Source organism: Candidatus Nitrospira nitrificans (genome assembly GCF_001458775.1).
GTDB classification, from domain to species: Bacteria; Nitrospirota; Nitrospiria; order Nitrospirales; family Nitrospiraceae; genus Nitrospira_D; species Nitrospira_D nitrificans.
In genome coordinates, this window is record NZ_CZPZ01000009.1 from 57325 (window position 1) to 106271 (window position 48947).

The following is a 48947-nucleotide window of genomic DNA, read 5'->3' on the forward strand; positions in this document are numbered from 1 at the left end:
GCAAGACCCAAAGATGGCCTTATGCGGGAGTCCGTTTGGGCTAGGGCAAAGGAGCCAGTAGGATCTGTCGGAGCCTGGAATAGAAAGATGAAAAAACTGATGGGAGCGCCGTGGGAGAGGAGCGAGCTGGGAGGTGGATCTGGGCCACCTTTGCTGGAATGACGGCCCTTGATTCACCGTGCGCCGGCATATTAGTTTCTATCTGCGGTACATAAGCATTCCGAGCCCGTCGAGATGATGACCCCTCCCACAACCGAGCACTTCGAGATTGCGCTCAACACCTCTGCCGGTCAAATTACCACCGCCGTGGAGGTGCCGACCGGATTCGTGCCCGTCACGGCCATCGTCCCATTGATACGACGTTTGGGGGAAGAAGCCCACGCACTCGAAGTGGCGCGTTCGGTCGATGCGGGTAAACCGCCTTCGTGCCACAAGGGATGTGCGGCTTGCTGTCGTATGTTGGTCCCCCTGTCGGCCCCGGAAGCGTTTGCGTTAGAGGAGTGGCTCCGCTCGCGTCCGACCGACCAACAGGCGCGCATTGCGGCACGGTTCGCGGAAACGAAATCTCGACTGCTGTCACAGGGGCTCTGGCAACGACTCTTAGGACTCTGCAATGTTCCGGAACAGCCGAACGACGATGCTCTGGAAACGGTGAACCGTGAGTACTATGCTCTGCGACTGCCCTGCCCCTTCCTTGAAGAAGAGACATGCACGATCTATGAGGCACGTCCTGCGGCATGTCGGGAGTTGCTGGTGAGTTCGCCTCCCGAGCGCTGTGACGACCTGATCAACAATGCTGTGGCGCCCATTTCAGCGCCTGTGCTGGTCAGCACCGTTTTGGGGCTGTTATGGCAAGAGCTGAGGAAGGCTCCGACAAGGTTGATCCCCCTCCCAGTCGCGCTGGACTGGGCGAACGCTCATGAACAAGAGAATCGGCACAGGTGGAAGGGTGTCGAATTACTCGACGGCGCGCTGGACAAGACGTGGCGTTTCTTAAGCCAGTCGACTCACGAACCCCCCCGAGACTCTATCGGATAAGGGCCATATCAGCATTATAGAGTGAATGAAGAGGAGAGATTCCATGGAGAAGCCAGTGGTGGTGTGTTTAGATCTGGAAGGAGTGCTCGTGCCGGAGATATGGATCAATGTCGCACTGAAGACCGGCATTGCTGATTTGAAGATCACGACTCGCGAGATGCCCGATTACGACAAGCTCATGAGGCAGCGGCTGGACATTCTCGATCGGCATGCGTTGAAGATCGGCGACATTCAAGATGTGATCGACAAGATGGGGCCGTTGGACGGCGCACCCGAGTTCCTCGCATGGCTGCGCGAACGTTGCCAAGTCATTATTCTGTCCGACACCTTCTATCAGTTTGCCCAGCCCCTCATGCGGCAGCTGGGCTTTCCGACGCTCTTCTGCAATCAGCTGGAGATCGACGGGAATGGGCGCATCATGAACTACCACATGAGAATGCAGGATCCCAAGAAGCACGCAGTGGCTGCCCTCAAATCGCTGAACTTCTTGACGCTGGCGGCAGGTGATTCATACAACGATACGGCCATGCTGGGTGAAGCTCACGCCGGATTTTTCTTTTGTCCTCCCGAGCATCTACCGAAAGAATTCCCTCGGTTTCCCGTGACGCGGAACTATGGTGAACTGCGGGAACAGTTAATGACAGCAGGCCGGCTCATAGGGCCATGAAGTCTGGCGGTAGAGGGACGCTGTCGCGTCATGAAAGAAGGGGTGTGGCGAGGATAGGCTAGCAGGGGTTCAAAAGGGCCGTTCAGCAAGGCCGCAGCGAGCGAAGAGGCGAGGCGTGCGATGTGACCTGCCTCGCGAAGCCGCTTCGGCCAGGTGGGAAACAGCGTTGGAGGAATTGTTCAATAGCCTGAGCCTGCTAGAAGTTTATCCAGAGTTGGACATAGGCCCAATCTTGTCCGACGTCCCGGCGTCCCAAATTGTGTGAAATATACGGACCAGGGAACAGGTGACCATACCCGCCTTGAAAGGCGACCATTCCGTTCATAAAGAAATGGGTCCAGACGACATCGACTTCGTCACCGATATGGGTCGCGGTGTTGTCCGGCCGCGAGAAGACATAGACACCCTGGCTTGCGCGATACCAATTGTCGCGAGCGTTCGCAAGGTGGATGTTGGTGTACCAGAGTTCGATGTGGTCGTCTTTGGTCAGGCGTGCCTGGAAGTTGCCTGAGAAGCTCATCATGTTCTTCCACGCTATGACATCCATGTATCCCATGTGAATGTGATTCGTCGGGAAGAAGTTTTCGAAGGTGTTGGCGGTCTTACAATCGCCGTAGGCAGCGTTGAGAGTACAATTCGCTCGGCCGTCGCCGGAGGCATAGTCGAAATTGAAGGCGATACGTGGTTTGCCCGGTAGATTGAAGGCCGTATACCCGATCCAGTTTCTCGTCGCCCACGCATTGATGTGAAGGCATTTCCCCTCTCCTCCAGGGTCGCCACAGAGGGCGCTGGCACTGGCAGCTGTGTCCCCCATCTGGCCGAACTGATAGACCACTTCGCTGGAAGCATCGAAATAGCCTTTTTTCATGGCCACACGTGTTCCGACGGTATGGCGGGTTTGATTGCCGTGCTTTGGGGTGCCCAGCCCTTGGGAAGAAATGTCTCCACCGCCGAGGTTGCTCTTGTAATAGGCATAGAATGGTTCAATCAAGAACCCTGGGACCGCTTTGATCTGGTTGTACAAGATAAAGAGATCTGCATCCCCAGCCGCGTTTCTTGCTTGACCGGTCCCCCCGATATTCGGGTTTCCGCTCCCGAGGGCCGCCCCTTGTAAGAGGTCTGTTTCCGCTGTCCGAAACCATCCGGCATGGGTATCCATGATGCTGTGGCTATACTGCACCATGACCCCGTCGAAGGAGAAACCTGTGTTGGCCCAATCGAAGTGGCCGAACAAACTTTGGTCCCCGAAAACGAGATATTGACGACCCGCTTTTAGCCCCAAGCCCTGTATCCCGGCAAAATTGCGGATCAACATGTAACCGGCTCGTATGCCCAGTGAGCAGACTGGCCGTCCACCCTGACTGGGTGTCGAGCCGCATGTATGGATAATGGGATCTCCGTTATTCCCCGCGCCTCCGGCGCCGACCGGCGTTCCGTTTCCACCCCAGGTGCGAGAATCAATAAGTTCGAGGTAAAAATTGACATCGGGGGACAGATCGTAGCCGATCCCCAGTCGGGTCATCTGCTGGACAAATTGATCGTTGGCTTTGCCGATCAGGCTGTTGGGAGCAATACCCGGGGCATTACATTGTCCAGCCGCTCCGATCCCGCCGCCGAAACAGACATTGTTGCGGTATTCAGGCCGGACGCGAAGGTCGGCGCGCATCCACAGATTGCGAAGATCAAAGTTCCTACCGATTCTGGGGTCGAACGGTTCGTAGGCTTCCTTTTGAGGGATACCGCGGCCGATCACGATCGGATTGGTAATCTTTTCACCCGGTGGTAATTCGAAGGCGCTTTGGGCTGGACTGGACGACGCCATGAGTCCGACCGCCGCCGTCATGACCGCGAGGAAGACCGTCCGCCACTGTCCCTGAACTCGAGGCTCAGGAGTCGTCTCTAGGGTAGCCATGCTCTGAAAAAGAATTAGGTCGATGTCCGCAGGTCTCTCAGCATGAGAGGGGAAATAGCGGGGAATTTCTGTAGCCCGTGTCCTCTTTGTGAAATCACTGCATTGATCATGTGCGGTTAGTTTACATCTGACCCGACTTGCTGATGGATGCGGGAGCCTCCTCCGGAGGGGTACCTGCGGCCGTAATTTCTTCTTCGGCTTCTTTCAAGGAAGCTTGAAGGTCCTGTTCGACCATCTTGACTTCTTGCTGAATCATATTCAGTTCCGGCTCCACGGACTTGCGAAGATCTTCAGCTGTATCTTTAAAGCCTTTGATGGCCTTCCCGACTTGCCGTCCGACTTCAGGAAGTTGTTTGGGACCAAATAGGAGAAAGGCGATCACCAGAATAATTAAGATCTCGCTGGCTCCCAATCCAAACATGCGTCACGGTGCTGGCAAAGGTACTGCCGTTAATATTTCGCTGTCTCGTCGGCACAGCGCACTCAGGCCCGTTTACCCTTGTTTCACCTGGCCCGACTGCGTCGATTGGGAAGCGGGCGATGGTGAGGCGTCTGATTGAGCGCCGACCTGATTTGACGGAGTTGCCTGTGGCTGGGCCTGCTGAGACTGTTCGGCCGGTGTGACGTCGATGGCATCGGCTTCATGCACAGACTTCTTGAAGCCTTTGATAGCCTTACCGAGGCCTTCGCCCAATTGAGGAAGTTTACCTGCGCCGAAAATGATCAAGACAATGATCAAAATCAGCAGTAATTCCATCCACCCAAATGACCCGAACATCAGGACCTCAAAAGAAGGTGATGAGTTTGGACCTCAACTGCAGCGGTCCCGGACATAGAGAGATTGCTCCTCTGCACCCGTCGTTGCGAAGGCTATAGGAAGATTGCAGGACAAGTCAAGAAGAACAGAGCGATTGAGTGGAGTTAGAACGGTTGGATAATTCCTCCGCCGAGGACATGGTCGCCATCATAGAAGACGGCGGATTGGCCTGGACTGAGCGCCCGTTGAGGCACCTGGAACCGAATGCGGATGCTCGAGGAGGTGGCCGGCGACAGAATGGCTGGTGACGGGGGAGTCGCGTAGCGGACTTTGACCTGAACCTCCGCCGGTTTTTCCAATAAACGGGCTGCAAAGAGATTGAGATCGCTTACCGTACATTCTTGTCTGTTGAGGGATTCTTCCGGTCCGAGCACGACGCTATTGCTCTCTGGGCGTACCTGTTGAACATAGAGCCGTTGGCCTGTCGCTATACCAAGGCCACGTCGTTGGCCGGGTGTATAGAACGCAATGCCGTCGTGGCGACCAAGAGGTTGCCCCATCTCATTGATAAAAAGGCCTGGTTGTTTGGCCTCGGGAAGCTCCTTCTCGATGAAGGTACGGTAGTCTCCTTGAGTGACAAAGCAGATCTCCTGACTTTCCTTCAGCTCGTCGGCTGGGAGCCCTAAGACCTCGGCTTCTCTCCAGACCTCCGATTTTGTCAGGTGGCCAAGAGGGAAGAGGAGCTTGGGCAGCCAGTGAGGATTGAGGCGGTAGAGAAAGTAGGTTTGATCCTTGCGCTCATCGGTTGCCCGTGCCAGAACCCGAGTGTCCTCATAGTTTTGGAGACGGGCATAATGGCCGGTCGCTACGTAGTTGATGTTGCGGGCGGCGGCGAGATCGATGAGGCCCCGAAGCTTCACTCTCTCGTTACAGCGGACACATGGATTGGGTGTGGTGCCGGTCGTATAGCCGTGGAGAAAGTCATCGATGACTCCTTTCTGAAAGATGTCGCGCGTATCGATGACTTCGTGCGAGATGTGAAGAAGTTTGGCGACGTGCTTGGCGATGCCGACCTTACAGCAGCTCCGTTCCTGCCATTTTTTCGATGTTGCCGCGGTTTCGTCCTCGTGTTCCCATACCTGGAGGGTAATGCCGTGCACCTCGTAGCCTTGGTGTACGAGCAATGAGGCTGCGACAGAGCTGTCCACTCCACCGCTCATACCGAGGAGGACGGTTGGGCGAGTCATTGGACCGACATTGTACCGGGAGGAGTCGACAAAGGGCTAGAGGTCTACCACGCGAGTCTTGCCTCGATGGGATGCTAAATCGTGAACGTTCTTGGATGAGGGTTGGCTCTCATCGACCCACTTATGAGCTCCCATATCGCACATGCCATGGAAGTGCGCGCCATCTTCGATCGAAATGCCTGGTGTACGAATGTCGCCGATGAGCACTCCGGGCTTAAGGATTTGAATTTTGGTCGTGGCGGTGACGGTGCCGTTGACCTTGCCGCTGGTCATGAGGGTGCCGGCGGAAAGAATGCCTTTGATAACCGCCTGCTCTCCGATAATGAGAGTCCCGGTGGTATGAACTTCCCCTTCAACGCGTCCGTCGATGCGGATGGTCCCATCAAAGTTGAGAACACCCTTGAAATCGACTCCCTTTCCGAGGAAGGTGAAATTATCACTGTCGCTGGTGTCCTGAGCGCTTTTTTCGCCTAGGGCCCACATCAGTTGTCCTTGCTCCTTGTGACCAAAACCGAGGAAGCGGCGTCCTGACGCAAGTGGGATTGGACAGGAGAGAGGGGCTTATTCAGCGAGAAGATCCTCCCCTCTCTGTGTCGTCTAGTGTATCACATGCTCTAGGCGGGAACCCTCCGGATGGCGGGTTCATCCGATATTCCAACCGCACGGAGATGGGTGGTGTCACGTTGGGATGTGGAGTCGGCGTGTTCCATCTCCAAGGTACCGTTGAAGAGGACGCCTTCTTCCATGGACAGCATCGGCGTGGTGACTCCACCGTTGATGATCGCAGGTGCTCGCAGCTTCATTTTATCTCGGGCGTGAATATCCCCTGTAATTTTTCCCTTACAGACGATCGTGCCGGCCGTCACTTTCGCTGTGATGACGGCTTCTTCGCCGACCAGCAGGATGCCATCGGTATGGATTTCTCCGTCAAGAGTCCCATCAATCCGTACGGTTCCGTTATAGGTGATTGTGCCCTTGAACACGACGCCCTTGCCGACGAACGCGCTGACATCTTGGCCGGGTTCGTGCCGCATAGGTTCAAGGCTCGATCCATTGCCTTCAATGTCAACCTCGTCGGAACGCCTGCCGTCTTGTTTGTCCTTCCACATATGCTCGCCTCCTCTCACGATTTGGGCTAGGGGAGTCCGACCGAAGGGCGGAGTCCGTATCGTTAAAGGATATATCGGTCGGGTCCGCCGAAATATTTAGCGGCCATCTAGGTGGGAAACGCCAACGAGAACCCATTTAGGGGCGTGTGCGGGTACCGAGACACGATGCCACTTAGCTGAGCAGAGTTTCCACAATGCCGTCAAGTTCGGCAGGGGAAAAATAATGAATGACGATCTTCCCTCCTTGGTCTTGAGAGTGGATCGTTACTTTCGTGCCTAAGCGTTTCTGTAATCTGGCTTCGAGGTCCGCCCATGGGGAACTGGGAGACGCTTTGGGCTGCCGCTTCTTTCCTGCAAGGGAGAGCTCTACGAGTCTTTCTGTCTCTCTGACCGACAGAGCTCCGGACGCTACCATTTTGCCGATCTTCAACTGGTCTTCCGGGGATGAAAGGCCGAGGAGAGCTTTCGCATGACCCGTTGTCAGAGTGCCTCCTTGGACGAGTTCCTGGAGTTCAGGATGAAGATGGATCAATCGAACGAAGTTCGCCACGGAAGAGCGATCACGACCGACCTTCGCGGCGATGGCGTCTTGTGTGAGGCCGAACTCATTCATCATGCGCGAATAGGCGCGTGCAGTCTCCATGGGATTCAGGTCTTCGCGTTGGAGATTTTCAACCAATGCCAACAAGAGTGATTCTTGATCACTGCAATTGCGAATGATAACGGGAATGGTCTCGAGACCGGCTTCTTTTGATGCGCGCCACCGACGCTCTCCAGAGATCAGTTCATACATGCCGTCCCCCTTGCGGCGGACCATAATCGGCTGAAGCACGCCGCTCTCCTTGATGGAAGCCGTCAGTTCAGCGAGTTCGTCCGGCGGGAAGGTGTGTCGCGGTTGATAGCGATTGGGGACAATAGTGTCGATCCGTATCCTTTGGACATCGGTCGGCTCAGTAGGGGGGCTCACCCTGGAGGATGGGAGGAGAGCACCAAGACCTTTACCGAGAGCTTTTTTCTCCATTGGCAATAAACTCCTTAGCTAAATGTACGTAAGATTGCGAGCCAGCCGATGCTACGTTGTACAAAATTCCGGGTCGGCCGTAACTCGGAGCTTCGGCGAGCGAGACGTTACGGGGGATGACAGCGTGATACACCTTATCAATGAAGTGAGAGCGTACTTGTTCTGCTACCTGTCTGGCTAAGCTATTACGAGAGTCGAACATCGTCAGGACGATTCCCTCCAGGTCGAGGCGTGAGTTAAACGATTGACGGACAAGATCGATGCTCCTAATGAGTCTGGTCAGACCTTCCATTGCATAATATTCGCATTGAACTGGTATGAGAACAGAATCTGCGGCGGTAAGAGCATTAATGGTGAGGATTCCAAGGGCCGGAGGGCAATCTAGAAAAATATAATCATAGACTTCTCTGATCTCACTAATGATGGACTTGAGATGACTTTCACGGCCCTCAATAGTGACAAGTTCAACTTCAGCTCCAGCAAGATCCGCATTGGCTGGCAGGAGTGAAAGTCCTGAAACTGATGTTTCTATTGAAGATTCTTGAATCGTACTGGTTTTAGCAAGGCAACTGTACGTCGTGCTCTTTAATGTCCCATGATCAATGCCAAGGCCACTGGTGGCATTTCCCTGGGGGTCCATATCAATGAGTAAAACAGTTTTCCCTTCTAAGGCAATAGCGGATGATAGATTTATCGCCGTAGTCGTCTTACCAACTCCGCCTTTTTGATTTGCAACTGCAACGACCTTTCCCATTGAAAAGCTCCTACAGAAGAATTGTTCCACGTGGAACAGCAAGGGTATTTTTTTCAGACCGAAGGTATAACGATAGAAACAATTCTCTGTCCATAGTCTTTCTGAAGTTGAAATGAGTATTCACCAACTAATAACCAGTCGGATGAAAGATCAGATCGATCGATCGGTTGTGACGAGTAGAGAATGGCTTTTCCTCCTTGTCGAAGGAGTTTCCTGCCGTCTTTCAAAATAAAGTCCTGTTTCAATGCACGAGTGGTCATGTAGTCAAACAGTTCATATGGCAAATGTTCGTTTATGAATCTCTCTAGAGTGCCATTGAATATGTCAACATTTGGTAGTCTAAGAAGGCCAATGAGAAAGCGAAGGAAGGAGACTTTCTTTACCACTGGCTCAACGAGAGTCAGATTTAAGTCTAATCTCGCAATTTTTAAAGGAATTCCTGGAAAACCCGCTCCTGTACCGACATCAAGCAGTCTGGCTCCAACCTTGATATCTTCAGCTCGGAGTGCGGCGAGAGAGTCTACAAAGTGTTTGATGATAATCTCGTCATTTAAAGTAATGCTGGTGAGATTGATTGATCGATTCCAGAGTTGAAGCTGTTCAAGGTACAGTATGAACTGTTGCACCTGGTCGGTACTGAGTGGAATACCAATTTCAGCAGAACTTTTTTGCAACAGCGACGAAGGCGATTGTTCCACGTGGAACAATTACGCTGATACTTGATAGAGGTCAATAGGAAAGGTTGGCCGGATCTGATTTCATGAAACTACTTGATGCATGGGAGGGAGCTGACGCCTGTTCTTTTCTATCGCGACTAGAAGTAATGATATGGCAGCTGGAGTTACTCCAGATATTCTTGATGCCTGGCCAACCGTCTCAGGTCTTACGCTCATGAACTTCTCTCTAACCTCTCTGGAAAAACCTGGAACAGAATTGTAATCAAACGCATAAGGAATCGATTTCTGTTCAAGCTTCTTAAATTTCTCCACTTGCTGGATCTGCCGACGTACATAGCCTTCGTACTTGATCTGGAGTTCGACTTCCTCCCCAATTTCCATCTCTGGAATGGTCGGCATTCTAAAAGCTCCTAGGAGTTCGTAATAACTCGCTTCCTGTCGGCGAAGAAGTTGTGCCATGGTCATGGCAGATGAGGCATTTTCGAGATAGGTGCCTTTGGTTTGCAGACGGACTTCTTCGGTGAATGACGGTCTAACGGTATTCAGGTGCTCGATCTCCATCTCGATCAGACGTTTCTTCCGCAAGAACCTCGCGTACGTTTCATCTGAAATCAGACCAATCTCGTATCCAATGGGCATAAGTCGAAGGTCTGCGTTGTTGTGGCGGAGAAGCAACCGATACTCAGCTCGCGACGTGAACATTCGATATGGTTCGTAAGCATCTTTCGTAATGAGATCATCGATGAGTACTCCGATATAGGCTTGTGATCGGTCGAGGGTGAGAGGAGGTTTCTCCCGCATCTTCAGAACGGCATTAATGCCGGCCACCAAACCCTGCGCCGCCGCTTCTTCATATCCGGAAGTCCCATTGATTTGTCCGGCGTGATAGAGGCCAGCGACTTGTTTTGTTTCGAGTGTTCGGTAAAGCTGGCGAGGTGGGAAGTAATCGTACTCAATTGCATAGCCAGGTTTGAGTATTTTGGCCTGCTCTAACCCACGAATGGTTTTCAGCATAGCGGTTTGGACATCTACAGGCAGGCTGGTTGAAATACCGTTCGGATAAAATTCGATCGAGTCCAGGCCTTCGGGCTCAATAAAGATCTGGTGCCGTTCCTTCTCAGCGAAACGGACAACCTTATCCTCGATGGAGGGACAATATCGAGGTCCGGTAGATTCGATAATGCCGCTGTAAAGCGGCGAGCGGTCGAGATTCCTTTGAATGATGTCGTGTGTCGCTGGGCTGGTATAGGTCAAATGGCAGAGAACTTGTCTCGTCGTGATGTGCCGAGTTCGATAGGAAAAAGGAGGGGGAGGGGAATCACCGGGCTGAGGAATCATCGTGGAGAAATCAATCGTCGCCTTGTCCAATCGGGGAGGAGTCCCGGTCTTGAGCCGTCCGACTTCAAACCCAAGATCCCGCATGCAATCCGATAGGTGTTCGGCTGAAGCTTCACCGGCGCGACCAGCCGGGAAATGGTTAAGCCCGATATGGATAAGACCCTTAAGGAAAGTACCTGAAGTCAATATGACTGCCTTGGCTTCGATCGTTTCACCCGAGCCCGTCACAATCCCGGTGACCGTACCTCCGGCTACGAGCAGTCGATCCACGACTCCTTCCGTTAGGGTCAGATGCTCCTGCGAGGCGAGCGTCTCCTGCATGGCCATGCGGTAGAGCGACTTGTCGCATTGGGCTCGTAATGCCCGCACTGCGGGTCCTTTGCTCGTGTTGATGAATCGAAATTGAATTCCGGCGCGATCTGTGTTTCGCCCCATCTCGCCGCCGAGCGCATCGATTTCCTTCACGAGGTGTCCCTTCGCGATCCCACCGACGGCAGGGTTGCACGACATCTGTGCGATTCGGCTGAGCTCCATCGTCAGGAGTAAGGTTTTCGAACCCATTCGCGCAGCAGCCAAGGCAGCTTCGCACCCAGCGTGACCGCCGCCCACCACGATGACGTCAAATACAGTCGCCATTGGTTCCTTCATTTCCCAATACAAAACTCAGAAAAAATCTCATTCAACACTTCGTCGGACGTAATGGTTCCGACAATCTCGCCTAAGGCGTCAGATGCCCCACGGAGATCGACCGCCACAAACTCGGGCTCTATGCCCCGTTGGACGGAGACGAGCGCGTCTTCGAGCGACGCCGCGGCGCGCTCAAGTGCCCCTTGATGCCGAACATGAGTGATAACGACACCTTCACCGGATTCGAAAGCTGGTTTCACAAATTGTGATTGAATGGCACATTTCAAGGCTTCAAGCCCCTCGCCCGTTTGAATGGAAATGGGCACCACCTTCCGCTGGGTGCGAGCGTGAAGTGCGTCGATTAGCGCCGGCACTAATGCAGCATCGATCAGATCGATCTTATTCAGCAACACTAAGCTTTCAGGACGAAGGGGGAGGAGACGAAGGTCATCAAGGTCCGGTGTCAGCCGAGCGGCATCCAAGACATGCAAGACTATATCCGCCTGTTCTTGAGCTTCCATGGACCTACGGATACCTTCCAGTTCAACGGGGTCAGTTGTATCACGCAGCCCAGCGGTATCCATGAACGTGAGTCGCAGACCAAACCAGACGATCGACTCTTCGATAATGTCACGAGTTGTGCCGGGAATGTCGGTCACAATCGCTCGATTCTCACGGAGTAAGCAATTCAGCAAACTCGACTTGCCGACATTGGGCTCCCCGACGATCACCGTGCGAACTCCCTCGCGCAGGACTCGTCCAGTCTCGGCAGTCGCTAACATCCGCCGAATATGATCCAATGCCTGCTGGAAGGACGCCGTCATCTCCTCGCGTCGAACGAACGTAATATCTTCCTCCGCGAAGTCGATTCCTGCTTCGAGATGGGCCAATAGCCTGACGAGATCACTGCGTAGTCGATGGACTTGCTGCGCAAGTTCGCCGCGGAGCTGGCGCTGTGCCAACTTGAGACTAAGTTCCGACGTGGCTCTGATGGTATCCAGCACAGCCTCAGCCTGAGACAAATCCAGGCGGCCGTTCAAGAAGGCTCGTTTGGTAAATTCTCCTGGTTGTGCGAGCCGGGCTCCGGCGACGATGCAGGCCTGACAGACTCGTTGCAGGACCAGCCCATTTCCGTGGCAGTGGATCTCCACCACGTCCTCCGCTGTAAACGATCGAGGAGCCTTCATATAGACCACCAGGCCTTCGTCGATTATCTGCTCGGTCGAATGACTGGCCTGAGAGCCTGAATGGCTACCGAATGAAAGAGCAGGCGGAAAGAGAACATCAGCCAGGTACAGTGTGTGAGAAGCGAGCGTGCGAAGCGATTTCTCCGATCGTAAATGAACAACGCGGCTCGCGATGTCAACGGCATGGGGCCCGCTGATCCGAACGATCCCAATACCGCCTTCACCGGCTGGAGTGGCCACCGCACAAATCGTATCCTCGGGCGCTCCAAAGGTCGGCATGTTCACACAGGTTTGGGAGGATCAGTCATATCAAGCGAAACCGGCGGAGCATCAGTTCTTGCCGCCTTGTTCGTCCGTCGTCGGTGTGACGGCGGGAGCGCGAAAGAAAAAATGATCCGTGACGAACTGTTGCACGATCGTGAGCACGTTATTGGTCAACCAATACAACACGAGGCCGGCAGGAAAATTGACGAACAGGAATGTCATGGCCACCGGCAACATCAACATCATTTTTGCTTGAGTCGGATCCATGGTCGTCGGTTGAATCTTTTGCATCACCATCATGCTGATTCCCATGATGATCGGCAGAATGTAGTAGGGATCCTGAAGCGACAGATCGGTGATCCACAACCCCAACGGCGCTTGGCGCAAATCGATCGTCATGTACAGAATATTGAACAGCGACACGAATACCGGCATCTGCAATAACATCGGAAGACAGCCACCCACGGGATTGACTTTGTGATCTCGGTACAGCTTGATCAGCTCCTTGTTCAAGCGGTCACGATCGTCCTTGAATTTTTCTTGGACAGCCGCCACTTTCGGCTGGATTCCCTGCATTTTTTTCATCGACGTGTAACTTTTGTATTGCAGGGGAACAAACAGGAGCTTGATGATGACGGTGAGGAGGATGATCGTCAGTCCATAATTATGCGTGTAATCATTGATATACCGCAGGACGTAGAAGATGGGCTTGGCCACGGCCCTGACCGTGTCCCAGCTCCCGAACAGGAACCATCCAAAATCGATGGTATCCTCGAGTCTAACTTGCAGATTCTGGAGCGTGTCAAATTCCTTGGGGCCGGCAAATAGTTGGAGTTCGAGAGGTGCTCCGGAGGGATCGATCGGCAAGCGAATCGCCGTGGATACAAGTTTTTCTCCTTGCTTCTTGGGCCAAGCGGACGCACCAGTCTTTGGAATGAGCGCTGAAATGAAGTACTTATCCTGTAGCGCGACCCACTTCACAGAGCCTTTGTGCTCAGCCTCGGATTCCGGCATGTCGTGTTCAATCTTATCGTCAATAAGCGAGGCGGCTCCCACAGAACCGATAAACCCTTCTCCCCAATCCACAACCCCAAAATTCGTTCCCAATCCCAGTTTCACTGCTTCTCCGAGCCCGTTGGATTTCAGTACGATGTCGACAACATAGCTCTCGATGTGAAACATCAGACGTTTTTGCAGCCATACGCCAGTCGCTGGATTGCTGTAAGAAAAAGTTATATGGCCCGTGGGGTGGTCCTGGTCCAAGGTCGTAAAGTCCTTTTCGACCTTATAGATCCCTTCGTTTAGTTCTTTAGAACGAGAGGTGTCCTCCACCGTGATCGTCAAGGGCTCGGCAAATTTGCCGCGCTGTCGTACGAGTTGCACGAGGGACTTTTCATCGGAACTGTTACGATAGCGTTTAAGTTCCCAACTCGTCAGCGCGGCCCCACGGGTCGTGAATTTAGCCCGATAGAGATCCGTCTCCACCTCGATGAATTCCGGTGCGGGAGCTTCTCCACGTGGCTCTTGAACCCGAACGTCCCCACCCGAGTGTGACGGCGACGCAGGTTCCTTGGTCGCGGGAGCGCTGGAGGCTGGAGATCCAGCGCTTGTGTTCGAAGGGGGCGTATCGCTCGCGGAAGGCTCGGCCTGTTCCGATATAGTCGGTTCAGGCAGCAGGCCCAGCTCTTTGAGCAGGTACTCGTACCCGAAGATAATCCCAAGAGAGAGTACCAAGAACACGATGACGCGCTTTTCCATGAAGAGGCTATGCTTTCTTTAAAAAGATGTGATCGTCTCTACTTGACTGGGTCTTCTCCACCGGGATGGAAGGGGTGACATTTTAAAAGTCGGAGAATGGCTAAGCCGACCCCCTGCAATACTCCATATTTAGTGATCGCATCCGAGGCGTATTGGGAACAACTGGGGTCGAATCTACAGGTGCGACCGTACAAAGGGGAAATCACCATGCGGTATCCTTGGATCAGCCCGAGACAGAGTGATCGCATATCAGCAAGCCCTTGATCGAAGAAGATGCAGGCGCTCTAGCGATGTCCTCCACGCTTGGACCAACCCCTCACGGGATTGCAAGAGCGCATCGCGCTTTGGAAACACGAGAAGTCCTCGGCCTGCAACCAAGTCCGGATATAACTGCCTGACTAGTTCACGAAAGACTCGTTTCGCCCGATTGCGTCGAACTGCATTCCCAAATCGCTTTCCCACGATAATTCCGACCCGACTCGGGGCATCGTCCATCTTGTACGCCAAGAGATTGAAGAGACCGGTTGACATTCGGCGACCATGTTGTTTGACGATCTGAATATCCCGGCTGCTGCGCAAGAAAATGCCATCGCCTCTGTGCGTGTTGGGCGTCATTGGACAAGGAGGTGTTTCTTCGCCGCATCCCATTCGTTCATGATCCCGGAGAAGACTCTAGGTGGTAGGTGAGCGCACGCTCAACAGCAACGCGAGAGACTTGGAGAGCGACCCGAAGACACCTGCCGATCCGACCCGATGTGCCTAGACAGTCAACCGAGCTCGTCCCTTAGCCCTCCGGCGGGCCAGCACCTTACGTCCGTTCTTGGTGCTCATACGTTTTCTAAACCCGTGCTCACGTTTCTTTTTTAAGTTGGACGGTTGTTGAGATGTAAAAGACATGGTCCCCTTTCCGTTTCCTCGCTTTGAATAGTCAGTTTAAATGAACGGTGAATTATAGGGGAGGCATTTGGGCCTGTCAATTTCAGCTGCCTCCAAATATCGTGGGCACACGCGTCTTCAATCCCGTCCCTAAACCTCCCCAGTTATTGAGGCGCTTTTGCATTCGGCCACCAGAATGCCACAAAACCAATATTATGAAATGACCGCAGTCATCATAACTATTCGAAATAAAGAGAATTTAAATCATGCAACCCCCAGTATCCGTGGCACTGAGCTTGCTGGATATTTTTGACGTGCTAGTATGCGGGAAGGCCGCACTCTGGTAAGCTGATGCGTCTATCGTCAAATAATCTCTATAGTATTCAAGAGGTAGCACCGGTGACGTATCAGGCATTGTTACGTAAGGATGGATGCAGGAACAGCTGGATTGACCGAAGTCTATAATTTTTTATGGATAGAACCTGTAAGGAGGATTCTTCGTTATGTTGAGAAAAGCATCCCTAGTCTCTCTTGCCTTGACTCTCATTGTGATCACTGGATGTGCGGAGCCTCCCACCCAGCAGATCCAGGAAGCGGAAAAGGCTCTCAAAGATGCACAGGAAAGCGGCGCGGCCACCTATAGCGCTGATGAGTACGCCAAGCTGGAAGGTACCCTGGCCGCATTGCGGAAAGAAGTCACCGATCAGGATGAAAAATTCACCCTCTTTCGAGACTACGGCAAGGCCCAACAGCTGTCCGCCTCGGCCAAAGCCGATAGTGAACGGATCAAGACAGCCGCAACACAAAAAAAGGAAGAAGCTAAGGCCGCAGCCTTACAAGCTCAACAAGTTGCCGAAGAGGCAGTGAAAGCAACGCAAGATTTGGTCGCCAGGGCGCCGGTTGGAAAAGATCGCGCCGCGGTGGAGGCCATCCGGAACGACGTAGAAGGACTAAAGTCGTTACTGAAACAGGTTCAGGCATCGATCGACAAAGAAGATTATCCCGCCGCGCAAACCCAGGCGAAAGCCATTCACGACATGAGCCAAGGCGTGTCAGCGGAAATACAGCATGCGCTCGCGAAAGTGGGAAAAGGAAGGCCTGCGAAGAAAAAGTAACGTACGGCATGGCGATTGACCGGACACATACCCAGACACATGCGACGCTTGCCGCGATCTTCTGCGTCCTCTGCTTGGCTGGATGTGTTCAAGCTGTTCCGCCGGACCTCCTGGCCGCGCTTGAAACCATTGATCAGGACTTGATCGCATTGCGGGCTCCTGAAGCTGCGGCTGAAGAGTATGGACAGTTTGTTCGCCAATGGGTCTCTCTGAAAGCCCGCGTCCAATTGGACGATGATCTGATCAGATGGCCATGGGAAGAGAGCGATCTCGAAAACGAACTCCGCCGGCTGTACCTCGCGGGCGAACGCACGGTCTCCAAGCTCCATGAGCGACAAACCTCCCAGCACCGTACGACACAGGCCACGGTGGCTCGCCTTGAAGAACAGCTCCACGCCATTACATCGAGAATCGGATTGATCGATGGACGCATCCTCCTAGGAGAAAGAGTCGTTCACACGGATCTTTTGGTGAAACAAGCCCGCACTTTCTTCGAACAAAAAGACTTCCAGCGAGCTATGCAAGCGGCGGAGAAAGCGGAGCACGCTCTCCAGGCCCAAACGGCATTGCTCACTCAAGAATTGGGACGATATGCCGACGAGAGCCGAATCGCCCATTGGCAGGCCTTGGCCAGGCAGACCATCGATTGGTCACGCCTTCACCACTCAACGGCCATCGTGGTGAGCAAGGCCGACCGAGAATTGACGCTCTACAAGAGTGGACGGAAGGTGCTATCATATCCCGTCCGGTTGGGCTTCAATGGCATGCTGGAAAAGCAAGTCCAGGGGGACGGAGCGACTCCGGAAGGTCGGTATCGTGTGACGGATAAGCGTGGTCAAGGGCAAACGCAATTTTACCGGGCCTTGGCTCTGGATTATCCCAATGCCGAAGATCGGCACCGATTCAACTATGCAAAGAAGTTGGGAAGGATCAATCCGGCCAAAGGCATCGGCGGCCAAATCGAGATCCATGGAGCCGACAATGAACTGTTGGCTCAGACTCTTGGGTGTATCATGCTCGACAATCCGAATATGGCGGTTCTGTTCGAAGGTGTCTCTGTCGGGACACCGGTCACGATCGTCGGCGCCTTGACCAAGGGGAACGCGGTGGCTGTGGCCTTATCGGAACTTGCGCAGCGGAGAAGTCAAATCTGAGTATAGACTATGGGCCGACTCCTACTTGCCACATCAGCGGGCGTCTTGCTTCTCCTACTGGTCGTGACTGCCCTGACGACGAAACGCATAGCGCCCGTTGAGACCGCGGTGGTTCACCCATCCCCCGTCCAGGACAAGACCAGTCTGCGTCCGTTACAAGATCGCTATAAGACGCTTTCCAAGCAGCTGGCCCAGCTCATACCGAATCAGCCCTACATCTTGGTCGATACGGCCAGGAACCGACTCTATGTGAAGCATCAAGAAAAAGTGGTGCTCGATGCCATTGCCTCGACCGGGAGCGGAGTCATTCTTGACAAGCCTGGCGAAGGAAACAATCAGTGGGTCTTCGATACGCCGCGCGGAGAGTTTCTCGTCAAGTCGAAATTGACCAATCCCACGTGGATCAAGCCTGATTGGGCATTTATTGAAGAAGGACTCGCGGTGCCGCAAAATGCCGCCGACCGCGCCGAACCGGGGGTGCTCGGCGAATACGCATTGGGATTCGGCAAAGGCTATTTTATCCATGGCACGCTCTATACTCGTTTGTTGGGAAAAAACGTGACGCATGGATGTATTCGGCTCAATGACAACGATCTTAAAGGTGTCTACACGCTCGCTCGAGTCGGGACACCGATCATGATCTTTTGATCTTCTCAAGAGCGCGCAGATATTACCCATGAATCTCTGCGCCATCCTTCTCCTGCTCGCCTTCACCGCACCAAGTTGGGGAAAAGATCTCGAAGTCTTTCCCGACCTGAATCTTAATAACCCCCATGAATTGAAAGAGGCTGCGCGCGTCCTGGAGGAAGAACTCAAGCTGGCGGCTCGCCCGCAAACCTATCTGTTGATTGATTTGGGTACCAACACGATTCACATCAAGGGGCGTGGAATCGGCCTGCACCAAATTCCCATCATGACGTGGTCCGCCGAATCACGGGAGGATCTGAAAGGGACTCACCGCTTAGTGGCGCGACCTTCCGTGGTCAGACGGAAGATCGAACCGGGTGCAGGGGTCGAGCAGGAGCCTATTTCTCTTGCCGACATGCCGACCGACTATGTGCTGTCCTTCAACCCCTCCCTGAGGGTCACGGTGATTCCGTCGATCGCTGGCGACAGTCTTCTTCAAAGTGCCGGCTTACTGGGAAAAGCGGCATGGCGAAATGTGCGCGGTTGGGCGAAAAGCCTTTTCGCTGATTCATCGTCGACATCTCATTCTCACCTGCAATTAACCCTCTCGGTCGACCATGCACAATCCTTGGCCTGGTCTCTCGTCGATGGCATGGCTGTAGTCATTCGCCGGCCAGCCGATAAGTAGGTAACTTACGCATAGGCAACGGGCATGAGTACGTTTCTGGAGAAGAACACGACAGTCCGGACCTTCAACAGCCAGGTGTCCCGTCCGCGTGTCCGCGATGGGGCGGCACCAAGAGTTGTAAGGGTTTTGGGGCGAATGGCCCGGCTGAGACGGCCGGATGAGAGATTTTGGAATCGGTGACATGTACAGAAAATCGGTGCGCAGGACCATTTTTTCTCCAATCATCGACATCCACTCGGCTGAGGACACAGTCTACCCCACCAGCGATGGTGCACCGTGCGGACGGCTGGCTCGCCATGCATTCTCCTCGGTCGCTCTACCCCGGACTATGACTCGCTCCCACTGACCGTTCCCACCGTCGCAGCCAGCGTCGGCTCTTGCGGGTGGACATGAACACATCGACCCCGGCCCAGACTTCGGCGGGGGTGCGACCATGAAGATGCTGGTGGGGCCGGAGGTGATTGTAGACCGCCCGTGTGTGCACCAGCGCCCGGTCGAGCGAAGTGGCATCGTTGATCGTATGGTGCCGCAACAATCGTTTGATCGGGCCGATCAGCCGCTCGACGCGGCCGTTCTTCCACGGGCAGCCCGGCTCGCTGTGTTGCAGGCGAATGCCCAGGAGGTGCAGTGCGAAGCGGAGAGCCCGCGACGTAAACACCGCTTCGTTGTTGGTGCGCAGCATGCTCGGGCAGCCATACGGACGACACGCGGTGACGAAATGGTGCCAGATCGTCCACGACGATTTGTCCGTCAGTCGCTGGACGCACAAGCAGGCCCTGCTGGCATGATCGATGATCGCCAGCGCCAGATGCGGGCGACCAGGCGTATCAGTCTTGGTCAGCAAGTCCATCCCCCAGATGAGATTGCGCGGCACCGGACGTGGCACGCGATGCTTCAGTTTTCGGCGCAGGTACAGGATGGTGTACTGCTGGCGGCGCATGGTGTCGGCGACGTAGGTTTTGCCGACGGTCATCTGCCGACGGACCGCGAATCGCCGGTTGAAGGTGTGCATGATCGTGCGGCAGCCTGCATGGGGCATGAGGGCTTTGAGCCGAACGATCTCGTCTCGCACCCAGCGCGGTTTGGGCGGCGCATGGGGCCGGTCGGTAGGGCCGCCGGTGCGGGGACTGGACCAGGAGGTCCGTGGTCGAGGCTGTCTCCGTCGACGCAGCCAGTGCCACAGCCCACTACACCATCGAACGAACCAGCGCAGCCCCTGCAGCAGCATAGTCCTCGCGCGATCTCGTGGATGAACGAACGGATGGCAATGTGATGACGAGTACATAGCACAGTGGCTTCGGTGTTTCTTTACCATGGCGCTCGGCCTCACACTGCTGCAGCCAGTGCCGACCATCGCCGATCAAGCCCAATACATCTACGACGACCTGGGTCGGCTGTCGCAGATGATCGACGGGCAGGGGAATGTCGCGACGTATACGTATGACGCCGTCGGCAATCTGCTGTCCATCACGCGCAATACCGGTGGTGTCGGCGCGCCGACGATCACGGCCTTTACCCCGCGAACCCCGGCAATGCGGGGGCCTCCATCAATGTCTCCCTGACCGGCACGATCTGACCGGGGCGTCGCTGGCCACGAGCAATCCCGGCATCCTCGTCCGGAATGTGGTGACGACCCCGACACTGCGCAATGGTTGACATACAAGAAGCTGACTCGTAGGCTGTCTCCAGGAACGCACGTAGTGCCTCAGATATCCCTTGCACATAGGTCACGATCGACATTCAAGACCGGTCGGTCTCTGAGCCGCTACTTGACCCTGCTACGTCGGCAGTTGCCGGTGCTTCGGAAGCAATACCACATCCACTCGCTTGGTGTGTTCGGCTCTTATATTCACGGTACCCAAAAGCACGACAGCGACCTCGATCTTCTGGTGGAATTCACGCAGGAACCAAGCCTGTTCGAGTTCATCGAGCTTGAAGATCGTCTGTCCGTACTTCTGAGAGTCAAAGTGGATCTTGTGATGAAGAACACCCTTAAGCCCATGATCGGACGGCAGATCCTCAAAGAGGTTGTGGGTCTGTGATTGGTAAGCGACAAGCTAATCCATGAATACTTCGGTGTGAACTATCAGGTGCTTTGGAAGACCCTTCAAACGGATATTCCTCGCTTGCAGTTACAGATCGCCAAAGTCTTGAAACAGGAATCCAAGAAGGCTCGCAGCACCCAGACGAAAAAGAATGCGATCAGAGAGAAGAAAAGTGGGCAGGCAGCACTTCGGGTGCATGCTCTGACGTAATGGGTTCTAGCAGGGAAAGGGACTTCTCATCAGAGATAAAAGACTGGGGATGAAGCAGATGACGTTGACCAAAGTCTTGTCGCTTGTGACCTGCGTGCTGATGCTCAGTGTGTTCGTCTCCACACAGATGATCACTGACCAAGCCTAACACATCTACAGCGACCTGGGCTGGCTGTCGCACGTGATCGGCGAGCAGGGCTATGTCGCGACGTACCAGTACGACGCAGTCGGCAATCTGTTGTCCCTCACCCGCAACACGGGTGGGGTGGGTGCCCCGATTACTGTCATCGCGATGTTTCAGATTCTCTCCGGATGGTGATGTCTCCCGCTTGTCAGATGGGTCCCTCACCCCTTCACACACCGCACATTCGTCTGTATGCAAGGACACGAAGAAGCGTTGCCTTTTCTACGTGAGCTCCATAAGATACGGTCTCATTACCCACCGGCTCCGCCACAGGAACTCCGTCGAAGAGGAAGGCCTATGTCTATGCGGTTGAGTGACAAGCTTCCGGCATTGTTCCAGTCCACTGTCAATCCCGTTCTCGATGCTCTGAATCAGGCTCAGGTCATTGAGCGGCTGTGGGCCAAGGACCATCGTGTTTGGAAACCCGATCCAAAGGAAATCACAGACCGGCTGGGCTGGTTGACGGTGCAGGACCAGATGCGTCAACAGCTGGGACAACTGCAAGGCTGTGTCACCGGCGCAAAGGGTCTAAACATCAAGGATGTCGTGCTCCTGGGCATGGGAGGCAGCAGTCTTGGGCCGGAAGTGTTCCGTACCGTGTTTGGATCGCAGAAGGGCTTCCCGCGTTTGTGGGTTCTTGACTCGACCATTCCTGGCTGGGTTCGGCAGGTCACAAAGGCTATTTCCCCGACGCGGACTCTCTTTCTCGTGGCCAGCAAGTCCGGGGGCACCATCGAAGTGATGTCGCTCTTCGCGCATTTTTGGAACGTGGTGACGAAGGCCAAGGGAAATCATGGAGGAAAGCAGTTTGTCGCGATCACTGACCCAGGCACGGGCTTGGAGAAGATGGCGCGGGACTATGGATTTGGAGAGATCTTTACCAACCCGGCTGATATCGGTGGACGCTATTCTGTGCTCTCTCTGTTCGGTCTTGTTCCTGCCGCGCTCCTTGGCGTCGATATTGTTAAGCTCTTGGATCGGGCAGTCGATATGGCGGAACAATGTCGCCAGCAAAAAGCCGTCGAGACTAATCCGGGAGCCTATCTAGGCGCAGCCATGGGCAGTCTTGCCAAGACTGGACGTAATAAGGTGACGGTCATTGCGTCACCGTCGCTCGCGACGTTCGGGCTCTGGGTCGAGCAACTTCTTGCTGAAAGCACGGGCAAAGAAGGTACAGGCCTCATCCCCGTCGCACGGGAACCAGTCTTGAGGCCACGAGCCTATGGAACCGACCGCTTCTTTGTCTATCTCAAACTCAAAGGAGACAAGAATCTGGCGCTGGATCACGCGGTTCACGCGCTCGTCAAAGCTGAACATCCGGTTCTCCAGTTCAATCTTCGCGATCGGTACGACTTGGGGGCGGAATTTTTCCGGTGGGAGTTTGCGACGGCGATCGCCGGACACGTACTCGGTATTCACCCGTTCGACCAACCGAATGTCCAGGAGAGCAAAGACAACACGAATCGAGTGCTCGAAACTTTCCAGTCGACGGGGCGGCTACCAGAGCAAGCGAGCAGCCAACCTAAAGAAGCCGCGACAGATTTGTCTCGTCTGCTTCAGCCTGGAACCTATGTGTCCGTGCTTGGGTACACAACGCCGTCGCGCCCACTCGAAGCAGCCGTCGGGCGTCTCCGCCGAGCCCTCATGTCAAAACACCGAGTGGCGACGACATTTGGCTACGGGCCGCGCTATCTGCATTCCACGGGACAACTCCACAAGGGCGGTCCCGATACCGGTGTCTTCCTGGAGTTAGTGGACCGGATGGCGCCCGACATGCCGATTCCCGGAAAGCCGTTCTCGTTTGGAACATTGGCGAATGCGCAAGCAACCGGTGACATAGAATCACTCCGCGCACACCAGCGTCAGGCTGTTCGTGTTCAATTAGGCCGTGACCAAGCCGCCACGGTGAACGCCATCGCAGCGGCGTTAGCGGGGGCAGCATCATCCGGACGTCGTACAGCCTCAAAGAAACGTCGTAAGGTCGTTCGCCGCTGATATGCCCGTCATCCCGGACATCCGCATCGCAGCCGACCTGCATGAATGGTCGCAGGAGGCTGCGGCTTTCATTATCTCGCTCGGTGAGCAAGCCATTCGGTCTAAGGGTCGGTTCCTCATGGCCCTCTCCGGAGGATCCACCCCCAAGGCGCTCTACCAGGTCCTGGCCGTTCCCGAGTGGAAGGCACGGCTTGATTGGTCACGTATTGTTTTCTTGTTCGGTGACGAACGCTGCACCCCGCCTGACCATCCGGAAAGCAATTTCAAGATGGCTCATACCTCGCTGTTTCAACCGCTCAACGTTCACCCAGATCACATTTATCGGATGAAAGGTGAATATGCAGACCCAACGGCTGCCGCTCAAGAGTATGAGGAGACCATTCGAGGACTGACCCAAAGTCCTCCACCAACCGTGCCGCTCATTGATCTCGTCCTGCTCGGCCTCGGAGACGATGGACATACCGCATCGCTCTTTCCCGGAACGGCAGCCCTGCGGGAAGACAATAGGATCGTCACGGTGGGCCATGCGCCCACTGGCGTCAAGTCTCGCCTGACATTGACTCTAGGTGTCCTGAATCATGCAGCTGTGGTACTGTTCCTCGTGACGGGCTCGGGTAAAGCAGAGATGGTTCGCAGGGTTCTCCAGCAGGAGTCTGAGGCGGATCGGTCTTTGCCGGCGGCGAGGATATCGCCGGAATCTGGTCGACTTGTGTGGATGCTCGATCACTCGGCCGCACAACAGCTGAAGACGATGCCGTCACATCGAGGGAAGTCATGATTCTCGCCGGGGACATCGGAGGAACGAAAACCAACCTGGCGCTCTACGATTGGACCGCCGAGCGAGTAGAACCGCTGCGCCTGGAAAGTTTTCACAGCGGTGATTACACATCGCTGGAAGACATTCTCGTCGAGTTTCTCGCACCACCCAGACCGCCGTCCCGAGCAGACTCATTGGAGACCGAGGAAGGGAGCCAGAGTCAACAGGCTGAAGAGCGCCCTGCTGAATCCATGAAGCTGACGGCTGCCTGTTTCGGCATAGCGGGGCCGGTTATTGATAATCGGTGCCAAACAACGAATCTCCCATGGATTGTCGACGGATCAACTATCGCCAAACAGTTCGAGATCCCACGCGTACAGTTGTTGAACGACCTGGAAGCCACCGCCTACGGAGTTCTGTGGTTACGCTCCGACGAACTGGAAGTGTTGAATGCAGGCCATCCCCCGAAAAAACGACAAGCCCTTGCGCTGATCGCCGCCGGTACGGGACTGGGGGAAGCCATCCTGTTTTGGGACGGAAAATCCTATCGCCCGATGCCGTCAGAGGGGGGCCATGCGGATTTCGCACCGAACAATGACCAGGAAATGGATTTGCTTCGCTATTTACGAGGGCAATATCTCCATGTGAGCTACGAGCGGATCTTGTCCGGACCAGGTTTACATGCCGTGTATGAGTTCTTGCGCGACACCAAAAAGAATGAGCCGACATGGCTGGCGGAAAAAATCAAGGTCGGCAATCCGGCGGCGGAAATTGCCCAAGCAGGTCTGCAAGGTCAAGCCGAGATTGCTAAGCAAGCATTGGAACTCTTTGCGACGATTTATGGAGCGGAAGCCGGGAACCTTGCGTTGAAGGCCCTCTCGCTCGATGGAGTGTATGTGGGCGGCGGCATCGCCCCGAAACTCATCACGAAACTTCAAGATGGCGCATTCATGAAAGCCTTCACCAATAAAGGCCGGTATAAGCGCTTGATGACTCACATCCCTGTGAAGGTCATCATGAATCAGCAGACGGCTCTGCTCGGTGCCGCATCTGTTGCGGCAGCCCTCTCGCTCGCGTCCATGCCATGACTTCGGTCAATCTCGATCATCTCAAAAAAGCGGCTGCCTTAAAAGCGAGTGAATTCGTCCGCAACGGCATGGTCGTCGGCCTGGGGACAGGATCCACGGCAAAACATCTTCTGGTGGCGCTCGGAGAGCAGGTCAGGGCCGGCATGAAGTTGCGAGGTGTGCCGACGTCGCAAGAGACTGCCGCCCTCGCCATGCAGGCCGGCATCCCGCTTATCGACTCGGAAAATCGATGGGACATTGATGTGGCGATCGACGGGGCCGATCAGGTCGATCCCCGTTTCAATCTGATCAAGGGTGGGGGAGGGGCGCTCTTAAAAGAAAAGATCGTGGCCGCCTCGGCGAAACAATTTATCGTCATGGTCGACCACACCAAACAGGTCTCGGTGCTTGGAGGGGTCTTCCCGCTTCCTATCGAGGTCATTCCTTTTGGGTGGGGCAATACCGCGCGAGCGATTGAAGCCATGACCAAAAGCCGTGCGGTGCTTAGAGAGCGCAACGGGGCTCCGTTTACAACCGAGGCTGGGAACCTGATCGTTGATGTGCATATCGATCACATCAGTCAGCCGAGTGAACTGGAAACAGCATTGAATCTCATCCCCGGTGTCGTGGAAACGGGGCTCTTTGTCGGTCGAACGGACGTGTTGATCGTCGGCACGCCCCAGGGCGTTCACACTCTCCATGCTCCCGAGGCATGAGCCCTTACTCAGCAGACGAGAGCTTCTACGGGTCCTTGGTCGACGGACTCGCTTCCTTCTGACCGTCCCAATAGCGTATACACTCGTACCATTCGATTTCACAGACGCTTCAATAACGACGAGACCCCAAGGTGAAGACATGAGTGTTGATATTTCAAGCAGCAACGATCCGTATCGGCTCCCGCGACATGTGATGCCGACCCGATATGACCTCCGGCTTGAACCGGATCTCACGGGCGCAACGTTCACCGGCCGGGTGACGATCACGATCATGGTCAAGCAGATGACGCAGACCATCCTCTTGAATGCCGTCGATCTCGCGCTTCAGTCAGCGGTCGTGGAAAGGCCGAATCGGCAGCCGTTCAACGCATCGATTGAATTAGAGCAAAAGACACAACGGGCCAAGCTCTCGTTTCAGGAGGCCATTGATCCAGGCGAATGGAAGCTCGCCATTTCGTTTGAAGGCGCATTGAACGATCAGCTCCGCGGGTTCTATCGAAGTACCTACAAGGATGCGTCGGGGACCACGCAGACACTTGCGGCCACGCAATTCGAAGCCACCGATGCGCGTCGAGCGTTTCCCTGTTGGGATGAGCCTGATTTCAAGGCTGTCTTCGCCGCGACACTCGCGATCGATCCACACCTCACCGCGGTGTCGAATACGGCGGTGGTTTCTGAATCGATGGAGATCGACAAGAAGATCGTCCGTTTTGCCGACAGCATCATCATGTCGACCTATCTGGTGGCCTTCATCGTGGGGCGGATCGAAGCGACGACGCCCGTCTACGTCGGGAAGACGCCGCTTCGACTCTGGACAATTCCGGGGAAACAGCCACTCACACCATTCGGACAGGACATTGCCGCGGCGTCGTTGAAGTTCTTCGAAGACTACTATGGCGTCCCCTATCCAGGAGATAAGCTGGATCTCCTTGCCATCCCGGATTTTGCCTCAGGGGCGATGGAGAACCTGGGCGCCATCACATTTCGGGAGACAGCCTTGCTGGTGGACGAACGCACGGGAACCCACGCAGAGCTTGAGCGGGTGGCTGATGTGGTGGCCCACGAAAATGCGCACATGTGGTTCGGCGACTTAGTCACGATGTCCTGGTGGAACGGATTGTGGCTGAACGAAGCCTTCGCGACGTTCATGGAAATGCTGGCGGTCGATGCCTGGAGACCGGAATGGAAGCGGTGGGAGAGTTTCAGTGTCGCCCGGGCGGCTGCGTTTTCCGTCGACGGACTTATGAGCACCAGGCCGATTGAATTCCCGGTCCACGCGCCCAAGGATGCGGACGCCATGTTCGATATCCTGACCTATGAAAAAGGCGCGTCAGTCCTTCGGATGCTGGAACAGCACATCGGGCCGATCGTGTTTCGTGATGGAGTGCGACAATACCTTCGCACCCATGCCTATGGGAATGCCGATACCAAGGATTTGTGGACCGCTCTTGGCTCGGTCGGTCACCAACCGGTCCCGGAGCTCATGAACGGCTGGATCTTTCAGCCCGGTTTTCCCTTGATCACGGCAGACCTGCAAGGTCAGGAGCTACGGCTCTCGCAACAACGATTCACCTATCTCGCACCAGAGCCGGCATCGGAGCGATTGTGGCAGGTTCCGATCCAAGTCCGTCTGACCGTTGGAGATCGTACGGAACATCGCAAGCTGCTTCTGGCGGAACGGGAAGCGAGTATCGACCTACCGGCCGGCGTCACCTCCGTCTTTGTCAACGAAGGAGGGCATGGGTTTTATCGTGTCCGCCATCAGGGGTTGCTCCTAAAGCAACTACTCGAGCAAGGCCTCGAGCACCTGGCGGTCATTGAACGATTTGCGCTCGTCAGCGACGCCTGGGCCGCCACGATGGCCGGGCTCACGCCGCTTCCGGAGTACCTCCGACTCACCAGGCATTTTACGAACGACCGGGACAAAAATGTCTGGGCCGTGTTGCTGGACTCATTCTCCTTCCTAAACAAGATCATCTCGCCGGAAGATCGGTCAACGCTGGAAACATTTGTGCGTGGCTGCATACAGCCGGCCATCAACGAGTTGGGATGGAATGCGATGCCCGGCGAATCGGATCTCCTGCGGCAATTGCGTGGAGACCTGCTCGGCGCCATCGGGAAGCTCGGCAACGACGCGGCGACGCAGCAAGACGCAGCGGATCGCTATCATCGATATCGAAAAGATCCGACGACCGTCGATCCCAATATCGTGCCGGCGCTCGTCGCCATTCTGGCCCATACGGGGGACGAAGCTCGCTACGACGAATTCTCAGAACGCTATCGCACGGCTTCCACCCCTCAGGAGGAACGCCGGTACCTATTCTCCTTGGCGGTATTTGCTCTCCCCTCCCTAGCAAGGCGCACATTGGAACGAACGACCAACGGCGAGATCCGCACTCAAGATGCTCCGTTTGTCGTCGGGGCATTGCTGACCAATGTCTACAGCCGAGACGTCGCGTGGGAATTTGTGAAGACGAATTGGGATCGAATGGATCGGCTGTTCCCGAAGCAGGGCCTGAGGCGGATGTGCGGAGGAATCGCCGGTCTCGCTACCCCGGAGTTGGAACGGGACGTACGAAGCTTCTTTGCGTCACGTAAGATCGATCTAGGCGGTAAAACCCTTGAGCAGTACCTGGAACAGCTCCGCATAGCCGTTTCATTCCGTGAACGGGAAGGACGCACGATGCGCACCGCGCTTGCCAGTTCACTCCAAGAATGAAACGCAGTTAATCCGTTTTCCCACATGCGCACGCGATATGAGGGGCTGATTCTTGGCACTCATGATCGCACAAGCCTGTCATCCATCTGCGTAGACAACATCTCGCTCCTAGGGACATTGGCACGCACTGCCCGAAACATGCCAAAGCGACACAGCCCTGCCCCAAATGCCATACGCATTAACAGGAACGTGGGCACTTCTCGCAATGATTTAATCAACCCGATCACGCCAAACCGAACAAGCCCCGCCGGACGGACAATTCCCTGCCGGATCGAATCGAGCCATGAGGGTAAGGTTTCGGCAGTCCAATCTGCTGTGGTGACTTCACCCGCCACCAGCCCAGTCGCCTCCAGTAATTCTGAAAACCCCTCAATGCTGGAAAACGCCGGATGAGCCCACTGATCCAGCAGTTGCCGCATCACTTTCTTTTCCCAAAAATTGAGTGGAACCCGGCGATCATCACGCTGATTCCAATCGGCAACCACCAGAATTCCGCCCGGTTTCAGCACGCGCAAGAGCTCTCGAGCGAATTGTGCCTTATCCGGCATGTGCGGTCCTGCCTCGACCGACCAGACCACATCAAAACTGGCATCAGAGAACGACAGTGCCAGCGCATCATCGACCTGAAAGCGGGCATTCACCTCTGGGGAGGTCAGTTCTTGAGCACGTCGGACTTGCTGAGGGCTGAGGGTGATTCCTGCGACAGCGAAGCCATAATCTCGCGCGAGGATGCGACTGCTGCCGCCGATGCCACAGCCCACATCTAACACCGTCGTCCCGGAAGGAAGCTTGTCTAACCCACCCCAACGCACCATTTCATGCACAAAGTCTGACTTGGCTTTGAGAAAATCCTTTTTGCGGGGCGGAGAGCCATAGTGTCCCAGATGGATATGCTCGCCCCAGTAGAACTCGAGAATGCCGTCATTCGTCCAGTCATCATAGGAATGGGCGACAGAATCGGCAGACTGATATGTGCGGGGAAGTAGCCAGTACAGCACTAATCCGATCAGCAGCAAGACCAGGAGAAGGACGATCGCCCATAGGAAAATGTTCATCATTCGAATGTCTGAATCAACGGGATTTCGTCGACATTATGGCCGATACAAAGAAGTGACACGAGTAACCTAGGAAACACCCGCCGTGCTCTCTTGATACGCCGACGGAGGCAAAAAGCGGCGTAGAGTAGCCTCGAAAATGCTGCTAAGTCAATGCGAAGGGTATTCGAATCTCTGGCGATGCCCGATGACGGGCATGCCCACGGGCCGGTGACTATTCTCCAATGGTCGTTCGTCCGCGACGATCAACCACGTCCTCCAAACTCGCGGCGAACGGAGTTAGGATGAGAGCCGGATTCACACCCACATATGTTATTCGAAATTCGGGGACATTCTGGAAGCATCGTTGAAATGGATGCCGATGTGATCTCTTCACGACATCTGTTGCAAGCGGAACTCATAGGATTCAGAAGGAAAGAGCCGGGATCCCCTCTCCAACGTAAGTACCAGCTGATAGGCATATTCACTTGGTTGTCGCGGCCACTGCATCTCGTTACAATCAACGAACCTACTATTTGGAAAATCCAATGTCTGAGCTCCACTGTCCGACCTGCGGAGCGAGCAAAATCCGCCTCGCGGCCAGAAAATCTATTTCCGATGTGCTCCTGAGTGGTCTTACGATTTATCCGTTTCGGTGCCAGCTCTGCGCCGATCGCTTTCGAACCTTCCTCGGGCGCCGCACACCCAATCCTCGTCGCAGCTTCGATCGTGTCGAGGTGTCCTTCCCGGTCTGGTTTAAATCGCGCCGATCCTCAACATTTTCCGGCCCTGGATATGAGGGCGTGATTGATAATCTGTCGATTCGTGGATGCCGAATTCGTTCCACGGCTCCGATGAGGATTGGCTCACGCCTGGAACTGGAATTCCAGTATTCGGACAATTCTTTCCCGGTGACGATTGAGGAGGCAGTTGTCCGCTCCATCGCCGATGGCGCGATCGGGCTGCGCTTCACCAAACTTCATCGAAGCGATGAGCGGCGCATTCGCCAGCTCATCGATGTCTGGTTGCCCGAACTCCTTCCCGCAAGCAACTAATCGCGAACTGTGTGGGTATCTAGGGCATGCACAGCTATTCCTGTCGAAGCACCGCCAATGGCGGCTGACCGAGTAATCGGTAAGTGCTAAGAAACCCGACCAGCATAGTCAGCATGATTGTGGCCACGAAGCCTATCGCAAGGGTGGTCGGTTGCAGGCTCCAGGAGAGATCGAACACACTCGCAAGCACGGCCCAGGACAAGGCACTGGCCAATGCACATCCCAGCAACCCTCCCAGTGTTCCCAGAAGCGCGTACTCAACGGCAAAGGAACGCGCGATCATGCTGCGAGTCGCTCCCAGGGCTTTCAGAATGACTGATTCGTACAACCGCCGATAGCGTGTCGCCGCCAGAGCCGCCGCCATCACTAGACCTCCGGACAAGACACAGAACAGGGCCACGGCTCGGATAGCCAGCGAGAGCCGATCGAGCACCCGTGCAAAACTGTCGAACACGTCGCCGATATTGATGGCCGTCACATTGGGAAATGAGGCCACGACGGCCTGCTGGAGGGCCACCTCTTCGGACGGCGTCACGTGAACGGTCGCGACATAGGTGTGTGGGGCTCCATCAAGCGCGCCCGGTGAAAAGATCATGTAGAAGTTCGTGGAAAAGTTTCCCCACTCCACTTGTCGAATGCTGCTGATCTCTCCCGTGATGGGTGTGCCTTGTATATCCAGCTCAAGCGTATCTCCGACGGTAAGACCGAGTTGTTTCGCGGCATCTTCTTCGATCGAGATCAGCGGTTTCGTAAAGACTTGTCCCGGCTTCCACCAGTCGCCCTGAACGATCTTATTGTCCTTAGGAAAATCCTGGAGGAACGTCAGGACGTATTCGCGCGTGAGGTACCACTTCTTTCGCCGTTCTTCCTTCTGAGCCGCTTTCTCCTTTTGGTCTTCCTCTTCCGATGTCGCCTCAATTTTGATTGGCGTCCCCTTCAGGCCGGCGAGCCGGGACCGTACCAGCGGCGTCAACCGAGGGTTTGGATCACTCGACCGTTGGCGCAGGAGCGTCGTCATCCCTTCTGCCTGATCAGGTTGGATATCGATGAAGAAAAACGTCGGGGCGTCGGTCGGCCGGTTGTCGCCGACTTGCGCAAGGAGCGAGCGCTCGACGAGCGACACGGTCGTCACGACCATGACGGCGATGCCGATGGCAATCGTGATACTCACCGCCTGACTTCCTGGGCGTAAGACATTGCCCAGCGCTTGACGAAGAACAAGAGCCTCAGGTCGAGGCCATTTCTTCAGGGCCATGAGCACCCCACGTGCCGACGTCCCCAACAGCACGACCGCCACCGCAAAGGCGAGGATGAAGAGCAGGCCGACTTTCCAGGAATTCGCTTGCCACACCGACAACAACGCCAGCCCCAAGCCGACCCCGACCGATGTAACGGCCTTTGCTCGGTCAAGCCCTTTCCAGAACATCCACCATCGGGTTGGGTTCGACTCATTGGACAATGCCAGTGGGGTAACCTCACGGCGAAAAATCCGAGCCGGTTTGACGTCACGGATCGTCAGTAACGGCCACAGTGTAAACAAAAGTGTCGAGAGTATGCCCAAGGCCAATCCCTTGGCCAAGGGCGCCAGGGGAAGCTCCAGCCCTCCCTGACTGAATCCCAATTGGTCGAGGAGGTCCGATGCCATCAATGCGGCGATCACCCCTGGGAGGCTTTGCTGGAGGAGCACACCGATCCCAAGGCCGACGAGACTTCCCACCAACCCGAGGATTGTGGCCTGGAGCACGTAGGTCTGAATAATCGTCGAGGACTCCGCGCCCACGGTCTTCAAGATCGCGATGGTCTGTAACTTTTCACGGACAAAGGCATGCACCGACGTGGCGACTCCCAGCCCTCCAACGAACAGCGCCGTCAAGCCGATCAAGCCTACATAACGGGTCAGCTGTTCCAACGACTGCTTCAGTTGGGGCTGTGCGTCTCGGTAACTGGACACGCGGGCAGCGTCCGGCGCAAGTCGTCCTCTCAGCTCGTAGAGCAGCGGGTCAGGCGCCATCGTGTTTGGAATTTTCAGAAGATATCGTTCGCGAATCCTGCTGCCCAGCTTGATCAGCTCGGCCGCGTGCAGCCCTTCTCGTGACATCAGGACGCGAGGACCAAGACTGAAGGCATTGGCCATGCGATCCGGCTCCGTTTTAACGATGCCGGTGATGATGAAGAGCCCTTGTCCGATCCTGAGTTGATCTCCCACCGTGAGCCCCATCCTGATCAACAGAGACTCCTGCACCACCACGCCAAAGCAAGTTCGACCGGGGCATCCGTGCGTCTGTTGCCGAAGCAGTTCCACCAAGTCGCTGCTCGGTTCAAGTCGCGGTAATCCATACAGCGGGTACTGTGGCTCAACGGCCTTCAACTCTATGATTTGCGTCGGCTGTCCACTCCCGGAGGATCCGGCTCTCGCCGCCATCGCCACGAGCTCACTGACGTGTGTCAGAACGATCCCACGTTCGCGCAATGAGTCCAGCACGTCCCGGCCTTTCGGACTTATCGGGCGAGCGAGTCGAATCTCGAGATCACCCCCGAGAAGTCCTCGTGCTTCTTTTGTCACCGTATGCTCGATCTGCGTTCCAAAAAGGGAGACCCCGGTCAAGGCTCCGACGCCGATCGCAATACAGACCAAAAAATAGAGAAAGTGTCGCCATGCGGCGCGTGTTTCTCGCCACGCCATGATGAATACGAAAGAAGTCATGACCCGAAGGTGGGGAAGAGGTCCAAGGATGATCGATCGGCGGAGGACGCCTGCTCTGAACGTGGCGAGGTTGCCGAGGAGTCGTCGAGGAATTCCGCACCCCTGGTCATGTTGTCGGACTCCAGGCGTCCGTCTCGTAGCGACAGGACACGCTGCATCGATGAGGCCAGTGCTGCATCATGTGTCACCAGCACGAGGGTGGCGCCGGAATCACGGTGAAGCGAGAGGAGCAACTCGATGACATGGGCACCGGTGGAACTGTCGAGATTCCCCGTCGGCTCATCCGCCAATAAGATAGGCGGGCGACAGGCAAAAGCCCGGGCCACCGCGACTCGTTGTTGTTCGCCCCCGGATAGCTGAACCGGATAGTGCCCCATCCGGTCGGACAATCCGACTGCGGCAAGCAGTTCCGCCGCCCGATCACCGGCTCGACTCATGCCGCTGAGCTCCAGGGGAACCGCGACGTTTTCGATTGCGGTCAGAGTCGGAATAAGATGAAACGATTGAAAGATATAACCCACCTTTTCGCGCCGGAAGCGGGCCATCCGGCTCTCAGACATAGTGGTGATGTCTATCCCGTCCAGTTGAATAGATCCGGCGGTTGGTCGATCGAGGCCGGCCATCAACCCAAGCAATGTCGACTTTCCGCTTCCTGATGGTCCTACAATGGCCACCGTCTGTTTCGCCGGGATTTCAAAGGTGATGCGATCGAGGATCGTGACGGATCGACTTGCCGCGGCCAAGACCATCGAAATATCTTTCACGGTGATCATCAAAGACCCTGTCCGCCTTCTTAGATAAAAGAATCAGGAATGATATTATACTGTACGGAGTCGGTGATCGTGTATTGCCTCATATCATAATCGCCTATTCACCGATGAAACGATTTCATAACATACTCGTGCCGGCCTTCTTGATGTTGCTTTGGCCGCTCACGTCGGGAGGAGCCTCCTTGTCGGCATCGGACAACAGGCCCCGTATCGTCGCGTTTGGAGACAGTCTCACCGCCGGATTGGGGGTGCAGGCCGATGAATCCTACCCGGCTCAACTCCAACGCCAACTCGATAGCCTCGGCTACCACTACCGGGTGATCAATGCCGGTGTCAGCGGTGACACGACGGCCGGCGGCCTTCGACGCGTACCCTGGATTCTCAATAACAAACCTGACCTGGTGATTCTCGAATTGGGGGCGAACGACGGACTCCGGGGGCTTCCTGTCGATCAAACAAAAAACAATCTCCGTCAGATCATCCGACAGCTACAGGCAGCCGGTACGACGGTTGTTTTGGCTGGGATGAAGCTGCCGCCGAATTATGGAGAGGATTACACGGCAAGCTTTGAAGCCATGTACCGGCTGTTGGCCAAAGAAAGCCGGCTTCTCTTCATCCCCTTTTTCCTCGAAGGGGTTGGCGGTTCATCCTCGCTGAATCAGGCTGACGGCATTCACCCAACCAAGGAGGGATACGAAGTCATCGTGGAGCAGGTGCTTAAAGTACTCAGGCCAATGCTGAACGAGGGGACACACAACCCCATGCCCGCTCACAAGCAGGGTTGAACATGAGGTTGTTCGTTCAGAACCCGCAACCGGTGAAGACAAGGCGACGTTAGGCGGGTCGACGCGGCACTATTCCTTACGACTTCTTAAAAAACGTGTCGTAGACGCCGTACGCCAGAATCGCCCCAATCATCGTATAGTATATACCGGTGACTCCGCTGTAATCTGGAGCCCCTCCTCCTTCTGGAGCGTTCGCTAACGCCGGTAAAGCCTGGATCAGTACGGTTCCCGTTAACAGACCTGTTCGTGAAAGTAGCCGTCTCATCTCTGCCCCCTCCTAAATTCGCAGACGAAAAATTGGCGCTGATTTTACTGGATGTGGATTGGGAGGCGCAAGAGGATACCAGCCATGAGAGAATCGACGAGGGGAACGTGGCAACTTGCAATCAGTGGGGGGGTAGCACAACGGCTGACTGAAGCGCTTCAGCCACCTCTTTAAATGAGCCGACAAGCTTCTCGAGCTGAGAGCCCTTCTGCTGCATATCACCCGTCACCGCCCGCATTTGTCCGATGTGCCGCACGATCTCGGTCGTCAACTCGCTGACTCTGGCCAACACCTCCTTGTAGGAGATCACTTCCCGTTGAAGTTCCTGAGTGGCGGCATGCGCGGCATTGCTCTCCCGCAGAGAGGCCTGGAGTTGTTGTGTCAGTTGTCCCACGTCAGCGTCGCGGTCTTTCAACTGAGATTCGAGGTTCGTCATGACCTCTTCATTTTCCCTGCGTCGCTCATCAAGGTTCCTAATTGTTTGGATCCACGTAAGGGCTGCTCCGTGACCGAGCGCGGGCGGACTAGGTAGCGGCTCTTGCCGCTCAAGAGCTTTCGTCGCAGGTTCCAGCCATTCCAGAAACACCATGACCTCGCTGAGCTTCACGTCGGGTGTGGACGAGTGCGGGGTGGTCTTTTTCCCATTCTCCGAAGGGCCGACCGGAGACGTCGCGACCGACTCCTTCACAGGCCTTGGCTTTCGTGATTGCTTGGGCTGGGCCCATCGCTGATATTCCAGTAATACCGCGATGCAATGGCGGCACATTGGCTCTTCGAGAAGCGTGCAGGAACATTTCGAGACGAGGTGGCCGTCTTTCAAACGGATGGTCTGCTCGTACAGCCCCGCATTCCCGATGACGGCAGACGTGATTTGGGAATCATCGGCTTCGACGATACGGACGCGATTCGCAGTCAAGTACTGATGGGCGATTTGAAAGGACGAGGCATCCGAAACGGCCTGGATCATTTGCGGATCGAGCAAGCCGAGTCGTTCAGCGCTGCAGAGAATTTTCTTTTGCATTTAGGTGCGAAGATCTCTTGCCCTGCCACCGAGCATCATGATGGGCTCAGTGTGACGAGCGATGTGAATCCTGTCAAGCAATGGACGGTTTTGTCTTGCCCTCGCAGAGTGTTGAAAAACAGCCGGCGGCGTCCCCCCCTCGACGAAGCGCTTCGCGCAGGCAGATCGCATCGCTCAGAGGCTCAACGTACGGCCTGGCAAACGCCTGTTCGCACGGGCGATAGGTCGGCGGGTGAAAAAGTCTACGATTCACCTCTTCGCTCGCTGAGGCTTATTGCACAGCTTTTTTGAACAGCCTGCGAGCGTACCGACGATCTGTAAGTGGAAAGCGCTGCGATAATCCTACCGGCAGGGTTTGGCCGGATTGGCTTTGCCCGTGGGTGTCAGCCAAACATAATCCGCAATGAATTCTTGCATGAGAGCCTGAATCTCGGCTGTTTTAGCAGGCTCGAACGATGTCATGTAAATTGTGGTCTGTTTGACGTCACCTCCCAGGCGTCTGGCGACTCGCTTCGGCACGGGGAGGTTGAATTGAACATGGCCACCTCCCGTGTAACTCACGATCATACGACGGGGGCCGCCGTTTTCGCGGCGAAATTCCTCTTGCGCGATAACCAGCGTTCTTGCCATGCCCTCATCCCGGACCATTGATGCCTCGTACATGGTCCGGAAGTGCTCCTCGCTTCCTCCGTGGCACCGTCTCAACTGATCGACGATCTTCTCGCGGTATGGGGGATCGTCGATGATCTCATCCTGTAGGATTCCCCACGGGGCCCATTCAGGCTCTTGCTTGGCTTGGTCAAGGCCCTGTTTGACGACGCGACGAATCAAGGGCTTGGGTGGGTTCATCGCCCGGACAGATAAGCGTCGGTCTCGCGCGAATGTCACCAATGGGGCGTAATCTTCAAACGCGCCACCCCAATTCTGTTTCCAGCGCACCTGTTCCAAAAACTCGCTCGTGACGGGCTGATCAGTCGCGACATAGGCGTCGAGCGCCGGTTGCCCGTCCCAGCCGAACATCTCCATTCCAATGGTGGGTTCAATGCCATCGGCCACCAAGTGCTCCAATACTTTGAGCGCGGCTTCGATATGGTAGGGATTGTGGTGTTCCTCTCCCAGATAGACGATGTCGGACCGTTCCAGGTTATTGATCAATTCTGAAAACGAGAGCACGCGGCCGGTGCGAGTGTCGAGAATTTGCCAAGGTTGCCATCCCTCATCGGCGGTGGACCGGAGGCTGCCGTCGCGCTCAGCCGCACAACCGATCGGAAATGCCAGCAGACCGACGAGCACGAGCAGCAGGACGCTCGATTGCCAACCTAGAGAATCCGTAGATAGAAATCGCATTCGCATGAAACCACTCCTATCATACCCCATGAGCATGAACAAGCAGGCTTGACGCTATAGTTTGAAGATTACTATGCTCCTCACCTTGAACTCCAATCGACACCCTCTTCTACACATGACGTTGAGACTTCGATGAGTCCCGACCTGCTTGCTGGCTTCCGCCGGATTGTCAGTATTCGTGCGCGCCGGTTTCCGGAACAATGGGAAGCCTCAAAGAAGTTGATGGAAGATGCCGTCTTTTCCTCTACCCTCACACGACTCTGTGAGGCCGTTCAGCGCGCAGACCTTCCGGTTTCAGTGAAAGAGACCTTGTTGCGTCTCTTCGAACGGCCTGTGCCACGGCGTGTTCAGGATCTCGACCGAGAGTGCCTCAAGTCCATCACGGGCCTTCCTCCGGCCAAAGGCCTACGCGCGCTTGCCGTTTTTTTCGAGTTGGTGCCTGCAGCCGCCGCGAAGTGGCCCGTGACTCACGTGTCGAGTGAGGAGGTCGAAGACGCCGTACGGCAGTTGGGCAATCCATTTGATCTCCTTCGCCGCACTGATGTGGCGTCTGTGTTGGAGATCGGTGCCGGGGATCTTTCGTTTGCCGAGGAGTTGGCTGATCTGTACGGCCCCGAGCTCAATCAGTCACATCGCCCGTTCGTCATCCACTGCCTGGACCGGCTCGACCCTGGCTCTCAATTGGGCGGTCCGCTCCATGCGAATCCGGAAAGGCTGAAGAAGTTGCAGCGGAAGGAGGAGGTGTCCTTCTCCTTCTTCGGCAACCAAGACATGTTCAACCTTGGCGATCTGGATAAGTCGGATTTGCTGGCCCCACGATATACCATCGCCGCCTGTTGGGCACCAGCCACACCGACTTTCGCCTATGAGCCGACCAGGCTCTCTGAGGCCCTCATTCGGAACGAACTGGAGCGTACCAAAGGCGCCTTTTATCAGACACGTTTTGGAAAAGAACAAGCGCTCGAAGTCCGGCATGCCGGCCGCGCTCTCCTCTTCCCGCCATGGAAGTTTGAGATCGTCGGCCCACTTGCTCTCCTGGACCTGCTCGCCCGTCGCGGATCCCTGTGTGTGCTGGGATCAGTGGATGCGCAGGTGTTTTGGGAGCTCCTCGCGCAGCTGCTGGAGGCGCCACGCTATCGCCCGCCAGACGAACTTTTCCACTCCGCCAATCTGCCCAAGATCTTCGGCGAGGTCTATCATGCTCTGGCGGGTCTCGCGATCGGCGACTCCATCGATTTGGCTGAGGTGGCAGCCCTTCGGCGTCACTATCTGGGATCAGACGCATCCCCGGTGCCGGATGGCATTGTCGGTCATTTTCGGTATGTCCGCATCAGCCGAGGCGCCATCTTCCCGGGCACTCCTGCGAGCAGCACCGCACGGAAGTTCTCGTCCATGACCGAAGAAGTTCCGCCATGGTTCATCACATTGGTTCCCGCATAAGCCTAGTCTAAGCCTCCGTGCATGATGACCCATCGTAGGGGCGCAAAAAGCTTGAATAAATTGACCGTCTCCAGGCCCTTTGTTAGACTTCGATCGTGTTCGATCACCAGCCAATCCTCCAACGCCATCCCACGTCGTAGACCATCATGAATCCAACGGGAATCATTCAAGCCATCCAGGAAAATATTGCGCGGGTGATCAAAGGTAAACCGCAAGTGATCGAAATGAGCATTGTCGCGCTGCTGGCCCGCGGGCATCTCCTTCTGGAGGATGTGCCAGGGGTTGGAAAAACAACGCTCGCGCATAGTCTTGCGAGATCGCTCGATTGCTCCTTCAAGCGCATTCAGTTCACGAGCGATCTGCTTCCATCCGATATCGTGGGCGTCTCGATCTTCAATCGCCAGAAACAAGCCTTTGAGTTCATGCCGGGCCCGATTTTCGCCAACATCGTATTGGCGGATGAAATCAATCGAACGACCCCGAAAACACAAAGCAGCCTTTTGGAGGCGATGAGCGAAGCGCAGATTTCATTCGACAATAAAACCTATCCCTTGAATCAGCCCTTCATGGTCATTGCAACGCAGAATCCCGCTGAATACCATGGCACGTTTCCCCTTCCGGAGTCGCAGCTGGATCGGTTCTTGATGCGGCTTCGCATCGGCTATCCCTCGCCGGAGGAAGAGAAAAAGGTCCTCGACCGACCGCAATCGCTCCATCCGGCCGAACAACTCCAACCGTTGTTGGCGACTCATGATGTCCTTCTGCTCCAAGAACAGGTCGATCGCGTTCTCATGGAGGAAAGCATTACGGACTATCTTTTGGCCATTGTCCAACGCACCAGGCAGTCGGAGCTCTTGTCATTGGGGGTCAGTACCCGAGGAGCGTTGGCGTTGAGTCGGGCCGCCAAGGCTTTGTCGCTCGTCCGCGGTCGGACCTATTGTCTGCCGGATGATATTAAGGAACTGGCCCCCATCGTGTTGTCTCACCGCATTATGGTGGCCCGCGCGCAGGGGTTGCGTCAGCGAAGTTTTGAGCAAGCTGAGCAGATCATTCAGGATTTGGTCGACTCGATTCCTGTTCCCGTCTAGATCATCCCTTCATCTGTGTCCCGGCGCGGAGTTGGTGGTACATGCTGCGTCAATCTCCCTCCTTCCTTCACCGAATGTTTCGCCACCGGTCGACGAGCGTGACATCAGTGGGCGTTCAATTCCTGCTCTTTACCATGGCGATCGGTATCGCCGCCATCAATACCGGCAACAATCTCTTCTATCTGTTGCTCGCGATGATGCTGAGCCTGGTGTTGATCTCAGGCATTGCGGCGGAATACTGCTTGCGGCGGTTGGAATTCCGTCGTCACCTTCCCGATCATCTCATCGTGAATGAACCAACCACCGTCACGCTGGTCGTGAAGAACCGGAAGTCACAGCTCCCCAGCTTTTCATTGAAGCTGTTCGATGTCAGTGACGGCCGGAAGCTGGATCGAGGTCTGGAGATTCGCCAACTCCCTCCAGGCGCCAGCCAGCTGGTGTCGTATCCTCTCGTCGCCACGCGGCGTGGTCGGCTGCAACTGGACGGTGTCTGTGTCGGGACGGAATTTCCGTTCGGGCTCTTCATGAAGCACACATTTTACCCGATGGACGAAACGGTCCTCGTCTGCCCGGAGCTCAAGCCGATCGACGAAAGGCTGTTCCAGGGGCTTCTCACCATTGGAGCGGAACAAAGCGTTCCGCAGCGGGGGCCCGGCAATGATTTATACAATCTGCGTCTGTATCACGCCGGGGATGACTCTCGAAGCATTCATTGGCCAACGACGGCGCGGACATCCCAATTGACAGTCCGAGAAACCGAGGCCGAAGACCAACGCCGAGCCGCCATTTATCTGCCGACCGTCGCGCCGGCGAGTCACGATGCCTTGTTTGAACAGGCGGTCTCCGTCACGGCTTTCATCATCCAGCACTTGGCAGAACGGGGGTACATGCTCCAGTTGCTTGTGGGGTCGTCTCGCTCATCATTCGGTCAAGGAGACCATCACCTCTTGGAACTTCTTCGAATGCTCGCTCTTTGTGAGCGCTGCTCGCCCCTTGCAGGGTCTGTCGTCCCGACAGAATTGTCCGGAGACCCTTTGGAAGTCGACGAGGGGGCGATGATTGTCGTGCAGGCATGGCGGGGTCCGGGAGATATCGAGCCCGACCAGCCCACCATTCTGCTCAACGGACACCTCCTCGCCGGAGTATCCCATGCCGTTTGAACAGGCCCTTCGGTTCGCGTCGATTTGGCTGGCATCTACCTCCTTCATCGGATTGACGCTTGGAGCGGGTCTGCCGGAATGGCTGGCTGCGTTGACCGGGGCTGCGTTGATCGTCGCTCTCTTACGGAACGCGGGAGGCAAGTCTGCGAAGCGACTTGCCAGGTACACGCTCATGTCAACCACCGGATGGAATCTTCTGGTGATCGTCGGCTTTCTTGGATTCTGGGTCGATATGTTATGGATCTCGGGCGAACTCCTTCCGGCCGGAATTCACTTCCTCATGATCCTCATGATCATCAAGCTGTTCAATCTCAGGCTTCGTCGCGACTATCTGCATCTCTACGCCGTCAGTCTCGTTGCGATTCTGGCTTCCGGGTCCCTCACGACGGAACTGTGGTATCTCCCGATTTTCTTGCTCTATCTGTTGGCTGGCGTGTGGACACTGCTGCTGTTTCAGCTGACCAAACATCCGGAGGAAGCCCGGATTCTCGCGACGTCGGTCGCCGTCCAACCACAACTCCCGGTAGCGGTCAGCCAGGTCACGCCGCAACTCTTTTGGCTTGCCAACGGGCTTGCACTCACGACCTTTGGGCTGACGTTGGTGATTTTCTTTACGATCCCCCGAGTCGGCGCCGGGTTCTACCAAAAGGGGTTCGGAGAGAACATTCGCACGTCCGGGTTCTCCGAAACGGTCAACTTGGGAGAGATCGGACCGATCAAGCGAGATCCCAGCGTCGTCATGCGGGTTGAGCTGTCCGATGGCCCTCCGCATGAAGCAGGCCGATTTTACCTGCGAGGCGTTGCCTTCGATCAATACGACGGCAAGGCTTGGACAAATCGGCTGAATTATAGGCGGAGTGTCGGTGAAGATGCGGCCGGGACGTTTGTCCTTCGCACGAGTCGGTCTCTCTCGTCACCTCGCCTCGGCGAAACCATCCGACAGAACATTCTGTTGGAGCCGCTTGACACCCCGGTTCTCTTTGCTGCTCCGTTTATCGAGAGAGTCAGTGGAAAGTTTCCAAGCGTCCAGTCCGACCTGACTGGTTCAGTCTATCTCCCGTTCCCCAGTTCGTCGCGGATCGAGTATTCCGTGCTTTCTCAATCCACCCCGGTCCTGCCGGCGGATCTCAGCTCGGAGCCCAGTCTCTACTCTGAATCGTTTCTCCGACATTTTCTGCAGGTCCCTCCCCAGTCCGAGCGGATTGCCGTCCTGGCCGAAGAACTCACTCGCGCACAACGCACGATTTATGACAAAGCCAACGCCATTCAATCATTCCTGACGCACAACTTTCGTTACAGCCTTGATGCGCCTCTGACAGAGCAGGCTCAGCCGCTTGAAGAGTTTCTCTTTACCCGCAAGACCGGGTATTGCGAACACTACGCCACAGCCATGGTGATCATGCTTCGGACGATCGGAATCCCGGCGCGTCTCGTGACGGGGTTTCTCGCCACCGAATGGAATGAATACGGCAACTACTATGTGGTCAGACAGCAAGACGCTCATGCCTGGGTGGAGGTGCACCTGCCGCATTCAGGATGGATCACGATGGATCCAACTCCTCCTTCGATCGAAAGCGTCGGCAGCAAATCCCCCACATGGCACGCGCTGGGACGAATGCTGGATACCATCAGGCTTCAATGGAGCCGATTTTTCGTGCAGTACAGTGCGACGGATCAGCTTGCCGTTGTGCGGGAATTGAAAGCAGGAAGCACATCGGCCCGCAACAAGGCGCTCGAATCCGTGAGCGCATTCTTTAGCCCGTTCATGGCCCTGTTTGAAGAAATGACGGACTACGCATCCAAAGGAGCGATACAGGCTTTGGTTAAGGTGCTTGGGCCTGTGCTGTTCGGCCTGGCCCTTCTTCTCTGGCTTGGGATCAGACGGCCCTGGGTCAAGGGGACTGTCAGTCAAAAAACGACTCGCGACGAACAAGTCATCATGCGGCTCTACGGAAGAATGATCAGGCTTCTCGCTAGGAAGGGGATTACTAAACTCACTGCGACGCCGCCCCTTGAGTTTGTTCGCTTCACTCAGGAGCGGTGGAGCGATGCCGGTTCAGCGGTCGCATCGATTACAGAGCTCTATTGTCGAGCACGATTCGGTCAAATTTCACCAACCAGAGAAGAATTATCACTTGCCGAAGACCATCTTCGAGACCTGACGGCACTCGATAAGTCCTAACACGATCAGGAAGCCATCCTCCTTCGTGCACAGCGAGAGTGTTGGACCACAGGATTAGGATGAACCAGTTGAAAGGAAAGATAATCGCGATGGAGCGGGAAAAGGGATTTGAACCCTCGACCCTCGCCTTGGCAAGGCGATGCTCTACCACTGAGCTATTCCCGCTCGCGAAGTTTAAGGTGCGGAGTGTACTGACCTCTCAGAATACTGTCAAGTAAGGAGTGGAGTCGATTCGCAGAAATATGAGTTACAAAAAATCGTGACGTTACATTTTAGTAATGATAACGAATTTGAGAAACTTACAATGATGCAACTATTGGATTTAATGAAACATTAATCCATGGATAATAAAGCTCGCAGATCACAAATCATATGAAAACCGTTACCCTGTCTACTCATAACCCCTACGTGAGCTATGTACGCGATTCACGAGCGTAATACATCAGAATAAATCTCTTTTCATATACTTACAAAAAATTAAAGCGAACTTTTTTATATCGACCAAGTATGGCTCGAATATTGCGGAGGGTTTTAACTGCGAGCTAATGACGAGCCAATGAAATGATAGGTGCTGTAGATGGTTTACGGTTTTATTCAGCAGGTTGATGTTGAGCATAGGGATTTCATCCTGTGCCATTCGGATCTTAGGCTAATCGAAAACAAATGATTGCTGGTCCACTATCCTGCGCATATGAAATTAAACAGGGAAACCGGGCTCATTCAAGTTCATAAACGTTGAGGAGGTATCCACAATGTTCTTGTCACGTCGACAGTTTTTGAAGGTCTCTGCCGGCACTGTCGCTGCCGCAGCCGTGGCGGACAAAGTCCTGGCATTGACGGCGCTCCAGCCGGTCATTGAGGTCGGCAACCCGCTGGGGGACTATCCGGACCGATCGTGGGAGCGGGTATACCATGATCAATATCGCTACGATTCATCCTTTACATGGGTCTGCTCACCCAATGACACCCATGCCTGCCGTGTGCGCGCCTTCGTTCGCAACGGAGTGGTCATGCGCGTGGAGCAAAACTACGACCACCAGACCTATGAAGATCTGTATGGAAACCGGGGCACGTTCGCTCACAACCCGCGTATGTGTCTGAAAGGATTCACCTTCCATCGTCGCGTCTATGGACCGTATCGCTTAAAGGGCCCCTTGATGCGGAAGGGGTGGAAACAATGGGCCGACGACGGATCCCCGGAGTTAACCCCCGAAGCCAAGCGCAAATATAAGTTTGACAGTCGTTTTTTAGACGATATGCTTCGCGTTTCCTGGGATACGGCCTTTACCTATGCCGCCAAGGCCATGATTGTGATTGCCACGCGGTATAGTGGCGAGGCCGGCGCGCGACGCCTTCGCGAGCAGGGTTATGCGCCGGAGATGATTGAAATGATGAAGGGCGCTGGAGTGCGCTGCTTCAAGCACCGGGCAGGCATGCCCATTCTCGGGTTCATCGGCAAACACTCCAACACCCGTTTCAACAACAGCGTCCTGCCGTTGCTGGATACATGGATACGCAAGGTCGGGCCGGACCAAGCGCAAGGCGGTCGGTATTGGAACAATTACACCTGGCATGGGGACCAAGATCCCTCACAGCCGTTTTGGAACGGCACGCAAAACTGCGACGTTGACTTGAGCGATATGCGCTTCACGAAGTTCAACACGAGCTGGGGCAAGAATTTCGTCGAGAACAAGATGCCGGAAGCGCACTGGAAGCTCGAATCGATCGAGCGCGGCGCGCGCATCGCGGTGATCACTCCGGAGTACAATCCGACGGCCCAGCGAGCCGACTACTGGATTCCCCTTCGCCCGCAATCGGACGGGGCGTTGTTCCTCGGGGCCTGCAAAATCATTCTCGATGAGAACATGCAGGACATCGACTATCTCAAGCAGTTCACGGATATGCCCCTGTTGGTCCGCACGGATACTCTCCAGTATCTGGACCCACGGGATGTGATCCAGGATTATAAATTCCCTGATTTCTCACACAGTTATTCCGGCCGGATCCAAGCGTTGAAGCCGGAATACATCGAACGGCTAGGCGGTTTCATGGTGTGGGACATGGCCAAGAAGCAGGCCGTCCCGCTTCATCGTGAGCAGGTCGGCTGGCATTTCGATAAGAGCGGGATTGAGCCGGCCTTGACGGGTACCTATCGAGTCAAGCTGCTGAACGGACGCGAAATCGACGCGCTGCCCATCTACCAGCTGTACCTGATCCACCTCCAAGACTACGATCTCGATACCACGCATCAGATCACCCGCTCTCCCAAGGATCTCCTGGTCCGCTGGGCGCGCGACTCGGGCACCATTAAACCAGCCGCGATCCACAACGGCGAAGGAGTCTGTCACTATTTCCATATGACGGCGAACGGGCGGGCGGCTGCCCTTGTCCTGACCTTGACCGGCAATATCGGCAAGTTCGGCTCCGGTTGCCATACCTGGTCCGGCAATTACAAGGTGGGAATTTGGAATGCGACGCCCTGGTCTGGCGTCGGTGGCGGCGTACACTTATCGGAAGATCCCTGGCACATCAATTTGGACGCCAATGCCCATGGGAAAGAAATCAAGTACAGGAACTACTATTACGGCGAAGAGCCTGCGTACTGGAATCACGGGGATACCGCGTTGATTGTCAATACGCCGAAGTATGGACGCAAGGTCTTCACCGGCCAGGCCGACATAGCCGACGCCGAGCAAGTTCCGTTGGGTCGTCAACGTCAACCTGTTGAACAACGCCAAGCACCATTACGATATGGTGCGGAACGTCGACCCCAACATCGAATGTCTCATCACCCAGGACATCGAAATGACGTCCGACGTCAACCACGCCGACATCGCCTTTGCCGTGAACTCCTGGATGGAATTCACCTATCCGGAAATGACGGCCACCGTGTCGAATCCGTGGGTGCAGATTTGGAAGGGTGGGATCAGGCCGCTGTACGACACGCGGAACGATGCAGATACGTTTGCGGGGGTGGCGGCAAAACTCGCCGAGATCACGGGCGAGAAACGAATGAGAGACGTCTTCCACTTTGTCTATGAGAATCGCGTGGACGTGTATGCACAACGCCTCCTTGACGCATCCAGCACGTTTTACGGCTACAGTGCCGATGTGCTCTTGAAGTCGGAAAAGGGCTGGATGGTGATGGTCAGGACCTATCCGCGACATCCACTCTGGGAGGAGACCAACGAGTCGAAGCCGATGTGGACCAGATCAGGGCGCATCGAGAGCTATCGTATCGAACCGGAAGCCATCGAGTACGGCGAAAACTTTATCTCCCATCGGGAAGGTCCGGAGGCGACGCCCTACTTGCCGAACGCGATCTTCACGACGAACCCCTACGTTCGGCCGGACGACTATGGCATTCCGATTGCGGCCCAACATCACGACGACAAAATGATTAGGAACATCAAGCTTGCGTGGCAGGAAATCAAACGCCACAGCAATCCCTTGTGGGAGAAGGGGTACCAGTTCTACTGCGTGACCCCGAAAACGCGCCATCGCGTGCACAGTCAGTGGTCGGTGAACGACTGGGTGCAGATTTACGAGTCCAACTTCGGCGATCCGTACCGGATGGACAAGCGAACGCCGGGGGTCGGCGAACATCAGGTGCATATCAATCCTCAAGCGGCCAAAGATCGTGGGATCAACGACGGGGACTATGTCTACATCGACGGGAATCCGGTGGACCGGCCTTACCGCGGGTGGAAACCCAGCGATCCCTACTACAAGGTCGCGCGGTTGATGATTCGCGCGAAGTACAATCCGGCCTATCCGTACCACGTCACGATGGCCAAGCATGCGCCCTATGTGTCGACCGCGAAGTCCGTCAAGGGCCATGAAACCCGGCCGGATGGGCGCGCGATCGCGATCGACACCGGGTATCAGTCGAACTTCCGGTATGGCGCGCAGCAGTCCTTTACGCGCAGCTGGCTGATGCCGATGCATCAAACCGACTCGCTCCCCGGTAAATCTGCAAACGGGCTGAAGTTTAAGTGGGGGTTTGAAATCGATCACCACGCGGTCAATACGGTGCCGAAGGAATGTCTCATCCGGATCACCAAGGCGGAAGACGGCGGCATCGGGGCCCGTGGGCCGTGGGAACCGGTCCGGACGGGGTTCACGCCGGGGCAAGAAAACGAGTTCATGATCAAGTGGCTCAAGGGCGAACATATCAAGATTAAAGTCTGAGGAAGACGTGAACCGTGAGGCGTGAACCGTGAAGCGCAGGAGTGGGTCTCCAACGGTTCACGATTCACGCGTAACGAATAACGGTTGCGACTGAAAGGAGCACACGATGCCGGAAGTCTATAATTGGCAGCTGGGCCGCAAGATGTTGTATCCCTACGAGGAACGGCATCCGAAGTGGCAGTTTGCCTTTGTCTTCAACATCAATCGCTGTTTAGCCTGTCAGACCTGCAGCATGGCGGATAAGTCGACCTGGCTCTTTTCCAAAGGGCAGGAATACATGTGGTGGAACAACGTGGAAACCAAGCCCTATGGCGGGTATCCCCAGTTCTACGACGTCAAGATCACGCAGTTGATCGAGCAGGTGAATCCGGGGGGGCAAGTCTGGAACGTTCGGGTGGGGCGGAAACACCATGCGCCCTACGGCGTCTTTGAAGGGATGACCATTTTTGATGCCGGGGCCAAAGTGGGCCAGGCCGCCATCGGCTACATTCCGACGGACCAGGAGTGGCGGTTCGTCAACATCTACGAAGACACGGCCACCTCGATGCGAGCGTTGGTCGAAGGCATCGACAAGACCGGCTTCTCGCGGGATGAGCCGTGGAAAATGACCGGGAGCAGCTTGCCGGAGCACGAGACCTTCTTCTTCTATCTCCAGCGGATTTGCAATCACTGCACCTATCCGGGGTGCTTGGCGGCCTGCCCCCGCAAGGCCATTTACAAGCGGCCGGAGGACGGCATCGTCCTCATCGATCAGAACCGGTGCCGGGGCTACAAGAAGTGCGTCGAGCAGTGTCCCTACAAGAAGCCGATGTATCGCGGGACGACGCGGGTGAGCGAGAAGTGTATCGCCTGTTATCCCCGGATCGAGGGCAAGGATCCGCTGACCGGCGGCGAGCCGATGGAGACGCGCTGTATGGCCGCCTGTGTCGGCAAGATTCGCATGCAGAGCTTGATGCGGATCGGCGAGGACGGCTTGTGGGCGGAAGATCGGTGGCATCCGCTGTACTACGCCATTCGGGTAGAGCAAGTCGCCTTGCCGCTGTACCCGCAATGGGGCACCGAGCCCAATGGCTTCTACATCCCCCCCCGGCATTCCCCGCGGGGCTATGCCCGGCAGATGTTCGGGCCCGGCGTGGACAATGCCATTGAGAAATACTTGGTCCCCAGTCGCGAACTGTTGGCCGTGCTGCAGCTCTGGCGGGCCAGTCAGCAGATTGTGTTCCGCTACGATGTCATCCCGGGGCCCAAAGTCTTTGAAACGCAGATCCACGGGAAGCGGTTCGAAATGTACAACGACACCGTCTTGGGCTTCAATAAGTCGGGCAAGGAAGTGGCCCGGATTCAGGTCGAAGAGCCGATCTACATCCGGCCGGCTGAACGGGTCACCTGGTTATAA

The 48947-nt window shown here is 55.5% G+C and carries 46 protein-coding genes, 1 tRNA gene and 1 pseudogene; 25 read left to right on the forward strand and 23 right to left on the reverse strand.

The window, feature by feature from the left end:
* Positions 1-234: 234 nt before the first annotated feature.
* Together COMA2_RS06875 and thrH are read left to right on the forward strand one after the other, a co-directional pair.
* Positions 235-1038, forward strand: coding sequence for a YkgJ family cysteine cluster protein (locus COMA2_RS06875; RefSeq protein WP_090895842.1), 804 nt, complete (start codon positions 235-237; stop codon positions 1036-1038).
* A 43-nt stretch (positions 1039-1081) separates the two neighbouring features.
* Positions 1082-1705, forward strand: coding sequence for a bifunctional phosphoserine phosphatase/homoserine phosphotransferase ThrH (thrH, locus tag COMA2_RS06880; RefSeq protein ID WP_090895844.1), 624 nt, complete (start codon positions 1082-1084; stop codon positions 1703-1705).
* Positions 1706-1901: 196 nt separating this feature from the next.
* Here thrH and COMA2_RS06885 read toward each other — a convergent pair whose 3' ends face one another.
* From COMA2_RS06885 to rpmH, 15 genes are all read right to left on the reverse strand, one after another.
* Positions 1902-3617 (reverse strand): alginate export family protein, encoded by a 1716-nt coding sequence (locus COMA2_RS06885; protein WP_245630907.1) that lies wholly within the window; start codon positions 3615-3617, stop codon positions 1902-1904.
* Between the two features lie 121 nt (positions 3618-3738).
* A complete protein-coding gene (locus COMA2_RS06890) occupies positions 3739-4038 on the reverse strand; it encodes a Sec-independent protein translocase subunit TatA/TatB (protein WP_090895848.1) in 300 nt (99 codons plus the stop codon).
* 72 nt (positions 4039-4110) lie between these two features.
* Entirely contained in the window at positions 4111-4395 is a 285-nt protein-coding gene (tatA, locus tag COMA2_RS20900) for a twin-arginine translocase TatA/TatE family subunit (protein ID WP_090895850.1), read from the reverse strand.
* Between the two features lie 143 nt (positions 4396-4538).
* Positions 4539-5621 (reverse strand): tRNA 2-thiouridine(34) synthase MnmA, encoded by a 1083-nt coding sequence (mnmA, locus tag COMA2_RS06900; protein ID WP_090895852.1) that lies wholly within the window; start codon positions 5619-5621, stop codon positions 4539-4541.
* Positions 5622-5657: 36 nt separating this feature from the next.
* Positions 5658-6104, reverse strand: a complete 447-nt coding sequence (locus COMA2_RS06905) for a bactofilin family protein (RefSeq protein ID WP_090895854.1) — start codon at positions 6102-6104, stop codon at positions 5658-5660.
* Positions 6105-6235: 131 nt separating this feature from the next.
* On the reverse strand, positions 6236-6730 hold the full coding sequence (locus COMA2_RS06910) for a bactofilin family protein (protein ID WP_090895855.1): 495 nt from the start codon (positions 6728-6730) through the stop codon (positions 6236-6238).
* 172 nt (positions 6731-6902) lie between these two features.
* Complete coding sequence (locus tag COMA2_RS06915; RefSeq protein WP_090895857.1) at positions 6903-7751, reverse strand: ParB/RepB/Spo0J family partition protein; 849 nt, start codon at positions 7749-7751, stop codon at positions 6903-6905.
* On the reverse strand, positions 7729-8505 hold the full coding sequence (locus COMA2_RS06920; protein ID WP_090895859.1) for a ParA family protein: 777 nt from the start codon (positions 8503-8505) through the stop codon (positions 7729-7731). Before COMA2_RS06920 ends, COMA2_RS06915 begins: the two co-directional genes overlap by 23 nt.
* A 53-nt stretch (positions 8506-8558) precedes the next feature.
* Positions 8559-9203, reverse strand: a complete 645-nt coding sequence (gene rsmG, locus COMA2_RS06925) for a 16S rRNA (guanine(527)-N(7))-methyltransferase RsmG (protein WP_175304438.1) — start codon at positions 9201-9203, stop codon at positions 8559-8561.
* Between the two features lie 60 nt (positions 9204-9263).
* Positions 9264-11156 (reverse strand): tRNA uridine-5-carboxymethylaminomethyl(34) synthesis enzyme MnmG, encoded by a 1893-nt coding sequence (gene mnmG / locus COMA2_RS06930; protein WP_090895919.1) that lies wholly within the window; start codon positions 11154-11156, stop codon positions 9264-9266.
* An 8-nt stretch (positions 11157-11164) separates the two neighbouring features.
* Positions 11165-12613, reverse strand: a complete 1449-nt coding sequence (gene mnmE / locus COMA2_RS06935; protein ID WP_090895862.1) for a tRNA uridine-5-carboxymethylaminomethyl(34) synthesis GTPase MnmE — start codon at positions 12611-12613, stop codon at positions 11165-11167.
* A gap of 51 nt (positions 12614-12664) precedes the next feature.
* Positions 12665-14356, reverse strand: coding sequence for a membrane protein insertase YidC (yidC, locus tag COMA2_RS06940; RefSeq protein ID WP_090895864.1), 1692 nt, complete (start codon positions 14354-14356; stop codon positions 12665-12667).
* A 38-nt stretch (positions 14357-14394) separates the two neighbouring features.
* A complete protein-coding gene (gene yidD / locus COMA2_RS06945; protein WP_090895866.1) occupies positions 14395-14604 on the reverse strand; it encodes a membrane protein insertion efficiency factor YidD in 210 nt (69 codons plus the stop codon).
* 1 nt (position 14605) lies between these two features.
* Positions 14606-15004: a ribonuclease P protein component gene (gene rnpA / locus COMA2_RS21285; RefSeq protein ID WP_090895868.1), complete on the reverse strand. Its 399-nt coding sequence runs from the start codon at positions 15002-15004 to the stop codon at positions 14606-14608.
* Positions 15005-15115: 111 nt separating this feature from the next.
* Positions 15116-15253 (reverse strand): 50S ribosomal protein L34, encoded by a 138-nt coding sequence (rpmH, locus tag COMA2_RS06955; protein WP_090895870.1) that lies wholly within the window; start codon positions 15251-15253, stop codon positions 15116-15118.
* 482 nt (positions 15254-15735) lie between these two features.
* Here rpmH and COMA2_RS06960 point away from each other — a divergent pair, with 482 nt between their 5' ends.
* Genes COMA2_RS06960 through COMA2_RS06975 form a run of 4 tightly spaced genes read left to right on the forward strand, consistent with a single transcriptional unit; the run spans position 15736 to position 18816 of the window.
* On the forward strand, positions 15736-16347 hold the full coding sequence (locus COMA2_RS06960; protein ID WP_090895872.1) for a hypothetical protein: 612 nt from the start codon (positions 15736-15738) through the stop codon (positions 16345-16347).
* Positions 16348-16355: 8 nt separating this feature from the next.
* Positions 16356-17501 (forward strand): L,D-transpeptidase family protein, encoded by a 1146-nt coding sequence (locus COMA2_RS06965; protein WP_090895874.1) that lies wholly within the window; start codon positions 16356-16358, stop codon positions 17499-17501.
* 9 nt (positions 17502-17510) lie between these two features.
* The gene (locus tag COMA2_RS06970; RefSeq protein WP_090895875.1) at positions 17511-18149 is read left to right on the forward strand and encodes a L,D-transpeptidase; all 639 of its coding nucleotides are present in this window, start codon (positions 17511-17513) and stop codon (positions 18147-18149) included.
* Between the two features lie 28 nt (positions 18150-18177).
* A complete protein-coding gene (locus COMA2_RS06975) occupies positions 18178-18816 on the forward strand; it encodes a hypothetical protein (protein WP_090895877.1) in 639 nt (212 codons plus the stop codon).
* A gap of 316 nt (positions 18817-19132) precedes the next feature.
* Here the strand turns inward: COMA2_RS06975 and COMA2_RS06980 are convergent, their stop codons facing one another.
* On the reverse strand, positions 19133-20101 hold the full coding sequence (locus COMA2_RS06980; protein WP_175304440.1) for an integrase core domain-containing protein: 969 nt from the start codon (positions 20099-20101) through the stop codon (positions 19133-19135).
* A gap of 58 nt (positions 20102-20159) precedes the next feature.
* Between COMA2_RS06980 and COMA2_RS06985 the strand changes: the two genes are divergently transcribed.
* From COMA2_RS06985 to COMA2_RS07020, 9 genes are all read left to right on the forward strand, one after another.
* Positions 20160-20378, forward strand: coding sequence for an RHS repeat domain-containing protein (locus tag COMA2_RS06985; protein ID WP_175304441.1), 219 nt, complete (start codon positions 20160-20162; stop codon positions 20376-20378).
* A gap of 207 nt (positions 20379-20585) precedes the next feature.
* A complete protein-coding gene (locus COMA2_RS06990) occupies positions 20586-20858 on the forward strand; it encodes a nucleotidyltransferase family protein (protein WP_217490658.1) in 273 nt (90 codons plus the stop codon).
* Positions 20859-21071: a HepT-like ribonuclease domain-containing protein gene (locus COMA2_RS19730; RefSeq protein WP_139077152.1), complete on the forward strand. Its 213-nt coding sequence runs from the start codon at positions 20859-20861 to the stop codon at positions 21069-21071.
* 181 nt (positions 21072-21252) lie between these two features.
* Positions 21253-21390: an RHS repeat protein gene (locus tag COMA2_RS06995; RefSeq protein WP_175304443.1), complete on the forward strand. Its 138-nt coding sequence runs from the start codon at positions 21253-21255 to the stop codon at positions 21388-21390.
* A 162-nt stretch (positions 21391-21552) separates the two neighbouring features.
* On the forward strand, positions 21553-23250 hold the full coding sequence (locus COMA2_RS07000; protein WP_245630909.1) for a glucose-6-phosphate isomerase: 1698 nt from the start codon (positions 21553-21555) through the stop codon (positions 23248-23250).
* Position 23251: 1 nt separating this feature from the next.
* On the forward strand, positions 23252-24028 hold the full coding sequence (gene pgl / locus COMA2_RS07005; RefSeq protein WP_090895885.1) for a 6-phosphogluconolactonase: 777 nt from the start codon (positions 23252-23254) through the stop codon (positions 24026-24028).
* Positions 24025-25095, forward strand: a complete 1071-nt coding sequence (gene glk, locus COMA2_RS07010) for a glucokinase (RefSeq protein WP_090895886.1) — start codon at positions 24025-24027, stop codon at positions 25093-25095. Before pgl ends, glk begins: the two co-directional genes overlap by 4 nt.
* Entirely contained in the window at positions 25092-25790 is a 699-nt protein-coding gene (gene rpiA, locus COMA2_RS07015; protein ID WP_090895888.1) for a ribose-5-phosphate isomerase RpiA, read from the forward strand. Before glk ends, rpiA begins: the two co-directional genes overlap by 4 nt.
* Before the next feature lie 139 nt (positions 25791-25929).
* Positions 25930-28509, forward strand: a complete 2580-nt coding sequence (locus COMA2_RS07020) for a M1 family metallopeptidase (RefSeq protein WP_175304444.1) — start codon at positions 25930-25932, stop codon at positions 28507-28509.
* A 59-nt stretch (positions 28510-28568) separates the two neighbouring features.
* On the opposite strand, the gene COMA2_RS07025 is transcribed toward COMA2_RS07020, so the two are convergent.
* Positions 28569-29567 carry a methyltransferase domain-containing protein gene (locus COMA2_RS07025; RefSeq protein WP_090895890.1) on the reverse strand — a complete coding sequence of 333 codons (999 nt, stop codon included), beginning with the start codon at positions 29565-29567 and terminating at the stop codon, positions 28569-28571.
* Between the two features lie 180 nt (positions 29568-29747).
* On the opposite strand from COMA2_RS07025, the pseudogene COMA2_RS21290 reads away from it, so the two are divergent.
* Positions 29748-29936, forward strand: a pseudogene (locus COMA2_RS21290) (hypothetical protein); the annotation flags it as partial.
* A gap of 155 nt (positions 29937-30091) precedes the next feature.
* On the forward strand, positions 30092-30598 hold the full coding sequence (locus COMA2_RS07030; protein ID WP_090895891.1) for a PilZ domain-containing protein: 507 nt from the start codon (positions 30092-30094) through the stop codon (positions 30596-30598).
* 34 nt (positions 30599-30632) lie between these two features.
* Here the strand turns inward: COMA2_RS07030 and COMA2_RS07035 are convergent, their stop codons facing one another.
* On the reverse strand, positions 30633-33281 hold the full coding sequence (locus COMA2_RS07035) for an ABC transporter permease (protein ID WP_175304445.1): 2649 nt from the start codon (positions 33279-33281) through the stop codon (positions 30633-30635).
* A gap of 17 nt (positions 33282-33298) precedes the next feature.
* Positions 33299-34075 carry an ABC transporter ATP-binding protein gene (locus tag COMA2_RS07040; protein WP_090895895.1) on the reverse strand — a complete coding sequence of 259 codons (777 nt, stop codon included), beginning with the start codon at positions 34073-34075 and terminating at the stop codon, positions 33299-33301.
* A 179-nt stretch (positions 34076-34254) separates the two neighbouring features.
* On the opposite strand from COMA2_RS07040, the gene COMA2_RS07045 reads away from it, so the two are divergent.
* The gene (locus COMA2_RS07045) at positions 34255-34857 is read left to right on the forward strand and encodes an arylesterase (RefSeq protein ID WP_245630910.1); all 603 of its coding nucleotides are present in this window, start codon (positions 34255-34257) and stop codon (positions 34855-34857) included.
* A 386-nt stretch (positions 34858-35243) separates the two neighbouring features.
* Here COMA2_RS07045 and COMA2_RS07055 read toward each other — a convergent pair whose 3' ends face one another.
* The 3 genes from COMA2_RS07055 to COMA2_RS07060 all read right to left on the reverse strand — a co-directional run bounded on the left by COMA2_RS07055 (position 35244) and on the right by COMA2_RS07060 (position 37496).
* On the reverse strand, positions 35244-36143 hold the full coding sequence (locus COMA2_RS07055) for an SWIM zinc finger family protein (RefSeq protein ID WP_090895898.1): 900 nt from the start codon (positions 36141-36143) through the stop codon (positions 35244-35246).
* 73 nt (positions 36144-36216) lie between these two features.
* Positions 36217-36396, reverse strand: a complete 180-nt coding sequence (locus COMA2_RS19740; RefSeq protein ID WP_139077156.1) for a hypothetical protein — start codon at positions 36394-36396, stop codon at positions 36217-36219.
* An 89-nt stretch (positions 36397-36485) separates the two neighbouring features.
* Entirely contained in the window at positions 36486-37496 is a 1011-nt protein-coding gene (locus COMA2_RS07060) for a ChaN family lipoprotein (protein ID WP_175304446.1), read from the reverse strand.
* 126 nt (positions 37497-37622) lie between these two features.
* Between COMA2_RS07060 and COMA2_RS07065 the strand changes: the two genes are divergently transcribed.
* The 4 genes from COMA2_RS07065 (at position 37623) to COMA2_RS07080 (ending at position 43360) form a co-directional block, all read left to right on the forward strand.
* A complete protein-coding gene (locus COMA2_RS07065; protein WP_090895902.1) occupies positions 37623-38930 on the forward strand; it encodes a hypothetical protein in 1308 nt (435 codons plus the stop codon).
* A 146-nt stretch (positions 38931-39076) separates the two neighbouring features.
* Positions 39077-40018, forward strand: coding sequence for an AAA family ATPase (locus tag COMA2_RS07070; protein WP_139077160.1), 942 nt, complete (start codon positions 39077-39079; stop codon positions 40016-40018).
* 107 nt (positions 40019-40125) lie between these two features.
* Entirely contained in the window at positions 40126-41178 is a 1053-nt protein-coding gene (locus COMA2_RS07075; protein WP_175304447.1) for a DUF58 domain-containing protein, read from the forward strand.
* A complete protein-coding gene (locus COMA2_RS07080; RefSeq protein WP_090895905.1) occupies positions 41168-43360 on the forward strand; it encodes a transglutaminase TgpA family protein in 2193 nt (730 codons plus the stop codon). Before COMA2_RS07075 ends, COMA2_RS07080 begins: the two co-directional genes overlap by 11 nt.
* Before the next feature lie 90 nt (positions 43361-43450).
* On the opposite strand, the gene COMA2_RS07085 is transcribed toward COMA2_RS07080, so the two are convergent.
* Positions 43451-43525: transfer RNA gene (locus tag COMA2_RS07085), tRNA-Gly, on the reverse strand.
* A gap of 587 nt (positions 43526-44112) precedes the next feature.
* Here COMA2_RS07085 and COMA2_RS07095 point away from each other — a divergent pair.
* From COMA2_RS07095 to COMA2_RS07100, 3 genes are all read left to right on the forward strand, one after another.
* Positions 44113-46401, forward strand: coding sequence for a molybdopterin-dependent oxidoreductase (locus COMA2_RS07095; RefSeq protein ID WP_245630912.1), 2289 nt, complete (start codon positions 44113-44115; stop codon positions 46399-46401).
* Entirely contained in the window at positions 46373-47551 is a 1179-nt protein-coding gene (locus tag COMA2_RS20715) for a hypothetical protein (RefSeq protein ID WP_245630914.1), read from the forward strand. Before COMA2_RS07095 ends, COMA2_RS20715 begins: the two co-directional genes overlap by 29 nt.
* Positions 47552-47657: 106 nt before the next feature.
* A complete protein-coding gene (locus COMA2_RS07100; RefSeq protein ID WP_090895909.1) occupies positions 47658-48947 on the forward strand; it encodes a 4Fe-4S dicluster domain-containing protein in 1290 nt (429 codons plus the stop codon).

What these genes read in the sequence shown, in the direction of transcription:
- COMA2_RS06920 (WP_090895859.1), bottom strand. Translation starts at nt 8,505, where the DNA reads ATGGGAAAGGTCGTTGCAGTTGCAAATCAAAAAGGCGGAGTTGGTAAG.
- COMA2_RS06960 (WP_090895872.1), top strand. Translation starts at nt 15,736, where the DNA reads ATGTTGAGAAAAGCATCCCTAGTCTCTCTTGCCTTGACTCTCATTGTG.
- tatA (WP_090895850.1), bottom strand. Translation starts at nt 4,395, where the DNA reads ATGTTCGGGTCATTTGGGTGGATGGAATTACTGCTGATTTTGATCATT.
- COMA2_RS06915 (WP_090895857.1), bottom strand. Translation starts at nt 7,751, where the DNA reads ATGGAGAAAAAAGCTCTCGGTAAAGGTCTTGGTGCTCTCCTCCCATCC.
- COMA2_RS06975 (WP_090895877.1), top strand. Translation starts at nt 18,178, where the DNA reads ATGAATCTCTGCGCCATCCTTCTCCTGCTCGCCTTCACCGCACCAAGT.
- COMA2_RS07035 (WP_175304445.1), bottom strand. Translation starts at nt 33,281, where the DNA reads ATGGCGTGGCGAGAAACACGCGCCGCATGGCGACACTTTCTCTATTTT.
- yidC (WP_090895864.1), bottom strand. Translation starts at nt 14,356, where the DNA reads ATGGAAAAGCGCGTCATCGTGTTCTTGGTACTCTCTCTTGGGATTATC.
- mnmA (WP_090895852.1), bottom strand. Translation starts at nt 5,621, where the DNA reads ATGACTCGCCCAACCGTCCTCCTCGGTATGAGCGGTGGAGTGGACAGC.
- COMA2_RS07100 (WP_090895909.1), top strand. Translation starts at nt 47,658, where the DNA reads ATGCCGGAAGTCTATAATTGGCAGCTGGGCCGCAAGATGTTGTATCCC.
- mnmG (WP_090895919.1), bottom strand. Translation starts at nt 11,156, where the DNA reads ATGGCGACTGTATTTGACGTCATCGTGGTGGGCGGCGGTCACGCTGGG.
- pgl (WP_090895885.1), top strand. Translation starts at nt 23,252, where the DNA reads ATGCCCGTCATCCCGGACATCCGCATCGCAGCCGACCTGCATGAATGG.
- COMA2_RS07040 (WP_090895895.1), bottom strand. Translation starts at nt 34,075, where the DNA reads ATGATCACCGTGAAAGATATTTCGATGGTCTTGGCCGCGGCAAGTCGA.
- COMA2_RS06910 (WP_090895855.1), bottom strand. Translation starts at nt 6,730, where the DNA reads ATGTGGAAGGACAAACAAGACGGCAGGCGTTCCGACGAGGTTGACATT.
- COMA2_RS06875 (WP_090895842.1), top strand. Translation starts at nt 235, where the DNA reads ATGATGACCCCTCCCACAACCGAGCACTTCGAGATTGCGCTCAACACC.
- COMA2_RS06905 (WP_090895854.1), bottom strand. Translation starts at nt 6,104, where the DNA reads ATGTGGGCCCTAGGCGAAAAAAGCGCTCAGGACACCAGCGACAGTGAT.
- COMA2_RS07000 (WP_245630909.1), top strand. Translation starts at nt 21,553, where the DNA reads ATGTCTATGCGGTTGAGTGACAAGCTTCCGGCATTGTTCCAGTCCACT.
- COMA2_RS06980 (WP_175304440.1), bottom strand. Translation starts at nt 20,101, where the DNA reads ATGTACTCGTCATCACATTGCCATCCGTTCGTTCATCCACGAGATCGC.
- rpmH (WP_090895870.1), bottom strand. Translation starts at nt 15,253, where the DNA reads ATGTCTTTTACATCTCAACAACCGTCCAACTTAAAAAAGAAACGTGAG.
- mnmE (WP_090895862.1), bottom strand. Translation starts at nt 12,613, where the DNA reads ATGCCGACCTTTGGAGCGCCCGAGGATACGATTTGTGCGGTGGCCACT.
- COMA2_RS06970 (WP_090895875.1), top strand. Translation starts at nt 17,511, where the DNA reads ATGGGCCGACTCCTACTTGCCACATCAGCGGGCGTCTTGCTTCTCCTA.
- COMA2_RS06890 (WP_090895848.1), bottom strand. Translation starts at nt 4,038, where the DNA reads ATGTTTGGATTGGGAGCCAGCGAGATCTTAATTATTCTGGTGATCGCC.
- COMA2_RS06885 (WP_245630907.1), bottom strand. Translation starts at nt 3,617, where the DNA reads ATGGCTACCCTAGAGACGACTCCTGAGCCTCGAGTTCAGGGACAGTGG.
- COMA2_RS07095 (WP_245630912.1), top strand. Translation starts at nt 44,113, where the DNA reads ATGTTCTTGTCACGTCGACAGTTTTTGAAGGTCTCTGCCGGCACTGTC.
- COMA2_RS07020 (WP_175304444.1), top strand. Translation starts at nt 25,930, where the DNA reads ATGAGTGTTGATATTTCAAGCAGCAACGATCCGTATCGGCTCCCGCGA.
- COMA2_RS07065 (WP_090895902.1), top strand. Translation starts at nt 37,623, where the DNA reads ATGAGTCCCGACCTGCTTGCTGGCTTCCGCCGGATTGTCAGTATTCGT.
- glk (WP_090895886.1), top strand. Translation starts at nt 24,025, where the DNA reads ATGATTCTCGCCGGGGACATCGGAGGAACGAAAACCAACCTGGCGCTC.
- rnpA (WP_090895868.1), bottom strand. Translation starts at nt 15,004, where the DNA reads ATGGGATGCGGCGAAGAAACACCTCCTTGTCCAATGACGCCCAACACG.
- COMA2_RS07055 (WP_090895898.1), bottom strand. Translation starts at nt 36,143, where the DNA reads ATGCAAAAGAAAATTCTCTGCAGCGCTGAACGACTCGGCTTGCTCGAT.
- COMA2_RS06965 (WP_090895874.1), top strand. Translation starts at nt 16,356, where the DNA reads ATGGCGATTGACCGGACACATACCCAGACACATGCGACGCTTGCCGCG.
- yidD (WP_090895866.1), bottom strand. Translation starts at nt 14,604, where the DNA reads ATGCGATCACTCTGTCTCGGGCTGATCCAAGGATACCGCATGGTGATT.
- thrH (WP_090895844.1), top strand. Translation starts at nt 1,082, where the DNA reads ATGGAGAAGCCAGTGGTGGTGTGTTTAGATCTGGAAGGAGTGCTCGTG.
- COMA2_RS07025 (WP_090895890.1), bottom strand. Translation starts at nt 29,567, where the DNA reads ATGATGAACATTTTCCTATGGGCGATCGTCCTTCTCCTGGTCTTGCTG.
- COMA2_RS07030 (WP_090895891.1), top strand. Translation starts at nt 30,092, where the DNA reads ATGTCTGAGCTCCACTGTCCGACCTGCGGAGCGAGCAAAATCCGCCTC.
- COMA2_RS20715 (WP_245630914.1), top strand. Translation starts at nt 46,373, where the DNA reads ATGAGAGACGTCTTCCACTTTGTCTATGAGAATCGCGTGGACGTGTAT.
- COMA2_RS07080 (WP_090895905.1), top strand. Translation starts at nt 41,168, where the DNA reads ATGCCGTTTGAACAGGCCCTTCGGTTCGCGTCGATTTGGCTGGCATCT.
- COMA2_RS07060 (WP_175304446.1), bottom strand. Translation starts at nt 37,496, where the DNA reads ATGCGAATGCGATTTCTATCTACGGATTCTCTAGGTTGGCAATCGAGC.
- COMA2_RS07070 (WP_139077160.1), top strand. Translation starts at nt 39,077, where the DNA reads ATGAATCCAACGGGAATCATTCAAGCCATCCAGGAAAATATTGCGCGG.
- rpiA (WP_090895888.1), top strand. Translation starts at nt 25,092, where the DNA reads ATGACTTCGGTCAATCTCGATCATCTCAAAAAAGCGGCTGCCTTAAAA.